The 55,014-nt window shown below is 63.6% G+C and carries 56 protein-coding genes and 1 pseudogene; 28 read left to right on the top strand and 29 right to left on the bottom strand.

The genetic code is table 11. The features are described 5' to 3' along the window. The first annotated feature begins 138 nt into the window (after window positions 1-138). A complete protein-coding gene (locus HF027_RS11485; RefSeq protein WP_168015792.1) occupies window positions 139-552 on the top strand; it encodes a PaaI family thioesterase in 414 nt (137 codons plus the stop codon). A 23-nt stretch (window positions 553-575) separates the two neighbouring features. Here the strand turns inward: HF027_RS11485 and HF027_RS11480 are convergent, their stop codons facing one another. Continuing rightward, the gene (locus HF027_RS11480) at window positions 576-947 is read right to left on the bottom strand and encodes a DUF423 domain-containing protein (RefSeq protein ID WP_168015790.1); all 372 of its coding nucleotides are present in this window, start codon (window positions 945-947) and stop codon (window positions 576-578) included. Between the two features lie 136 nt (window positions 948-1,083). Between HF027_RS11480 and thiS the strand changes: the two genes are divergently transcribed. Genes thiS through trmB form a run of 3 tightly spaced genes read left to right on the top strand, consistent with a single transcriptional unit; the run spans window position 1,084 to window position 3,041 of the window. Continuing rightward, window positions 1,084-1,284: a sulfur carrier protein ThiS gene (thiS, locus tag HF027_RS11475; RefSeq protein ID WP_136254820.1), complete on the top strand. Its 201-nt coding sequence runs from the start codon at window positions 1,084-1,086 to the stop codon at window positions 1,282-1,284. Between the two features lie 49 nt (window positions 1,285-1,333). Further along, window positions 1,334-2,131, top strand: coding sequence for a thiazole synthase (locus tag HF027_RS11470; RefSeq protein WP_168015788.1), 798 nt, complete (start codon window positions 1,334-1,336; stop codon window positions 2,129-2,131). 58 nt (window positions 2,132-2,189) lie between these two features. Beyond that, a complete protein-coding gene (trmB, locus tag HF027_RS11465) occupies window positions 2,190-3,041 on the top strand; it encodes a tRNA (guanosine(46)-N7)-methyltransferase TrmB (RefSeq protein WP_168015786.1) in 852 nt (283 codons plus the stop codon). Here the strand turns inward: trmB and HF027_RS11460 are convergent. Beyond that, entirely contained in the window at window positions 2,939-4,075 is a 1,137-nt protein-coding gene (locus HF027_RS11460) for a DMT family transporter (RefSeq protein ID WP_245184759.1), read from the bottom strand. The genes trmB and HF027_RS11460 overlap by 103 nt on opposite strands. Window positions 4,076-4,196: 121 nt before the next feature. On the opposite strand from HF027_RS11460, the gene HF027_RS11455 reads away from it, so the two are divergent. Both HF027_RS11455 and HF027_RS11450 read left to right on the top strand, forming a co-directional pair. Next, a complete protein-coding gene (locus HF027_RS11455) occupies window positions 4,197-5,108 on the top strand; it encodes a LysR family transcriptional regulator (RefSeq protein WP_168015782.1) in 912 nt (303 codons plus the stop codon). A gap of 415 nt (window positions 5,109-5,523) precedes the next feature. After that, window positions 5,524-6,525, top strand: a complete 1,002-nt coding sequence (locus HF027_RS11450; protein ID WP_280730183.1) for a 2-hydroxyacid dehydrogenase — start codon at window positions 5,524-5,526, stop codon at window positions 6,523-6,525. A gap of 81 nt (window positions 6,526-6,606) precedes the next feature. Here the strand turns inward: HF027_RS11450 and HF027_RS11445 are convergent, their stop codons facing one another. Further along, a complete protein-coding gene (locus HF027_RS11445) occupies window positions 6,607-7,527 on the bottom strand; it encodes an AEC family transporter (RefSeq protein WP_168015780.1) in 921 nt (306 codons plus the stop codon). Between the two features lie 113 nt (window positions 7,528-7,640). Between HF027_RS11445 and HF027_RS11440 the strand changes: the two genes are divergently transcribed. Continuing rightward, a complete protein-coding gene (locus HF027_RS11440; RefSeq protein ID WP_168015778.1) occupies window positions 7,641-8,150 on the top strand; it encodes a hypothetical protein in 510 nt (169 codons plus the stop codon). Window positions 8,151-8,356: 206 nt separating this feature from the next. On the opposite strand, the gene HF027_RS11435 is transcribed toward HF027_RS11440, so the two are convergent. The 7 genes from HF027_RS11435 to HF027_RS11405 form a co-directional block, all read right to left on the bottom strand. Next, a complete protein-coding gene (locus tag HF027_RS11435; protein ID WP_168015776.1) occupies window positions 8,357-9,430 on the bottom strand; it encodes an extracellular catalytic domain type 2 short-chain-length polyhydroxyalkanoate depolymerase in 1,074 nt (357 codons plus the stop codon). A 7-nt stretch (window positions 9,431-9,437) separates the two neighbouring features. After that, window positions 9,438-10,148 (bottom strand): BamJ family beta-barrel-assembly machinery protein, encoded by a 711-nt coding sequence (gene bamJ / locus HF027_RS11430; protein WP_168015774.1) that lies wholly within the window; start codon window positions 10,146-10,148, stop codon window positions 9,438-9,440. Between the two features lie 111 nt (window positions 10,149-10,259). Further along, the gene (locus HF027_RS11425; protein ID WP_168015772.1) at window positions 10,260-10,700 is read right to left on the bottom strand and encodes a universal stress protein; all 441 of its coding nucleotides are present in this window, start codon (window positions 10,698-10,700) and stop codon (window positions 10,260-10,262) included. A gap of 22 nt (window positions 10,701-10,722) precedes the next feature. Then, window positions 10,723-12,009: a TRAP transporter large permease gene (locus HF027_RS11420; RefSeq protein WP_168015770.1), complete on the bottom strand. Its 1,287-nt coding sequence runs from the start codon at window positions 12,007-12,009 to the stop codon at window positions 10,723-10,725. Between the two features lie 27 nt (window positions 12,010-12,036). Beyond that, the gene (locus HF027_RS11415; RefSeq protein WP_168015768.1) at window positions 12,037-12,612 is read right to left on the bottom strand and encodes a TRAP transporter small permease; all 576 of its coding nucleotides are present in this window, start codon (window positions 12,610-12,612) and stop codon (window positions 12,037-12,039) included. A 167-nt stretch (window positions 12,613-12,779) separates the two neighbouring features. Then, window positions 12,780-13,796: a TRAP transporter substrate-binding protein gene (locus HF027_RS11410; RefSeq protein WP_168015766.1), complete on the bottom strand. Its 1,017-nt coding sequence runs from the start codon at window positions 13,794-13,796 to the stop codon at window positions 12,780-12,782. Between the two features lie 105 nt (window positions 13,797-13,901). Further along, window positions 13,902-14,471 carry a TIGR02444 family protein gene (locus HF027_RS11405; RefSeq protein WP_168015764.1) on the bottom strand — a complete coding sequence of 190 codons (570 nt, stop codon included), beginning with the start codon at window positions 14,469-14,471 and terminating at the stop codon, window positions 13,902-13,904. A 75-nt stretch (window positions 14,472-14,546) separates the two neighbouring features. Between HF027_RS11405 and HF027_RS11400 the strand changes: the two genes are divergently transcribed. Both HF027_RS11400 and bamE read left to right on the top strand, forming a co-directional pair. Continuing rightward, window positions 14,547-16,505 (top strand): ABC-F family ATP-binding cassette domain-containing protein, encoded by a 1,959-nt coding sequence (locus HF027_RS11400; protein ID WP_168015762.1) that lies wholly within the window; start codon window positions 14,547-14,549, stop codon window positions 16,503-16,505. Between the two features lie 46 nt (window positions 16,506-16,551). Next, window positions 16,552-16,815: an outer membrane protein assembly factor BamE domain-containing protein gene (bamE, locus tag HF027_RS11395; protein WP_168015760.1), complete on the top strand. Its 264-nt coding sequence runs from the start codon at window positions 16,552-16,554 to the stop codon at window positions 16,813-16,815. Window positions 16,816-16,871: 56 nt separating this feature from the next. Here bamE and dtd read toward each other — a convergent pair whose 3' ends face one another. From dtd to thiD, 4 genes are all read right to left on the bottom strand, one after another. After that, a complete protein-coding gene (dtd, locus tag HF027_RS11390) occupies window positions 16,872-17,309 on the bottom strand; it encodes a D-aminoacyl-tRNA deacylase (RefSeq protein WP_168015758.1) in 438 nt (145 codons plus the stop codon). Between the two features lie 52 nt (window positions 17,310-17,361). Beyond that, entirely contained in the window at window positions 17,362-17,937 is a 576-nt protein-coding gene (locus tag HF027_RS11385) for a chalcone isomerase family protein (protein WP_168015756.1), read from the bottom strand. Between the two features lie 165 nt (window positions 17,938-18,102). Then, the gene (locus tag HF027_RS11380; protein WP_168015754.1) at window positions 18,103-18,948 is read right to left on the bottom strand and encodes a universal stress protein; all 846 of its coding nucleotides are present in this window, start codon (window positions 18,946-18,948) and stop codon (window positions 18,103-18,105) included. Between the two features lie 263 nt (window positions 18,949-19,211). Further along, entirely contained in the window at window positions 19,212-20,042 is an 831-nt protein-coding gene (gene thiD / locus HF027_RS11375; protein WP_168015752.1) for a bifunctional hydroxymethylpyrimidine kinase/phosphomethylpyrimidine kinase, read from the bottom strand. A gap of 63 nt (window positions 20,043-20,105) precedes the next feature. Between thiD and HF027_RS11370 the strand changes: the two genes are divergently transcribed. From HF027_RS11370 to nuoN, 14 genes are all read left to right on the top strand, one after another. Continuing rightward, on the top strand, window positions 20,106-20,534 hold the full coding sequence (locus tag HF027_RS11370; RefSeq protein ID WP_168015750.1) for a YqaA family protein: 429 nt from the start codon (window positions 20,106-20,108) through the stop codon (window positions 20,532-20,534). A 171-nt stretch (window positions 20,535-20,705) separates the two neighbouring features. Beyond that, complete coding sequence (ndhC, locus tag HF027_RS11365; RefSeq protein WP_168015748.1) at window positions 20,706-21,113, top strand: NADH-quinone oxidoreductase subunit A; 408 nt, start codon at window positions 20,706-20,708, stop codon at window positions 21,111-21,113. A 141-nt stretch (window positions 21,114-21,254) separates the two neighbouring features. Next, window positions 21,255-21,938 carry a NuoB/complex I 20 kDa subunit family protein gene (locus HF027_RS11360; protein WP_168015746.1) on the top strand — a complete coding sequence of 228 codons (684 nt, stop codon included), beginning with the start codon at window positions 21,255-21,257 and terminating at the stop codon, window positions 21,936-21,938. 41 nt (window positions 21,939-21,979) lie between these two features. Next, window positions 21,980-23,764 (top strand): NADH-quinone oxidoreductase subunit C/D, encoded by a 1,785-nt coding sequence (gene nuoC / locus HF027_RS11355; protein ID WP_168015744.1) that lies wholly within the window; start codon window positions 21,980-21,982, stop codon window positions 23,762-23,764. A 1-nt stretch (window position 23,765) separates the two neighbouring features. After that, the gene (gene nuoE, locus HF027_RS11350; RefSeq protein WP_168015742.1) at window positions 23,766-24,275 is read left to right on the top strand and encodes an NADH-quinone oxidoreductase subunit NuoE; all 510 of its coding nucleotides are present in this window, start codon (window positions 23,766-23,768) and stop codon (window positions 24,273-24,275) included. Next, window positions 24,272-25,630, top strand: coding sequence for an NADH-quinone oxidoreductase subunit NuoF (nuoF, locus tag HF027_RS11345; protein ID WP_168015740.1), 1,359 nt, complete (start codon window positions 24,272-24,274; stop codon window positions 25,628-25,630). The genes nuoE and nuoF overlap by 4 nt, the downstream gene beginning before the upstream one ends. 33 nt (window positions 25,631-25,663) lie before the next feature. Beyond that, window positions 25,664-28,450, top strand: a complete 2,787-nt coding sequence (gene nuoG, locus HF027_RS11340; RefSeq protein WP_168015738.1) for an NADH-quinone oxidoreductase subunit NuoG — start codon at window positions 25,664-25,666, stop codon at window positions 28,448-28,450. Then, the gene (gene nuoH / locus HF027_RS11335; protein WP_168015735.1) at window positions 28,447-29,427 is read left to right on the top strand and encodes an NADH-quinone oxidoreductase subunit NuoH; all 981 of its coding nucleotides are present in this window, start codon (window positions 28,447-28,449) and stop codon (window positions 29,425-29,427) included. Before nuoG ends, nuoH begins: the two co-directional genes overlap by 4 nt. A 31-nt stretch (window positions 29,428-29,458) precedes the next feature. Beyond that, window positions 29,459-29,998, top strand: a complete 540-nt coding sequence (gene nuoI, locus HF027_RS11330; RefSeq protein ID WP_168015733.1) for an NADH-quinone oxidoreductase subunit NuoI — start codon at window positions 29,459-29,461, stop codon at window positions 29,996-29,998. 13 nt (window positions 29,999-30,011) lie between these two features. Further along, a complete protein-coding gene (nuoJ, locus tag HF027_RS11325; protein ID WP_168015731.1) occupies window positions 30,012-30,557 on the top strand; it encodes an NADH-quinone oxidoreductase subunit J in 546 nt (181 codons plus the stop codon). Continuing rightward, window positions 30,554-30,862: an NADH-quinone oxidoreductase subunit NuoK gene (nuoK, locus tag HF027_RS11320; protein ID WP_168015729.1), complete on the top strand. Its 309-nt coding sequence runs from the start codon at window positions 30,554-30,556 to the stop codon at window positions 30,860-30,862. Before nuoJ ends, nuoK begins: the two co-directional genes overlap by 4 nt. Before the next feature lie 10 nt (window positions 30,863-30,872). After that, on the top strand, window positions 30,873-32,732 hold the full coding sequence (gene nuoL, locus HF027_RS11315) for an NADH-quinone oxidoreductase subunit L (RefSeq protein ID WP_168015727.1): 1,860 nt from the start codon (window positions 30,873-30,875) through the stop codon (window positions 32,730-32,732). Window positions 32,733-32,811: 79 nt separating this feature from the next. Next, on the top strand, window positions 32,812-34,356 hold the full coding sequence (gene nuoM / locus HF027_RS11310; protein WP_168015725.1) for an NADH-quinone oxidoreductase subunit M: 1,545 nt from the start codon (window positions 32,812-32,814) through the stop codon (window positions 34,354-34,356). Beyond that, a complete protein-coding gene (gene nuoN, locus HF027_RS11305; protein ID WP_168015723.1) occupies window positions 34,353-35,801 on the top strand; it encodes an NADH-quinone oxidoreductase subunit NuoN in 1,449 nt (482 codons plus the stop codon). Before nuoM ends, nuoN begins: the two co-directional genes overlap by 4 nt. A 93-nt stretch (window positions 35,802-35,894) precedes the next feature. On the opposite strand, the gene HF027_RS11300 is transcribed toward nuoN, so the two are convergent. From HF027_RS11300 to HF027_RS11275, 6 genes are all read right to left on the bottom strand, one after another. Continuing rightward, a complete protein-coding gene (locus HF027_RS11300; protein ID WP_168015721.1) occupies window positions 35,895-37,001 on the bottom strand; it encodes a TRAP transporter substrate-binding protein in 1,107 nt (368 codons plus the stop codon). A gap of 153 nt (window positions 37,002-37,154) precedes the next feature. Continuing rightward, the gene (locus HF027_RS11295) at window positions 37,155-38,558 is read right to left on the bottom strand and encodes a TRAP transporter large permease (protein ID WP_168015719.1); all 1,404 of its coding nucleotides are present in this window, start codon (window positions 38,556-38,558) and stop codon (window positions 37,155-37,157) included. Continuing rightward, the gene (locus HF027_RS11290) at window positions 38,558-39,112 is read right to left on the bottom strand and encodes a TRAP transporter small permease subunit (protein ID WP_168015717.1); all 555 of its coding nucleotides are present in this window, start codon (window positions 39,110-39,112) and stop codon (window positions 38,558-38,560) included. Before HF027_RS11290 ends, HF027_RS11295 begins: the two co-directional genes overlap by 1 nt. 158 nt (window positions 39,113-39,270) lie before the next feature. Further along, a complete protein-coding gene (locus tag HF027_RS11285; RefSeq protein ID WP_168015863.1) occupies window positions 39,271-40,074 on the bottom strand; it encodes an endonuclease/exonuclease/phosphatase family protein in 804 nt (267 codons plus the stop codon). Between the two features lie 61 nt (window positions 40,075-40,135). After that, window positions 40,136-40,774, bottom strand: coding sequence for a thiol:disulfide interchange protein DsbA/DsbL (locus tag HF027_RS11280; RefSeq protein WP_168015715.1), 639 nt, complete (start codon window positions 40,772-40,774; stop codon window positions 40,136-40,138). Window positions 40,775-41,017: 243 nt separating this feature from the next. Continuing rightward, entirely contained in the window at window positions 41,018-41,632 is a 615-nt protein-coding gene (locus tag HF027_RS11275; RefSeq protein ID WP_168015713.1) for a c-type cytochrome, read from the bottom strand. Between the two features lie 231 nt (window positions 41,633-41,863). Here HF027_RS11275 and yihA point away from each other — a divergent pair, with 231 nt between their 5' ends. Beyond that, on the top strand, window positions 41,864-42,481 hold the full coding sequence (gene yihA, locus HF027_RS11270) for a ribosome biogenesis GTP-binding protein YihA/YsxC (RefSeq protein WP_168015711.1): 618 nt from the start codon (window positions 41,864-41,866) through the stop codon (window positions 42,479-42,481). Window positions 42,482-42,601: 120 nt separating this feature from the next. Here the strand turns inward: yihA and HF027_RS11265 are convergent, their stop codons facing one another. The 8 genes and pseudogenes from HF027_RS11265 to argH all read right to left on the bottom strand — a co-directional run bounded on the left by HF027_RS11265 (window position 42,602) and on the right by argH (window position 49,311). Then, a complete protein-coding gene (locus tag HF027_RS11265) occupies window positions 42,602-42,976 on the bottom strand; it encodes a hypothetical protein (RefSeq protein ID WP_168015709.1) in 375 nt (124 codons plus the stop codon). Between the two features lie 158 nt (window positions 42,977-43,134). After that, entirely contained in the window at window positions 43,135-43,890 is a 756-nt protein-coding gene (locus tag HF027_RS11260) for an HAD family hydrolase (protein ID WP_168015706.1), read from the bottom strand. Beyond that, complete coding sequence (locus tag HF027_RS11255) at window positions 43,887-44,810, bottom strand: tyrosine recombinase XerC (RefSeq protein WP_168015704.1); 924 nt, start codon at window positions 44,808-44,810, stop codon at window positions 43,887-43,889. Before HF027_RS11255 ends, HF027_RS11260 begins: the two co-directional genes overlap by 4 nt. Beyond that, complete coding sequence (locus HF027_RS11250; RefSeq protein ID WP_168015702.1) at window positions 44,803-45,540, bottom strand: DUF484 family protein; 738 nt, start codon at window positions 45,538-45,540, stop codon at window positions 44,803-44,805. Before HF027_RS11250 ends, HF027_RS11255 begins: the two co-directional genes overlap by 8 nt. 58 nt (window positions 45,541-45,598) lie before the next feature. Beyond that, a complete protein-coding gene (dapF, locus tag HF027_RS11245; RefSeq protein ID WP_168015700.1) occupies window positions 45,599-46,432 on the bottom strand; it encodes a diaminopimelate epimerase in 834 nt (277 codons plus the stop codon). After that, a complete protein-coding gene (lysA, locus tag HF027_RS11240; protein ID WP_168015698.1) occupies window positions 46,432-47,706 on the bottom strand; it encodes a diaminopimelate decarboxylase in 1,275 nt (424 codons plus the stop codon). The genes dapF and lysA overlap by 1 nt, the downstream gene beginning before the upstream one ends. 95 nt (window positions 47,707-47,801) lie before the next feature. Continuing rightward, window positions 47,802-47,906: pseudogene (gene lptM, locus HF027_RS15870) on the bottom strand (LPS translocon maturation chaperone LptM); the annotation flags it as partial. Between the two features lies 1 nt (window position 47,907). After that, window positions 47,908-49,311, bottom strand: a complete 1,404-nt coding sequence (gene argH, locus HF027_RS11230; protein ID WP_168015694.1) for an argininosuccinate lyase — start codon at window positions 49,309-49,311, stop codon at window positions 47,908-47,910. Window positions 49,312-49,537: 226 nt separating this feature from the next. On the opposite strand from argH, the gene hemC reads away from it, so the two are divergent. From hemC to HF027_RS11210, 4 genes are read left to right on the top strand one after another with little or no spacing between them, the layout of a single operon-like run. Further along, window positions 49,538-50,479 carry a hydroxymethylbilane synthase gene (gene hemC, locus HF027_RS11225; protein WP_168015693.1) on the top strand — a complete coding sequence of 314 codons (942 nt, stop codon included), beginning with the start codon at window positions 49,538-49,540 and terminating at the stop codon, window positions 50,477-50,479. Further along, window positions 50,479-51,339 carry a uroporphyrinogen-III synthase gene (locus HF027_RS11220; protein WP_209316442.1) on the top strand — a complete coding sequence of 287 codons (861 nt, stop codon included), beginning with the start codon at window positions 50,479-50,481 and terminating at the stop codon, window positions 51,337-51,339. Before hemC ends, HF027_RS11220 begins: the two co-directional genes overlap by 1 nt. A gap of 6 nt (window positions 51,340-51,345) precedes the next feature. Continuing rightward, the gene (locus tag HF027_RS11215; protein ID WP_168015692.1) at window positions 51,346-52,974 is read left to right on the top strand and encodes a uroporphyrinogen-III C-methyltransferase; all 1,629 of its coding nucleotides are present in this window, start codon (window positions 51,346-51,348) and stop codon (window positions 52,972-52,974) included. Further along, on the top strand, window positions 52,971-54,194 hold the full coding sequence (locus tag HF027_RS11210; protein WP_168015691.1) for a heme biosynthesis HemY N-terminal domain-containing protein: 1,224 nt from the start codon (window positions 52,971-52,973) through the stop codon (window positions 54,192-54,194). The genes HF027_RS11215 and HF027_RS11210 overlap by 4 nt, the downstream gene beginning before the upstream one ends. Before the next feature lie 457 nt (window positions 54,195-54,651). On the opposite strand, the gene HF027_RS11205 is transcribed toward HF027_RS11210, so the two are convergent. After that, on the bottom strand, window positions 54,652-55,014 hold a 363-nt coding region (locus HF027_RS11205), incomplete at its 5' end, for a group II intron maturase-specific domain-containing protein (protein ID WP_280730182.1).

Raw genomic sequence — 55,014 nt, 5'->3', positions numbered from 1 at the left:
TGCCTGGTTGCGCTCGACCGGGTCTCCATGAAGGCTCTCGCCACGCTGGGCGCGCCGCCTGCCGATGGGCTATCTTGGGCCCAACTTCATATATCCTAAGAACGTCTCACAGGAACACCTCGCTGCAGGGAGCCCGCCATGACCGTGATGACCGCCGCCGCCATCGAAGAATTTCTCGATGAAGCCTTTCCCCACCGACAGGGCACCATCGAGGGCGTCGATGAGATGCGTGCCACCATGAGCCTGGCCATCGAGGATGAACACTTGCGCCCCGGGGCCAGTGTGTCAGGCCCGAGCATCATGGGACTTGCCGATGTCTGCCTGTATGTGGCGATTCTGGCTCAGATCGGGCCCGAGGCGATGGCGGTGACGACCGATTTCAACTGCCACTTCCTGCGCCGTGCCCGGGGCGATCGCGATCTGATCGCCAACGCCCGCCTCTTGAAGCTCGGGCGGCGATTGGCCGTCGGCGAGGTCGAACTCTACTCCGCCGGTGACGAGCAGCCGGTGGCTCTCGTGACGGCGACCTATGCGTTACCCGACGGCGACTAGGCGTTTCTCTTCGTTAGTCGTTACTAGGCCCGCCAGGCGCTTAAACCCAGTGCCAGCCAGCCAACAATCAGGCAGAGCCCACCAAGCGGGGTGATCATGCCGAGTAGCGTTACACCACTGAGCGCCAGGGCATACAGTGAGCCTGAAAAGAGCAGCGTGCCCAGCGCCCATAGCCGGATGACCGCTAGCTGCCCGGCGCGAGGCAGGCTCGATCGCCACGCCAGCACGCCGAGTATCGCCAGGGTGTGCCAGGCCTGGTAGCGCACACCTGTCTCGAAGGCCGCCAGCAGCCTGGGCGCTAGTATGTCGCCCAGGGCATGGGCGCCGAAGGCCCCGGCCATCACGGTCAGTGCACCGCTGCCGGCCGCCGCCATCCACCATCGTCTGTCTCGCATGCTGCTCTCCTGTTGAGTGGGGGCCAGCGGGGCTCGATCATGCTCGCCGCGGGCGGGGCGATGCGCTAATTACCGTACCCCGGGCGCCGCGAACAGGCTACAATATGCCCCTTTTCCAGCCTGTCGGGAGGATGCCATGCAGATACAGCTCAATGGCGATACCAAGCAGCTCGCGGGCGAGACGACCGTTGGCGAACTGGTCGTTGCCCTGGACCTGGCTGGGCGGCGCATCGCCGTCGAGGTCAACGAAGAGATCGTGCCCCGAAGCCAGCACGATGCCATCCGGCTCGCCGAAGGCGACCGCGTCGAGATCGTGCATGCCATTGGCGGCGGGTAGGGAGAGGAGATAGCGCCTTCGCCGCCGCGAGCCACACCGAGGAGATAAGATGTCTGAACGTATCGAGGATCAACCGTTGACGATCGCCGGCCGCGAATTTAACTCGCGCCTGCTGGTCGGTACCGGCAAGTATCGTGACTTCGACGAGGCGTCCCGCGCGATCGCGGCCAGTGCCGCCGAGATCGTCACCTTCGCGGTGCGACGCACCAACCTGGGGCAGGACGCCGACGAGCCCAATCTGCTCGACGTGATTCCGCCCAGCCGCTATACCCTGCTGCCCAACACGGCAGGCTGCTACACGGCACGTGATGCGGTACGCACCTGCAAGCTCGCCCGCGAACTGCTCGACGGCCACAAGCTGGTCAAGCTCGAGGTGCTCGGCGACGACGGCACTCTCTATCCCAATGTGGTCGAGACGTTGAAGGCCGCCGAGGAACTGCTGGCCGATGGCTTTGATGTCATGGTCTATACCAGCGATGACCCCATCGTTGCCCGGGAGCTCGAGCGCATGGGCTGCGCGGCGATCATGCCACTGGGCTCGTTGATCGGTTCCGGCCATGGCATCCAGAATCCGCACAACCTGCGCCTGATCGTCGAGCAGAGCCAGGTGCCCGTGCTGGTGGATGCCGGTATCGGCACGGCATCGGACGCGGCGCTGGCCATGGAGCTTGGCTGTGATGCCGTGCTGATGAACTCGGCCATTGCCCATGCCCGCGATCCTGAAGGCATGGCCAATGCCATGCGCAAGGCCGTGGAAGCCGGACGTGAGGCCTTCCTGGCGGGTCGTATGCCGCGCCGTCAGAGTGCCGAGCCGTCCTCGCCCTTCGCCGGACGCATCAACGGCTGATCGCCGCCTTGCATTGATGACTGCCTTTTCTTGACCACCGGATAGCCGATTGCCACCGATGAACGATGACCGCACCCCGACGCCTGACACCGCCTCTGCCATAAAGGCGGATGACGCCGATTCTGCCTCTGACGCGTCGTCTGAGGCGCCACCTGGGGCACTGGACGACCAGGCGCCGCAAGCGCCGGCTGAGCAAGCGGGCGCCACTGACGACGAGGCCGCGCCGCTGCATCGCCGTGGCATCAAGAGCTATGTCCTGCGGGCCGGGCGCATGACCCAGGCGCAGACCCGCGGTCTTGAGGAAGTCTGGCCGCGGCTGGGCCTGACGCTCGACGATGGCCGCCAGGATCCCGTGAGCCTGTTCGGGCGTCAGGCGCCTCTGGTAGTGGAGATTGGTTTCGGTATGGGCGGCTCGCTGATAGAACAGGCCGAGACCCACCCCGAGACCGATTTTATCGGCATCGAGGTGCACGCACCGGGTGTGGGCAAGTTGCTGGATGAGGCCGACAAGCGAGGGCTTACCAACCTTCGTGTCTACCGCGAGGATGCGCTCCGGGTGCTTGATGAGTGCCTTCCCGAGGCAAGCCTTGATCGCCTGCAGCTGTTCTTTCCCGACCCCTGGCCGAAGAAGAAACATCACAAGCGCCGCATCGTTCAGCCGGCCTTCGTCGAGCTGGTGCGTAGCTGTCTGAAGCCCGGCGGCACGCTGCACATGGCGACCGATTGGGAGGCGTATGCCGAGTGGATGGCGGAGGTGATGACAGAAGCACCGGGCTATCGCAACACCGCCCCCGCCGAGAGCGCGCCCTACGTATCGCGCCCCGATTTCCGGCCGCTGACCAAGTTCGAGGCACGCGGCGAACGGCTGGGCCACGGCGTATGGGATCTGATCTTCGCCCGCGACGCCTGAGCATCGCCTAGCGGGTTAGCGCCCGTATGGGGTATTTCCTGGCCTGTGTTCTCACTCGCCAGGCCAGTCTCTTGCTGGTCGTGTGGCCGCTTTTCGGTGCGTTTGCCAGCGCCAGACCTGAGGGCGATCAGCACGCCGATGGTGGCCACTGCCATGCCCAGTGCGCCGAGTTGCCCTGGCAGTTCGTCAAAGAGTAGGGCGGTGAAGCCCATGGTCACCGCTGGCGTCAGGTAGATCAGCGTCGATAGCCGCGCGACCCCCAGACGACCCAGCCCCACCACGAAGAAGCCGTAGCCGCCGAAGGTGGCGAGCCCTATCAGCCAGGCCATCACCGAGAGTGTCTCGGCATCCAGTGCCGGTGGTGCCACGGAGCCGCCACTAGCAAGCGCCGCGGCGAAGAAGACCAGTGTGGCCGCCGCCAACTGCGCGGTCAGGCGTGCCATCAGCGGCAGTTTAACTGCCGGTGCCGAGGTCATGACGCTGCCAAGCGTCACCGCCGCTACCGCCACGACCGGCAAGGCATAGGCCCAGACCGGGGCGCCGCCCACTCCTTGCACGTCATCCAGCACGCAGAGACCAGCCCCCAGGGTCGCCACGCCCATGCCGACCCAGCGACCGCGGCCATTGGCCTCGCCGAGCCACCAGGCGGCAAGCCCGGCGGCAGCCAGCGGCTGCAGGGCACCCACCAGCGAGGCCACCCCGGCACTGACGCCTTGTTCCACGGCGACCAGCATGGCCAACAGATAAAGCCCCACGGTCAGGCTGCCGATGGCCGCCTCACGGCCCAGCGCCCGCCACGCGAGCTGTTCACGCAGCCTTTGCGGCCCTGCCTGTGCAGCCCAGATCAGGGTCGCGATGAGGGTTGCCAGGGCGAAGCGCCAGGCATAAAGCGACAGCACCGGCGTGTCGATGGCCACGGCAAGGCGGCTGCCAACGAAACCGCTGCTCCAGCACAGCACGAAGCCCGCCGCGATAGATAGCGTCCCCAGCGGCAGGCGGTGAGGGAATCCCGGTAGTGATGTATGAAGTTGCATGGTCTCTCCTAGCGCATCCTCACATTCCTGATAACCGGCGGGTGTCGGCGAGGATGGCGTGGCCATTCTCATGCGACTAGAGTGTTCAGGGAATCGACAAAAATTGCAGTGAGCCTTCAATATGTCTGAAGTCATGTCCGCCACCCTGGACCTGGAGTCGTTACGCAGTTTCCTGACGGTGGCGCAGCTCGGCACCCTGGCCGCCGCCGCGGAGCAGCGCCATCGGACCGTCAGCGCAATTAGCATGCAGATCAAGAGGTTGGAAGAGCGGCTGGCGACACGCCTGCTGGTCCGCAGCGCCCGTGGCATGACGCTGACGCCAGCCGGCGAGGCGCTGATGCGAGAGGCGCGCGCTCTGCTTGGCCAGCATGACCGTATGCTGGCGCGTTTTACGGGCCGGGGGCTGTCCGGCAAGGTGCGTTTCGGCATGCCGGAAGACTTTGCAAGCGAGCTGGTGGGCCAGATTCTTCCCGAGTTCATGGCCCAGCACCCGGATGTGCTGTTGGAGGCGGTGACCGCCACCAGCGGTGAGCTGGCAAGGCGGCTCGAGCGTGGCGAGCTGACCCTGGCGCTGCTTCTCGACAGGCAACATCGGCTGGAGGGGGGCAAGCCGCTGTGGCGTACCTCACCGGTATGGGCCGCTGCCCGGGAGTATGCGCTCGACCCGACCCAGCCCCTGCCGCTGGGGCTGCATCCGGTGGACTGCCCGTATCGGGCGATCGGTATCGAGGCCTTGGAAGCCGAGGAGCTCTCCTGGTATGCCGTCTTTACCAGCACCAGCGTTCATGCCCTGGAAACGGCCGTGGAGGCAGGGCTCTCCATCAGCGTACTCGACCGTGAGCGACTGACACCGGGCATGCGTGAACTGGGGCCGGCGGATGGTTTGCCGGCGCTGACCGGTGGCGAGGTACAGTTGCATATTGGCAAGCGCATGTCGGCCGCCTCGAAGCCCGCCGTGGACGCCCTGGCCGAGCTCCTGCATGAGCGGCTCTATTCGCGTGGTCTGTGGCGTGAGCGCGGGGCCCCCAGGTGAGATGTCGTTTCACGCTACTCGATGAAGGCGCCCCCCGAGTGAATAAGGGGGCGGGGTAAAGGTAAGGGGCTGGATAAAGGCGCCCAGGCGAGTGACGAGGCAGGCTTGACGGAGGACAAGACGCTGGAGGCCGAGGCCGGGCACAATGGGGCGATTGTCATGGCGACAGCCAGACAAAAAAAGCCGCCCGGGAGGGCGGCATAAGACCGTGACTAGCTTGATGAGGAGAAACCATGACAGGGAACCTGACATTCTCTGCATGGAAAGTGGCGCTTGGCGAGCGCCACAATTCAAAGATAATCATTCTCATTTGCATGGTCAATAGGAACGAGAATATTTTTCAACAAAGCCTTGTGGCCAGGTCTTTGATCCGGGGACTCTCGGTGCAGGCCCAAGGTGTGATCAGGAGGTGTTTGTGACCCGCGTTGCCATGTTCAGTGCACAGCCCTACGATCGGCGCTTCTTTAACGAAGCGGCCGTCGGCCATGATATCGAGCTTGCGTTTCACGAGGTGACGCTGACGCCTGATAGCGCCGTACTCGCTCATGGCGCCGACGGGGTCTGTGCCTTCGTCAATGATCGTCTGGATGCCGAGGTGCTCGAGGCGTTGGCGTCGCTCGGCGTTCGCTTCATTGCCTTGCGCTGTGCCGGCTTCAACAATGTGGACCTGGTGGCTGCAAAGCGGCTGGGCCTGGCCGTGGCGCGGGTGCCAGCCTATTCCCCTGAGGCGGTGGCGGAACATGCGCTTGCGCTGCTGCTGACCCTCAACCGCCGCACCCATCGTGCTTTCAATCGCGTGCGCGAGGGTAACTTCATGCTCGAGGGGTTGCTTGGCATGACGCTCGCCGGCAAGACGGTAGGGGTGATAGGCACCGGGCGCATTGGCCTTGCCACGGCGCGCATCTTTCATGGTTTCGGCTGTCGGTTGCTTGGCGAGGATCGCTATCCCAGTGAGGCATTCGAGGCACTGGATGGCGAGTATGTATCGCGGGAGAAGCTGCTGGCCGAGAGCGATGTAATCAGTCTGCACTGCCCACTCACTGACGACACCCGTTATCTGATCAATGAGCAGGCACTGTCGCGACTCAAGCCCGGGGCGATTTTGATCAACACCTCGCGGGGTGGGCTGATCGATACCCAGGCCGCGATCGCGGCACTCAAGACGCGTCGTCTTGGCGGCCTAGCCATCGATGTCTACGAGCAGGAGACATCGCTTTTCTTCCGCGATCACTCAAGTGACATCATCGATGACGATATTTTCCAGCGTCTGACTACCTTCCCCAACGTGTTGATCACCGGCCATCAGGGGTTCTTCACCGCCGAGGCGCTTACTGAAATCGCCGAGGTCACGCTTGCCAACATCGACGAGCTGGGTCGTGGTGCGCCCTGTGCCAATCAGGTCACGCAGGCAGGGTGACGCTGCAATATGAGGACAGATGCGAGGGTGTACGTGCGTTGCGTAATCGCAAAGCGAGAAAGGGGAATATGCCCGGCTGATCTACCCGGCGACGACCCCGCCAAGCCATAGCGGCAGGGTCACCATCGCCAGTAGCGTCTGGGCGGTAATCAGTGCCGCCATCAGTTCGGCATCGCCGCCGAGTTGGCGGGCGAGGATGTACGCCGAGGTTGCCGTGGGCAGGGCGGCGAAAAGCAGTGCCACATCGCGACTGATGGGCGGCAGGTCGAGTAGCAGGGCGAGGCCCAGTACCAGCGCTGGCATCAGTGCCAGCTTGATGGCTGTCGCGGCCCAGACCCCGGCCGATAGCCGCATCAACGCCTGAGGGCGCAAGGCAACGCCCACCGCGACCAGGCCCAATGGCAGGGCGGCCCGCCCCAGCAGGCTGATCGCCGCCTCGCTCCAGCCGGGCAACCCGATGCCGGTAAGGTTGAGCGTGATACCGGCGAGGCAGGCGAGTATCAGCGGATTGCGGCCCAGCGCGGCAAAGCTCTTGCCAAGACTCGAAGGGCCCAGCGTGCCGGCGGCGACGAAGGCCGCCACGCACAGCACGTTGACCACCGGCACCATTAATGCCACCGCCACGGCGGCGACCGTGGCCCCGGCGCTTCCGTGCAGGGCCGCGGCTCCGGCCACGCCGACATAGGTGTTGAAGCGCAGCGCTCCCTGAAAGGCCGAGGTAAAGGCCGGTCGGCTCAAGGCGAGCCAGCCTCTGCTGAGCCACAGCAGTAGCGCGAACACCAGCATCGCCCCCAGCAGCGCCATTGCCAGGCGCACCACCGGCACCGAGCCGACCTCGGCGGTGGCAAGCGTCGCCACCAGCATGGCGGGGAATAGCAGGTGATAGATAACCCCTTCCAGGCGCTGCCAGAAGTCACCGCTGGGCCATCGTGCCACACCCAGCAATGCCCCCGTCAGAATCAGCAGGAAGAGCGGCCCGAGTGCCTGTTCGACGCTATTCATGATATCTCCTCATCCCTGGGGGTAGCCTGCGACCTTCCTGCTAAGGGCGCTGCCGCTAAATGCTGATAAGCTTACCTTTTTCGTTATGCCTTTGGAGTGCCACTTTCGCTGCCATGAATACGTCACCTCATGCTCAGGATGATGATGCTCCGCGCTCTCCCCTGCTCAACCTGTTGATCATGGTTACCCTCGCCACCGTGGTGGTGGCCTGCTGGTATCTGCTGGATTATTACCTGCGAGATAGTCAGGACGACGTGACCTGGTATCCGCCGTCGGGTGACTGTGACCTGCGCGAGGAGCCCTGTGAGGCCAGTCTCGGGCTGGGTGCCCAGATGGTATTCGGTGTCGGTAGCGATCTGTCTCCGACGACGACCCTTCCCCTCACCGTGGCGTTGCAAGGTATCGAGGCCAATGCGGTCACGGTGGAGCTTGTCGGGCGCAACATGCCCATGGGGCTGCATCGCTTCCCGCTGAAGAAGGTAGGGCCGGGGACCTTCGTGGGTGAAGGGCAGATTGGCCGGTGTTCCGAGGCAGTGATGCCCTGGCGCGCACAGGTGGTGGTCGAGACTGACAAGGCACGCCGAGGCAGCTGGTTTGACTTCGAAGTCGTCAGGAGGCACTGAAGGCGCGCAGGGCAATGCGCTGTTGCTTTCCCATACCGCCTTGGCGAATGGTTAACTAGGCGGTTATTGGTTGCCCTGCTGGCGGGCCCTTTATCGCGCCCCCTTTGCGTGGCTACCTCACGGGTCTATCTCACGGGGCTATTTCACGGGGCTATTTCACGGGCTATCCCGCGGAGCTGGCACACCCGCAGGTCCAATACCCTATGTCATGGAGCATCAGGCTTGCCGACCAGCGCTCGGACCATGTTGACCAATCCCGTCAATTGCTCGCCGGCCCGACTGTCGTGCTGGGGCTCCAGCTGCCACAGGCTTTCCTCGTAGCCCCACCAGTCCCAGCAGCCCTGAGGGTTGGCCAGGCTGGCCGTGACCTGAGGGTAAATCACCACCAGATCATTGGTCTCGGCCCAGTGGTTCAGGCCCGAGTGGCGCACGAAATCCTCGCCGATTGCCTCAGCGCTCATGTTGCAGCCGTGCAGGGCGACCACCAGTCCGCACGAATTGCCGCTCTCGCAGGCCTTGGGCACATACAGGTAGCCTTGTTCGGCCAGGTCATCATCGAAGGCTGTCTGGTCGAAGGTGAGTAGGCGCTCTGCTGATGGCGTGGCCGTTGCTGATCCTGTTACGTCGTCTGCTCCCTCGTCTTGGCCATATAGCCAGCTCAGCGCCTCACCGGCACCGTCGACGCCACAGTCAAGCAGATGGGGCGGGCCACCCTCGCGGCAGTCGGCAAGTTCAGGCGCTGGTGCGTTGGCCAGGCTGTCGGCATCTACCGGCAAGCCATGGCCGGCGTCGGGCTGGCGGACAACCTTTAGCTGAGCCTCGGGGGCCTTGAGCCAGTCGCGGTACTGCGCGGCGAGTCTCTCACCCAGGGCAGGTTCCACGGTGTTGTCCTCGTCGCCATGCCACAGATAGACGTGCTGGTCGGCCAGGGCCGAGGCGGTGCCGACCAGGTTATCGTCGCGATAGTTCGTCAGGCGAGCCTCGAGTGTGTCGCGGTCGGGCAGCCCCTTGCGGAGGCTCATGCACTGGCCAAGCGCTCGACTCAGCTCGCCTTGCGCGCAGCCCCAGGGGCCCGCAGCAAACACCGCGAGGCCACGGAAGAGCTCGGGGTAGGCAACGGCGAGCTGTGTGGCCATGTAGCCACCGGAGGAGACGCCCATCACACTGACGGCGGCAGGGTCGAGAGTAAGGTCGGGAAGCGGGGGAGGGGCGTCTTCTGCAGCCAGCGCTGGGCCCGCTAGGCCCAGCGCCAGACCGGCAATGCAATGTGCCGTCTTCATCGCTGCATCAGGAACCGTCAGACTGGTCGGCATCCGGATTGATGTCGAGCAGTTCGACCTTGAAGGTCAGTGTTTCATTGGGACCGATGGGGCCTTGGCCGCTGCTGCCGTAGGCGAGATCAGCCGGGATGTAGACCATCCAGGTGTCGCCCGTGCTCATCATCTTCAGGGCTTCCTGCCAACCCGGAATGACCTGGCCGACCTGGAAGCTGACCGGTTCACCGCGCTTGTAGGAGCTGTCGAAGACAGTGCCGTCGAGCAGCTTGCCTTCGTAATGCACCTTGACGGTGTCACCCGCGCTCGGCATAGCGCCGTCACCGGCTTCCAGCACCTTGTACTGCAGGCCTGAGTCGGTCGTGCTTACGCCTTCTTTCTCGGCATTTTCGGCAAGGAACTGCTCACCGGCTTCGAGGTTGTCGCTCGCTTCGGCCTGAGCGGCTTCCTGGCGTTCGGCCATGGCTTGCTGCTGGAACTGTTGCAGCGTCTTGGCCATGGCCTCTTCGCTCATGGCGAGGTCGTCGCCCGCATAGACATCTTCGAGGGCCTGGGTGAAAGATTCGAGGTCGAGATCCTCAACGTCTTGCACCAGGCTCTGGCCAAGGGTCACGCCCAGGCTGTAGCCAAGCTTGGCTTCGTCGGTCTCGGGGGCAGCCAGAGCATAAGGGGCGCCTGCGGTCAGCAGGGCGCCAAGCGTGGCAGCTTTAACCAATGTCTTCATGAAGGGTCCTTGCAGTCTTTGGAATGAATGCGCAACCTCTCGGACTCTAACAAGCCTGCGTGGGTTCCGCACCCGGTCGAATGCTCATGTGATGGCATTGGTGTCGCGAGATCAGACCACCAAGGTCGGGCAGCGGGCCTGACTGGCGACCCGCTGAGAGACGCTGCCAAGGAAAGAGGCACTCTTTTCGCCGCCGGTGCCCTGGGAACCGACCACGATCAGATCGACTTGGCGCTTCTTGGCGAAGCGCACGATGGTGCTGGATGGGCGGCCACCTTTGACGAAAGCGCGGACCTCGGCCACGCCCATCTCGATGGCTCGCCGTTTGGCATCCGTGGCGATCTCGGAGGCATATTCCTTGAGCGCATCATCAGGCAGATCCAGTTTGGCCGGACGCACCATCGAAAGTGATGCCTCGAGTAGGCTGTGATGCTTGAACACGCAGAGTATATAGAGCTCGGCCCCGGTGAGCTTGGCAAGCTCCACCGCCTTGACCAGCGCCTCCAATGCGCCCTTCGAACCGTCAACCGGTACCAGAATCTTCTTGAACATGGCGTTATTCCCTCCGTCAGGGTCAGTCGGCGAAGGCGATATCGCGAAGGAACAGGGCGATCTGCGGGAACATGATCAGCAAGGCCGCCGCCAGGATCAGGATGAAGATGAACGGAGGTGTCCCCTTGATCACATCCAGATAAGGCCGCTTGAAGATGGCAATGGCCGTAAAGATATCGCAGCCGAAGGGCGGCGTTGCCGACCCTATCGCCACTTGCAGGGTGATCAAGATACCGACCAGCACCGGGTCAAGTCCTGTGCTCTCGATCGCCGGAGCGAAGATGGGCGTCAGTACCAGAATAACCACGATGGGGTCGACGAACATGCAGGCGACGAAGAAGGCCACGCAGATCGCGATCAATACGCCGGTGGGGCCAGCCTCATTGATGCCGACCGACTCGAGGATCGCCTGAGGAATCTGAGCAAAGGAAATAATCCACGAGAAGCCGTTGCCGACCCCGACCAGGATAAACACCACGGCGGTAATCAGGCCGGTGGACTTGGCGATGGTGTAGATGTCGTACATCTTCAGCGAGCGGAAGACCACGAACTCAAGCAGGATGGCATAGAGCACACAGGCGGCAGCCGCTTCGGTGGGACTGAAGACACCCCCATAGATGCCGCCGACGATGATCACCGGGAAGCCTAGCGGCCAAAGCGCCTGCTGAACGGCGGTCAGGCGCTCACGCCAGGTGGAACGTGGCTCGGTGGGGACCCCCTTGATCACCGCGTAAAGCACGCAGTAGAGCGAGAACATCGTCAGGATCATCAGCCCGGGGCCGATACCGGCAATGAACAGTTCACCAATCGAGGTGCCGGAGATAACGCCGTAGATGATCATGCCGATGCTTGGCGGGATCAAGAAGGCAATGTCACTGGCATTGATGATCAGTGCCAGGGTAAAGGAATCCGAGTACCCGGCCTTGAGCATCTTGGGCCGCAGTGGCGAGCCGACCGCGACCACCGTTGCCTGGGTCGAGCCCGAGACGGCGCCAAAAAGGGTACAGGATGCAGCGGTACTGACAGCAAGTCCGCCCTTGATATGGCCGATGAAGGCCATGACCATGGCGATCAGCCGGTTCGCCGACTGCCCCCGGGTCATGATGTCGGCGGCCAGGATGAACATCGGCACGGCGATCAGCGAGGCCGGACGGATCCCCGCCATCATCTGCTGGATGAAGGTCTCCATCTGCCCGAAGCCGTTGAACATCATGAAAAAACCGATGATGGCCGCGGTAATCAGCGGAATCATCATCGGGAAGCCCAGCAACAGCAGGGCTATCATGGTCGATACCATTATTGTCGTCATCGCGCGCTCCTGCGAGTTAGCCCTGTGTCAGACTTCCGTTTCCGTATCTTTGTAACTGTCCACCACCGACGTCGATAGGTAGACATCGCGTGTGCGGAAATTCTTGATGCCGGTCAGGAGGTACTGGATGCCAGTGATCAGGAACCCGATCGGTACCCAGATGTAGATGATGTAGATCGGGAAGCCAAGGGCAGGCAGGATGCGTCCCTTGTCGTACAGATCGAGAATATAGAATACCGAATAGTAGAGCAGGAAAAACATCACCAGGGAGGTGAAGAAGGCGATGCTGATCATCAGTACCCTGCGCCCGCCTACGGGCAAGGCATCATAGATAGCCGACATGCGGATATGTCGGCCATGACGCGCTGCATAGCCGATACCGGCGAAGGTGATCATGATGATCAGGATGCGGTTGATCTCGCCGGAGAAGAAGATGCTTTCACCGAACACGAAACGGCCGACCACGTTAGCCATGGTATTGACCGCCATCAGCAGGACGCCGATGGCCAGAATCACGGCCTCGAGTCGGCTGATGGCGGTATCAATTAGGCCCAGTACCCCTGGAAGCCCGGAGGTATAGGCTCTTTCTTCCTCGTCGGACATGCGCACTCTCCTGTAAGGGTTTCCCTGAATCTAGGCCCCACGCTCTCAGGCTACAAGAAACTCGCTACCCGATAGCGGCTCGATCTCAACGCTGGGTGTACGTTGGGGAGGCAGAAAAAAAAAGGAGGCAGCCCGTGGCCGCCTCCTTGGCGTGGAAATGAGTGCCGTTATTCCTCGGTCACGGCTTCAAGATCGGCCTGGAACTGCTCAAGCAGTTCCTTGCCGCTTTCACCGGTCATTTCGACGAAGGCTTCCTCGACCTGCGGCGCGCGCTCCTTGAAGGCCGCGATCTCTTCCTCGGTGAGGCGGGTCACGGTCACATCGTCAGACGCTTCCTGAATCTTCGCAAGCGACTCGTCGGCAAGCCCCTTGATGTGCTCAATGGTCGTTTCATAGGCGGCATCGGTGGCATTTTGGACGAGCGTCTGGTCTTCCTCGGAGAGCCCCTCGTAGAAGTCCTGATTGGCCATCATGGCGGTGGTGAACCAGCCGTGGCGGGTGAAGATCAGGTTCGGAGAGACCTCATACAGGCCGCCGGACTCGATCCAGAAGATCGGGTTTTCCTGGCCGTCGATCTGGCCGGTCTGCAGCGCACCGTAGACCTCGCCCCAAGGTAGCGGCGTCGGCGTGGCGCCGAAGGCGTTGTAGGTCTCGGCGAGCAGCGGGTTGGTCATCACGCGGATCTTCTTGTTGTCGAAGCCCTCCGGCGTGCGGATCGGCTCGTCGGCGGTGACCACCATCTCGCCTTCCGGGTACATCTGCAGTAGCTCAAGACCCTGTTCGGCGTAGAGCTTGGGGAACATCTCGTTGATGGCCTTGCTCTCGTCGAAGAACTCGAGCACTTCCTCCATCTCGGTGGGCATCAGATAGGGGATGAAGAAGATCTGGGCTTCGGGAATCAAAGAGCCGGTGAAGCCGGGCGACTGGTTAACAAACTGCAGGATGCCGTTTTGGGTCTGCTCCATGATGTCGTCGGACTCGCCGAGCTCACCGAAACGATAGATCTGCACGGAGTGGTCGGAATTGGCCTCGACGTGTTCCTTGAAGGCTACGGCGAAGACGTCCTGAACATCGCCTTCATATTCTTCGTGGGCATAGCGCCAATTATCAGCAAAGGACGCGGTGGACAGGCCCATCATCAGAGCACCCACACTGGCGGTAGTTAGTAGCTTTTGCACCTTCATTATTGTCATCCCCTTAGCCATGTTTGGCATTGGATTGGCCCGTTGAGCCTGCCGTCGTATTCGTCCGTAAAACGGCTAATTTAATAAGGTCTTCCTACTTCAACACTAGTCCGACGGGCCAGGGGGGTCAAGACGCGCTTGCAGGGTGGATAGCGCCCGAAGGTCGGAAAATGTCGGTGTCGCAAGCCACGCACATAGACGCCTGGCAAGGCCAGGGTCTTGGTCAGTCAGGGGGCGAATCCCCTGCCCGCTGCTGGCGATGGCCTGAAGTTGCGCAAGCGTTTCGCGTTCGGCAAGTAGCTCGGCATGCTTGATCGTGGCGCGTAGCTCGGCAATATCCGGGTTGACGTTCGCTCGCGCCTTGAGTGCTCGACGCTGATGGCGCAGCGGGGTCGTGATCTCGCGCTGCCAGGTCCTGACATCGGCCCATAAGGGATGATCAGCGGCCGCCATGTCGGCGGTGGGCGTCAGGTCGTGACGCTCGAGCCAGCAGGCCCATAGCAGGGCGTTGACGTCCAGCCCCGCGCCATCCTGCAGGCGCAGGCAGGCGGCCTCGACGCCGGGACGAGCGTAGAAGGTCAGCGCGAAGTCCCATAGCGTTAGTCGCCAGGGTGACGTGGTGTCGTTGTTACCAATTGGGGCCCGCAAGTGGCGGCGCAATTCGGTAGAATTCATGCTCATCGTGTCGTCGCCGCCTGAGGGAGAAACCGGAGGGTGGGACGCGAACTTTTTGATACTCCGGAGTCAGGCATGATTGCACTGCGTCAACTCAGTCTGCAACGCGGGACCCAGACGCTGGTCGAAGATGCCGACCTGACCCTGCACGACGGCCACAAGGCCGGGATCGTGGGCGCCAACGGGGCCGGCAAGTCGAGCCTGTTCAAGTTGCTGCTCGGCGAGCTGGCCCCCGACAAGGGGCAGCTCGACATGTCCGGCGGCCAGCGCATCGCCCATATGGATCAGGAAATCGAAGCACTGGATGGCGCCATCGTCGATTACGTGCTCGATGGCGACCAGGAGCTGCGGGCTACCGAGCGCGCCCTGGCTGATGCCCAGGCAAACGGGGATGTGCATCGCGAGGCCGAGCTGCATGGCGCCATCGAGGCGCTGGACGGTTACAGCGCCCGTGCCCGGGCGTCACAACTGCTGGTCGGCCTTGGTTTCGATCAGGGCGATCTTGATCGGCCGATGTCGGATTTCTCTGGGGGCTGGCGGATGCGTGTGAATCTGGCGCGCACTCTGTTCATGCCCTCTGATCTGCTGCTGCTCGATGAGCCCACCAACCACCTGGACCTGGATGCGCTGTTGTGGCTTGAGCAGTGGCTTGGCCGCTATCCCGGGACGCTGCTGCTGATTTCCCACGATCGGGACTTCCTGGATGCGGTCTGCGATCACATCGTGCATTTCTATCAGCAGCGGCTGACCCTTTATCGCGGCAATTATTCGACCTTTGAGCGCACGCGTGCCGAAAAGCTTGCCCAACAGCAGGCCGAGGCCGTCAAGCTGCAGGCCCGTCGTGAAGAGATAGAACGCTTCGTGGCGCGCTTTCGTGCCCAGGCCACCAAGGCTCGTCAGGCCCAGAGCCGCCTGAAGATGCTCGAGCGCATGGGCACGGTGGCGCAGGTGCATGTGGACTCGCCCTTCCACTTCACCTTGCCGTCTGCCGACAAGACCTCGCACCCCTTGCTGGTGCTGGACGAGGCGCGGCTCGGCTATCACGGCGAAGATGGCGAGCGGGTACAGCTCGACCACGTCAAGCTGACCTTGCTGCCCGGCCAGCGTATCGGCCTGTTGGGGCCCAACGGCGCCGGCAAGTCGACCCTGATCAAGTCGCTGACCGGGGAGCTTGAGGTACTCGCCGGCAAGCGCGTTGCCGGCGAACACCTGGCCATCGGCTATTTCGCCCAGCATCAGCTCGAGAGCCTGGACGTAGGGGCGACGCCCTTCCTGCACGTACAGCGGTTATCGCCGACGGCCAGTGATCAGGAAATCCGCAATTTTCTCGGTGGCTTCGGTTTTCGTGGCGATGACATCTTCGCCAGGGTGGGCAGCTTTTCCGGTGGCGAAAAGGCGCGCCTGGCGCTATCGCTGGTGGCCTGGCAGAAGCCCAACCTGCTGCTGCTCGATGAGCCCACCAACCACCTGGATCTCGAGATGCGCGAGGCGCTGACCGAGGCCCTGGCGGGCTTTCAGGGCACGGTGATCATCGTCTCGCACGATCGTCACCTGCTGCGGGCGACTGTCGATGAATTCTGGCGCGTAGCGGACCATCGCGTAACGCCCTTCGATGGTGATCTCGATGATTATCGGGCCTGGCTCAAGCAACGACTCGAAGAGGACCGCCGTGAGGCGCGGGTCGAAAAGGCCGAGGATAACGCTGCCAGGGCCGTCTCGAGCGGTGTGGTCAAGGATGATCGCAAGACGCAGCGCCGCGCCGCGGCGGAGCTGCGTGAAAAGCTGCGCCCCCTCAAGCGCGAATGTGACAAGGCCGAGAAGGAGCTCAACAAGGTCGTTGAGGCTCTCAAGGCGCTCGAGGACGAACTGGCCGATGCCGAACTCTATACCGACCCGGCGCGCAAGGAAGAGTTGGCGAGCAAGCTTGCCCGTCAGGCCGAGCTCACCAGCCAGCAGGAGCGCCTGGAGGAAACCTGGATGGAGGCCGCAGAAGCCATGGAGTCACACGAACAGGCATTGCTGGCCGATGACTGAACGAATGATCGGGGCTGAGCGGCGCCCCTCATCCGGAGGGCATCTCATGGGGTGTTTCAAGACGGGCGGGCTCTTGCTGCTGACGCTGTGGCTTGCCGGCTGCCAGCCCTCAACCTTGACCCTGGATAACTATCAGCGTCTATCACCGGGCATGACCCGCGAGGCAGTCGAGGCGGTTCTCGGCGAACCGAGCGAGTGTGCCGGGGCGATGATGGTCGACCAGTGCCGCTGGGGAGACGAGGCGCGCTATATCCAGGGGCAGTTTTTAAATGGCAAGGCGGTGGCCTTCCAGTACCAGGGGCTTCGCTAGCACCGCCGGCGCTGAATGGGCGCTCCGTCAGGGCGGCAGGCTCGATGCGCTTGAGCCTAGCTCTCCAGCAGAAACGTCACCGGGCCGTCGTTGGTGAGCTCGACCTGCATGTCGGCGCCAAACTCTCCGCAGGCGACCTTGGGCCAGCGTGCCTTTGCCGCCTCGACCAGATACTGATAGAGACGCTCGCCTTCGGCCGGTGGCGCGGCGCTGGAGAAACTCGGCCGTAGCCCCTTGCGCGTGTCGGCGGCCAGGGTGAACTGAGACACCAGCATCAGCCCGCCTTCGACCTGCTGAAGGTTGAGGTTCATCTTGCCGTCAACGTCGCTGAAGACGCGATAGTGCAGGAGCTTGTGCAGCAGCTTGTCGGCCCGTGCCTCATCGTCATCGCGCTCCACGCCGACAAGCGCCAGCAGGCCCTGATCAATGCTCCCTGTCTCACGACCGACCACGCTGACGCGGGCCTGGCTGACGCGCTGAATCAAGGCTCTCATGGCGGTTTCCCCTCCTTGCTGAATTGAGGGGGCAGCCTAGCATGCCGCCGGTTCAGCGCCCCAGCAGGGCATCGCGGAAGTCATCTCCGAGTGGCTCATCACCGAGCCAGATGCTGAACAGGGCATTGGCCAATGCCAGGTCATTGGCGTCGAAGAGCGTCTCGTCATTGAGCGCCAGGCGCAGGGTCTCGCCATCCCAGCTGAGGGTATAGCGATCGCCCGGGACGACGTCGCGGTACTGACGCCCGAAAGCCTCGACATCCTGGCGAATCTGCTGATAGGCCTCGTTGCCCAGGTTGTCGCGCAGCGTGTCCTCCGTGACCTTGGCGAAGTCCTCGGCTTCGATGGCGTGGAAGTAGTGAAGCTCAAGGCGGCGTGGCACATCTGACTGCGGCGCTGGTTCAGGTGATTCACTGGCCTGGTAATAGGCGCCAGCGTAGGCATCCCACATCAGATAGCGAAATAGGCCGCTGCCGACCAGCCGGTACGACTGTCCCTGCTCCTCGAGTTGGGTGGGAAAGGTAGCGTCTTCGACGACGATCTGTTCCTGGGCGAAGGTGGTCGGTGCCAGGGTCAGCAGCCAGGCGAACAGCGGGGCAAGCCGCAACAGCGACAGGGGAGAGCGCATGCTTATTTCTCCGTAAGTTCAGGTCTCTTACGGACAACGAGGGCGATGGAAAGGTTCGTGACGGCTATTCTTGGCGGCTATTCCTAGTGTCTATTACTGGTACTGGCGACGCGACTATTCCTGGCCGACTAAGTGGCCGGCGCACTTCATGCCTCGCGGCAGGTATCACCAGGCGCGACAGACCATGACATCGCAATGGGGTTCGGCCAGCAGTTTGTCGCTGAGTTGCCCTCTGGCCTGCCAATCACCGCGGCTTCCCATGGCCAGCAGGTCCGGAGGCTGGCGGCGCAGGCGATTCATCAACACCTCCTCCGGGTTGCCCTGTTCGAGTTCCAGGTCCAGCTCCGGCACGTCATCGAGCGTGGCCATCAGGGTATCGATCTCGACTTGCAGCTGGCGACGCAGCTGGCGAACACGGGTATCGCGCCACTGTGCATAGCTCGGCGTTGAGCCAAGCTCCCTTTCGCCCGGCAGCTCCCAGGCATGTAGCAGTGTCAGGTGAGCTGCGGGAAAGCGCTTGAGCGCCTCGTGCAGGGCGTTGCGACAGGTCAGCGAGAAGTCCAAGGGTACCAGGATCTCGCGCCAGGTCTGGGTCGGGGGATGGTTTGCCGAGATCACCGGACAGGGCGCACCACGAAGGACTCGGGCCAGGGTGCTGCCGGCAACCAGATCAGGGTGGCCGCGCTTGCGGTGGGCGCCCATCACGATCATGTCGACGTCGCGTTCGTGAGCCTCGCGAATGATCTCGGCATAGGGGGCACCCGTTACCGTCTGGATTAGGCACTCCGGGGCCGGCAGCGCGTAATCCTCGCGGATGTCGGTGAGCATGTGTTCCATCTCGGCGACGACGGCCTGCTCAAGGTCTTGCAGGACTGCATGCGGCAGGTAGGGGTCCAGGACGTGAAGAACGTCGAGGCGGGCACCGGTTTCCCGTGCCAGGCGGATGGCGCGGCCGAAGGCGGCACGATTCTCGGCGGATAAATCACAGGCGAACAACAGGGTGCGAGTCATGGTCTCCCTCCCTTTCGTTTCGCGCATCAGGAGCGCGGGCAGGCAGGATTCAGCATGGTGGCAGTTATCCCTGCTTGCAAGGTAGCTCATGTCTGCTGATGTTGGTAAGAGCGCTGTTTCCGTGCCCATGACGTTCCACTATCGCGAGTATGTCGGCGCTTACTCAAACGCTGGCTCAAGCGCTACCCATGCCTCTTGCCGAGCCAGGCCTTTCACCTTTCACGCTTTTCGAAGCCTCCCTCTTCTCATTATTCGCTCGCGAGTTACCACCAGGCATGAAAATGATGGACCGGGCCGCGGCCCTTGCCGATCTGCAGACGCTGGCTGGCTTCCAGTGCGGCATGCAGCCAGCGCTTGGCCTCGCCGATGGCCTCGACGATGGCGGCTTGGGAGGCGCCTTCCGGCAGGCGCGACAGCTGGGCGGCGATCGCCGAGGATAGCGCACAGCCGGTGCCATGCAGGTTGTCGGTCGCCAGTCGAGGCGCCGGTAGCCAGGTGCTGTCGGTGGGTGTCGCCAACAGATCCGGGCAGGCGGTACCCGCAAGGTGCCCGCCCTTGAGTAGCACATAGGGCGCCTTGAGTGCCTGCAGGCCGGGCAGCATCGCCTCCATGGCGTCGGAGTCGTGAGGCACCTCGCTACCGAGCAATACCGCGGCCTCGGGCAGGTTGGGGGTAATCACATCAGCGAGTGGCACCAGCACCTCGCGGACCGCTCCTATGCCCTCGGCATCGACCAGGATATCGCCACTCTTGGCGACCATCACCGGATCGAGCACGATCCAGCGGGGGCGGCGCCGAATCAGGGCATCGCGGATCGTTTCGGCGACGTCGCGGCTGGCCACCATGCCGATCTTGACGGCATCGATGTGAACATCGTCGAGCAGATTATCGAGCTGCTCGCGGATGACCTCGGCAGGCATCGGGTGAACGCTTGCCACCCCGCGGGTATTCTGGGCGATCACCGCGGTGATGACATTGGTCGCGTAGGTGCCGAGGGCCGAGAGCGTCTTGATATCACCCTGCAGACCGGCGCCTCCCGAGGGGTCGGAGCCGGCGATGGTCAGGGTATGAGGAATGCGGGAGGAGATAGACATCGTGGCATCGTCTTGTAGCCGGAAAACGCCGCCAAGCATACGCCAGTCGCGGCGCTTCCGGCCATGCTAAGCCTCTTTCTGGTGGCACTGGCCAGCGCCACCCTGCTGCCTGGGGGCTCCGAGCTGTGGCTGGCACGGCTGTGGTGCCAGGGCGAGCCGGTGCTGGCGCTGTGGAGCCTGGCTACCGCCGGCAACACCCTGGGCAGTCTGATCAACGTCGCCCTGGGGCGCTACGCTCGCCGCTATCAGCATCGGCGCTGGTTTCCGGCCTCGCCCCGGGGGCTGGCGCGAGCCGAGCGGGGATATCGGCGCTTCGGTGAGGCGAGCCTGCTGTTGTCCTGGGTGCCGGTCATCGGTGACCCGCTGACGGTATTGGCCGGTATCTTCCGCTTGCCCTGGTGGCGGGCCACGCTGTGGATTCTGATCGCCAAGGGCGGTCGCTACGCGCTGCTCTTGTGGTTGGCCGATGCCTGGCTGGCCCCCGTGTGCTGATCGTTAGCCCCCCCCTTCTCTGCGGGTTCTGACAAAAGACTAATTCTCTCCTAGGGTTAAGTGGGTGCCAAGTGAAAGCACCCCGGTGGGCCGAGCCCTACCACGTCGACCCAGAGCAGCGTCATCGACGTGACCCCATAGCCGCGATGATTCTCAGCCAGAGGGAGCGCCATGAGTCAGCAAGCTACCGCCGCGTTCGCCGAGCAGTGGGCCGTGGGCTTGTTCATCGTTGCCGTCCTGTTTCTCTGTGCCCTCATGGTCGGCGTTTCCAGCTTGTTGGGTGGTCGCAGCAAGGGGCCTGGCAAGTCGCTACCCTTTGAGTCCGGCATCATCGGTGCCGGCAGGGCCCGCCAACGTTTCTCCGTCCAGTTCTATATGGTCGCGATGCTCTTCGTGATCTTCGATATCGAAGCGGTATTCCTGTTTGCCTGGGCCGTGTCGGTCCGCGAAGTGGGCTGGTTCGGCTTTGCCGGCGCGGCGATCTTTATCGTCGTGTTGCTGGCCGGCCTGGTCTATGACAGCCGGGTCGGTGCGCTCGACTGGGCGCCGACGCCCCGGTCGCGCGACCCCGGTTCCTGAGCCGTATCGCCGGCACCCTCGTGAGGCGCCTATTCGCTGGTCCCGGGCCAGTGTCCATGATCGCCACATGCATTCGCCGCCCCATGTCTTACCGGGGCCAGAAAACCCGGCCGCTGAGTGGCCGTTGGCTGGAGGAGTGACATGAGCTATACCCTGACGCGCGCTGAAGGAGACGGCCCGACGGGTGACGCACGCTTCCCGCTGGGCGATCGCCAACGTATCGAGGATGACCCGCTCAAGCAGCAGCTGCAGCGCAATGTCTTCACCGGCAAGCTCGAGGAGGTGCTCAACTCGGCCGTCAATTGGGGGCGCAAGAATTCGTTATGGCCCTACAACTTTGGGTTGTCGTGCTGCTACGTGGAGATGACCACGGCGTTCACCGCGCCTCACGACATCGCCCGCTTCGGCGCCGAAGTGATCCGGGCCTCGCCGCGGCAGGCGGATTTCATGGTCATCGCCGGCACTTGCTTCATCAAGATGGCGCCGGTTATCCAGCAGCTCTACGACCAGATGCTCGAACCCAAGTGGGTGATCTCGATGGGCTCCTGCGCCAATTCGGGGGGCATGTACGACATCTATTCGGTCGTCCAGGGGGTCGACAAGTTCCTGCCGGTCGATGTGTACGTGCCGGGCTGTCCGCCGCGTCCTGAGGCCTTTCTGCAAGGGTTGCAGCTGCTGCAAGACTCGATTCAGGAGGAGCGCCGCCCGCTTTCCTGGGTGATCGGTGACCAGGGTGTCTATCGTGTCGAAATGCCCTCACAGCGCGAAAAGCACCGCTCACAGCGTATTCAGGCGACCGAACTGCGCACACCCGACAGCATCTGACGTGCGACCCGCCCACTAGCCGCAGGAGTTTGCCGACGTTCATGAGCGCTGACATATCGACAACCGAGCACTCGGCCGCCGGAGCCATCGACGACCCCGTCGTCGCGGCGCTCAAGCAGCACTTCGGCGAGCATGCCATCATCGAGCAGGCCACCCTGACGGGGTTGCCGGTGCTGTGGCTGTCTCGAGAGGTACTGGTCGAGGCATTGCGCCTGTTGCGCGACATGTCCGAGCCCTTCGAGATGCTCTATGACCTCTCGGCGACCGACGAGCGGTTGCGTACTCATCGCCAGGGCTTGCCCGATGCCGACTTCACGGTCTTCTATCACCTGCTTTCGGTGACACGTAATCGTGATGTATTGCTCAAGGTGGCGCTGCATGAAGCCGACCTGTCACTGCCCAGCTGCGTGTCCCTCTATCCCAACGCCAACTGGTACGAGCGTGAGGTGTGGGACATGTTCGGCATCGGCTTCGCCGGTCACCCTCACCTGTCCCGGATTCTCATGCCCCCCACCTGGCAGGGACATCCGCTGCGCAAGGACCACGGCGCCCGGGCCACCGAGTTCGATCCCTATACCCTGACCGTCGAAGGCCAGGAGGTCGAACAACACGCGCTGCAGTTCAAGCCCGAGGATTGGGGCATGAAGCGAGGCAACGCGGATACCGAGTTCATGTTTCTCAACCTCGGGCCTAACCATCCTTCGGCGCACGGCGCCTTCCGTCTGGTGCTGCAACTCGATGGTGAGGAGATCGTCGACTGCGTGCCGGACATCGGCTATCACCACCGCGGCGCCGAGAAAATGGCCGAGCGCCAGACCTGGCACAGCTTCATTCCCTACACCGACCGGATCGATTACACCGGTGGGGTGATGAACAACTTCCCCTACGTGCTGGCGGTGGAGAAGCTCGCTGGCATCGAGGTGCCCGAGCGGGTCAAGACCATCCGCGTGATGATGGCCGAGATGTTTCGCATCACCAGCCACCTGCTGTTCCTCGGTACCTACCTGCAGGACCTGGGGGCGATGTCGCCGGTGTTCTTCACCTTCACCGACCGCCAGAAGGCCTATGAGGTGATCGAGGCGATCACCGGCTCGCGCATGCATCCCGCCTGGTTCCGTATCGGCGGTACGGCGATGGATTTACCACGGGGGTGGGAGACCCTGATGCAGGGCTTCCTCGATTGGATGCCCAAACGGCTGCGCGAATACGAACGATCGATGATGGAGAACGCCATCGTTCGCGATCGTACCCGCCATGTCGCGGCCTTCACCACTCGCGAGGCACTGGCCTGGGGCGTCACCGGCCCCAACCTGCGCGCCACCGGCTGCGACTTCGACCTGCGCAAGAAACGCCCTTACGGCGGCTACGAGCACTTCGACTTCGAGGTGCCGCTGGGCAGCAACGGCGATGCCTTCGATCGCGGCCAGCTACGTATCGAAGAGATGCGCCAGAGCCTCAGGATCATCCAGCAGTGTGTCGATCATATGCCGGCCGGCGACTACAAGGCCGATCATCCGCTGACCACGCCGCCCCCGCGGGAGCGGATGCTTGAGCACATCGAGACCCTGATCACCCACTTCCTGCAGGTGTCCTGGGGGCCGGTGCTCAAGCCCAACGAGTCGCTCTCGATGATCGAGGCGACCAAGGGCATCAACAGCTACTACCTGACCAGTGACGGTAACACCATGAGCTACCGCACGCGTATCCGTACGCCGAGTTTCCCGCACTTGCAGCAGATTCCGGCGGTGATGCGCGGCGGCTTCGTGCCCGACCTGATTGCTCATCTGGGCAGTATCGATTTTGTGATGGCCGACGTGGATCGCTGACATGAATGAGACCGCACAGCACATCGCCAGTGACGGCGAAGGCTTCACCCTTGTCGACGAGGATCGCCGGGCGATCGCGCATGAGCGCGATCACTACGAGCAGCCCCAGGCGGCCTGCATCGAAGCGCTGAAGATCGTCCAGCGCCGCCACGGCTGGGTGCCCGACGCGGCGATCCCCGCCATCGCCGAGGTGCTGGGCGTGGGGCCCGCCTCCGTCGAGGGGGTGGCGACCTTCTACAGCCTGATCTTTCGACAGCCGGTGGGGCGCCACGTGATTCTGGTCTGCGACAGCAGCTCCTGTTTTCTCAACGACTACGATGAATTACTCGAGGCGTTGTCGGCACGGCTCGGTATCGGCCTTGGCCAGACCACCGAGGACGGCCGCTTCACGTTGTTGCCGGTGTGCTGTCTGGGGGCCTGTGACCGTGGCCCGGCGCTGATGGTCGATGACGATACCTACGGCCCCGTCGCGCCCGACGACCTGGCCGACCTGCTGGAGGGCTATGCATGAGCGTGAGACGTTATCACTGCCAGCTGCGTCAGAGCGCCACCGAGCGTCGCGCCGATACCCACCCGCTGACCTGGCGGTTGCGCGAGGACCGCGCCATGGTCGGGCTCGATGAGTATCTGGACAAGGGCGGCTACGCCGCCGCGCGCGAGGTGCTTGGCAAGCAGTCGCCTGATGATGTGATCGCCACCATGAAGGAAGCCAACGTGCGCGGTCGCGGTGGCGCCGGTTTCTCGGCGGGCATGAAATGGAGCCTGACCATGAAGGGCCCGGGCATTCCGCGCGGTTATCTGGTCTGTAACGCCGACGAGATGGAACCAGGCACCTTCAAGGATCGACTGCTGCTCGAACAGCAGCCGCACCTGTTGATCGAGGGCATGATCATCGGCGGCTACGCCAACCACTCGCGCTTTGGCTACATCTTCCTGCGCGGTGAATATATCGAGGCCGCGCGTGCCCTGAGCCGCGCACTGGAAGAGGCGCGTGCCGCCGGCTGGCTGGGCAACGACATCGCCGGTAGCGGCTATGACTTCGACATCGCCCTGCACACCGGCGCCGGTCGCTACATCTGCGGCGAGGAGACGGCGCTGATCAGCTCGCTGCAGGGCCATCGCGCCAACCCGCGGACCAAGCCGCCGTTTCCCGGTCAGTCGGGCGCCTGGGGTAAGCCGACCGTGGTCAACAACGTCGAGACCTTGTGCAATGCACCGGCGGTGATGCGCCACGGCGCCGAGTGGTATCAGGGGCTGTCCGGTAGCTTGAGCGAGGATGGCGGGACCAAGCTCTACGGCGTCTCCGGCAAGGTCAATAAGCCGGGGTTGTGGGAATTGCCGATCGGCACCCCCGGCAGCGAGCTGCTCGAGCTTGCCGGCGGCATGCGCGACAACCGGGCCCTCAAGACCTGGCTGCCGGGCGGTGGCAGCACCGGCTTTTTGTTGCCCGAGCATCTCGATGAAGCGCTCGACTTCGACACCATCGGCCAACTGGGCAGTCGCATGGGCACCGGGCTTTTGACGGTGATCAACGAGGATCAGCGCGTGCTGTCGCTGGTACGCAATCTCGAGCAGTTCTTCGCCCGCGAGTCGTGCGGCTGGTGTACGCCGTGTCGCGATGGGCTGCCGTGGACCGTCAAGCTGCTCCAGTCGCTCGAGCGTGGCGAGGGTGAGCAGGGCGATCTGGACATGCTCGACAAGCTAGGCAGCGATCTGGGGCCGGGCAAGACGTTCTGCGCCCATGCGCCGGGCGCGGCGATGCCCTTGCAGTCAGCGCTGAAGTACTTTCGCGATGAATTTGAACGTGGCATCGCGCATCCGCCACACCCCGTCCAAGCCAACCCGATTCCGGCGGGTGAGGCATGAGCGGTTTCCTTCACCCCAAGGCGAGGTAATGGGATGGCGACGATTCACGTGGATGGGAAGCGCTACGACGTCGACGGGGCGGATAACCTCCTCAGTGCCTGCCTGTCGCTCGGCCTCGATGTGCCCTATTTCTGCTGGCATCCGGCGATGGGCAGCGTCGGCGCCTGTCGCCAGTGCGCGGTCAAACAGTACAAGGACGCCGACGACACCCAGGGCATGCTGGTGATGTCGTGCATGACGCCGGCCAGTGATGACAGCTGGATCTCGATCGAGGATGAGGAAGCGAAGGAATTTCGCTCAAGCGTCATCGAGTGGCTAATGATCAACCACCCCCACGACTGCCCGGTATGCGAAGAGGGCGGCCACTGTCACCTGCAGGACATGACGGTGATGACCGGTCACGACCGGCGGCGCTATCGCTTTCGCAAGCGTACCCATCGCAATCAGTATCTGGGCCCGTTCGTTGCCCACGAGATGAATCGCTGCATCACCTGCTATCGCTGTGTGCGCTTCTACCGTGACTACGCCGGCGGCGCCGATCTCGGCGCCTTCGGTGCCAACAGCAATATCTATTTCGGTCGTCATCAGGAGGGTGTGCTCGAGAGCCCCTTCTCGGGCAATCTCACCGAGGTCTGTCCTACCGGGGTGTTCACCGACAAGACCCACGCCGAGCGCTATACCCGCAAGTGGGACCTGCAGTTCGCACCGAGCATCTGCCAGCAGTGTGCGGTGGGCTGCAACATAAGCCCCGGCGAGCGCTATGGCGACATTCGCCGCATCGAGAATCGCTATAACGGCGAGGTCAATCGCTACTTCCTGTGCGACCGCGGCCGTTTCGGTTATGGCTACGTCAATCGCCGTGATCGCCCGGTGCGCCCCGAGTGGCGCCGTGATCGAGGCGATACCCCGGTGACGCTGGACGTCGATGCGGCGCTGGATCTCGGCGCCGACCGGTTGCGCAGCGCGCGCCGGGTGATCGGCATCGGCTCGCCGCGGGCGAGTCTTGAAAGTAACCACCAGCTATGTGAGCTGGTCGGCGAGGGGCAGTTCTCGACAGGCATCGCCGCCCAGGAGCAGGCCTGCCTTGCGGCCATGCAGACCCTCAACCAGACCTGTGGACTGCCCACTCCGACGCTGCGCGATATCGAGAACCACGACGCCGTCCTGGTGCTGGGCGAGGACCTGATCGCGAGCGCCGCCCGGGTCGGCCTGGCGGTACGTCAGGCCGCCTATGCGCGGCGCACCGAGCTGGCCGGCGAGCGCGATATCCCGGCCTGGAATGATGAGGCGGTCAAGACGCTTGGCCAGGACAGCTATCATCCCCTGTTCATCGCCTATCCGACCACCACCGGGCTCGACGACGTCAGCGAAGCGAGTTGGGGACTGGCGCCGAATGACATCGCCCGGCTGGGTTTCGCCGTGGCGCATGCCATCGATGCCGGCGCACCGGCGGTTGAGGGGCTCGACGAGGCGACCCGCGAGGCGGCGGCTGATATCGCCGCACGCTTGATGGCCGCCAAGCGCCCCCTGGTGATCGGCGGTGGCTCACTGGGCTCGGTGGCGGTGATCGAGGCGGTCGGCAACGTCGCCCGTGCGCTTGCTCGCCGCGCGAAGCGAGCAAGCCTGCTGCTGGTGCGCGGCGAGGCCAACAGCACCGGCCTTGCGATGATGGGCGGCCAGTCGCTTGAGTGGGCGCTTGATGAGCTCAGCGAACGGCGCGCCGATGCCGTGGTGATCCTCGAGAATGATCTTTATCAGCGCTTGCCCGGGGCGCGGATTGAGGCGGCGCTTTTTACGGCGGACACGGTGCTGGTGCTCGACCACCAGCGCACCGCCACTTGGCAGTACGCCCACCTGGGTCTGCCTGCGGCGGCCTTCACCGAAGGCGATGGCACCCTGGTCAGCCTCGAGGGGCGCGCCCAGCGCTTCTTCCAGGTCTTCGATCCCCGCTATAGCCGCCCCGAGACGCGCATTCACGAGAGCTGGCGCTGGCTGCATGCGCTGCGTGCCGGCATGCGGCGTCACGCCGTCGGCGAGATCACGCTCGATGGGGTGATCCAGGCCGTGGCCGAGCGTTACCCCGCCCTGGGCGCCATCCGTGATGCCGCACCGGGGGCCGATTATCGGGTACGGGGGCTCAAGCTGGCCCGCGAGCCGCATCGTTACAGCGGACGTACCGCGATGCGCGCGCATATCGACGTCAGCGAACCGCGCACCCCGCAGGACCCGGACTCGCCTTTCACCTTCTCGATGGAGGGCTTCAATGGTTTTGACCGGCCGCGCGAGGAGGTCGCCTTTGCCTGGGCGCCGGGCTGGAATTCACCGCAGGCCTGGAACAAGTTCACCGATGAAGTCGGCGGCCACCTGCGCGCTGGCGACCCCGGCGTGCGTCTGCTGATCCCGCGCCCCGGCCACTATCGCTACGCCGACGCCACTCCACCGGCATTCGCTGCCCGCGATGATGTCTGGCAGGTGGTGGTCCTGCCGCGGCTGTTCGGCGGCGACGAGACCTCGTCTCGCGCCGAGCCGATCATCGAGCGCGCTGGCCCGGCGGTGCTCACGCTCTCCGCCGATGACGCGGCGCGCCTTGGGGGTGAGAAGGGCAGGCGGCTTCGCGTGGCCGGTGCCGCGGGAGGCATCACGCTGCCGGTCCGTCTCGACCCGTCCCTGCCGGCGGGCATGGTGGGCGTACCCGCCGGGCTGACGGCGGTGCTCGCTAGTGGCGAGTGGGTGCGGCTGAGTCATGACGTCGAGGCGACCGAGCACGCTGGGACCGCCCCTGCATCGCATACCCGTGATGACGCAGGAGATCGCCCATGAACGGGTTATCACCTCAGGTTGCCGCCGCCCTGATGGCCATGCTGCAGGCCGTGGTGATCCTGCTTGGTGCGGTGCTGCTGGGCGCGGTGATGACCGTGGTCGAGCGCCGCCTGCTGGGGCTGTGGCAGGATCGCCACGGGCCGAACCGGGTCGGCCCCTTCGGTTCGCTGCAGCTGATCGCCGACATGCTCAAGATCGTCTTCAAGGAGGACTGGATTCCCCCGTTCGCCGATCGCACGCTCTTTGTGCTGGCGCCGGCGATCGCCATGGCCTCCTTGCTGCTGTCGTTCATCATCATCCCCATCACCCCCGGCTGGGGCGTGGCCGACTTCAACATCGGTCTGCTGTTCTTCCTGGCCATGGCCGGTATCAACGTCTATGCGGTGCTGTTCGGTGGCTGGTCGAGCGGCAACAAGTATGCCCTGCTGGGCGCCATGCGCGCCTCGGCGCAGACCCTCTCCTATGAGGTGTTCATGGGGCTTTCATTGATGGGCGTGGTAGCGATAGCGGGGTCGTTCAACATGCGCGAGATCGTCAACGCCCAGCAAGGCCTCTGGTTCGTGATTCCCCAGTTTTTCGGTTTCTGTACCTTCCTTATTGCCGGTATCGCGGTGACTCACCGCCACCCGTTCGACCAGCCCGAAGCCGAGCAGGAACTGGCCGACGGCTACCACATCGAGTACTCGGGCATGAAGTTCGGGATGTTCTTCATCGGTGAATACGTCGGCATGGTGCTGGTGTCGGTACTGATCGTCACGCTGTTCTTCGGCGGCTGGCATGGGCCCTGGCTACCACCGATCGTCTGGTTCGCGCTCAAGACGAGCTTCTTCCTGCTGCTCTTTGTCCTGTTGCGCGCCGCGCTGCCGCGACCGCGTTACGACCGGGTGATGAGTTTCGGCTGGAAGGTCTGCCTGCCGCTGACCCTGATCAATCTGCTGGTGACCGGGGCGGTGATCCTGGTCGTCGACCCCCTGTGACGCCAACCGCTATGACGGAGGAGGAAGGGCCATGCTGAAGAAGGTGTTGACGGGCACCGTCTCCCAGCTGCGCACGCTGGGCATGATTTTCATGCACAGCTTTCGCAAGCGCGAGACGCTCAACTACCCCGAGGAACCGCTCCAGTTGCCGCCCCGCTACCGGGGGCGAATCGTGCTGACCCGCGACCCCGACGGCGAGGAGCGCTGCGTGGCGTGCAACCTGTGTGCGGTGGCCTGCCCGGTGGCCTGTATCTCGCTGCAGAAGGGTGAGCAGGAAGACGGTCGCTGGTATCCCGAGTTCTTCCGCATCAATTTTTCGCGCTGCATCTTCTGTGGCATGTGCGAGGAGGCCTGTCCGACCTCGGCGATCCAGCTCACCCCGGATGTCGAGATGGGTGAGTACCGGCGCCAGGAGCTGGTCTACGAGAAGGAGGACCTGTTGATCAACGGCCCGGGCAAGGACCATGACTACCACTTCTACAAGGTGGCGGGCATGGCGATTGCCGGCAAGGACAAGGGCAAGGCGCAGAACGAGGCCGAGCCTGTCGACGTCAAGACCCTGCTGCCCTGACGGGAAGAATGACATGGAAATTGCATTTTATCTGAGTGGACTGGTGGCGGTGCTGGCGACGCTTGGGGTGATCACCAACACCAACCCGGTGCATGCGCTGCTCTACCTGATCGTCTCCTTGATCGCGGTGGCGCTGGTGTTCTGTGCGCTGGGCGCGCCCTTTGCCGGGGCGCTGGAGGTGATCGTCTATGCCGGGGCGATCATGGTGCTATTCGTGTTCGTGGTGATGATGCTCAACCTCAGTGACACCGTGGAGGCGCAGGAGCGGGCCTGGCTCAAGCCGCGCATCTGGCTGGGGCCCTCGGTGCTATCCGGTGTCCTGCTGCTGACGCTGATCGCCATCCTGTGGCTGGGTGATGGGGGGCGCGTCATCGAAGGAGAAACGCTGACCGCCAAGGCGGTGGGCTCGATCCTGTTCGGCCCCTGGCTGCTAGTCGTCGAACTGGCCGCCATGCTGCTGCTGGCGGCACTGGTCACGGCGTCGCACGTCGGGCGGTTGTCGTCGCCCGCCGGGTCTGCCGGGCGTCGCGAGCCTGACGCTCGCAAGGAGGCGTCATGAGTGGAGTCCCCATGGAGCACGGCCTGGTGCTGGCCTCGATCCTGTTCGCGCTGGGCATCGCCGGCCTGATCTGTCGCCGCAACATGGTGTTCGTGCTGATGAGCCTTGAGATCATGCTCAATGCCGCAGCACTTGCATTCATCGTCGGCGGTACGGCCTGGGGGCAACCCGAGGGCCAGGCGATGTTCCTGCTGGTGATCACCCTGGCCGCGGCCGAGGCCAGCGTGGGACTGGCGCTGCTGATACAGCTGCACCATCGCTACAAGACCCTGGACGTGGACGCTGCCAACCGCATGCACGGATGAGGAACTGCCGATGTCGTTACTGCCGTTGACCTTTCTGCTGCCGCTCGCCGGCACCCTGGTCCTGGCGCTGTCACGGGGCCGTCTCGGGCCACGTTCCAGCGCGGTGGTTGGTGTCGTAAGCGTAGGCCTGGCGGCGCTGGTGACGGCGTGGATCGGCTGGCACTTCGTTGACAGTGGGGTGGGAGGTGTCGACATGACGCTGTGGACCTGGCTGTCGGTGGGCGATTTCCGCCCCACCATCGGCCTGCGTCTGGACGGCCTGTCTTTAACCATGATCGGTATCATTACCGGCGTCGGTTTCCTGATTCACCTGTTCGCCGCCTGGTATATGCAGGGCGAGGCGGGGGTGACCCGCTTCTTCGCTTTCATGAACCTGTTCGTGTTCAGCATGCTGTTGCTGGTGCTTGGCGACAACATGCTGTTGCTCTTCCTTGGCTGGGAAGGTGTCGGCCTGTGCAGCTACCTGTTGATCGGCTATTACTACTGGACTGAAGCCAACGGCTGGGCGGCCTTCAAGGCCTTCATCGTCACTCGCCTGGGCGACGTCTTCCTGGCGATCGGCCTGTTCCTGATGTTTCGCGAGCTGGGCACCCTGAATATCGCCGAGATACTGCAACGGGCACCAGAGGTGTGGGCCGAGGGTGCCTGGCAGGCCCAGCTGGCGGCGCTGCTGATTCTGGGTGGCGCACTCGGCAAGTCGGCGCAGCTGCCGCTTCACACCTGGCTTGCCGATGCCATGGCCGGCCCCACGCCGGTGTCGGCGCTGATCCATGCGGCGACCATGGTCACCGCCGGGGTCTATCTGATCGCCCGGCTGCACGGTGTCTTCGAGCTGGCACCGGGCGTGCTTTACCTGGTCGGCCTGATCGGTGCAGTTACGCTGCTGCTGGCCGGTTTCGCGGCCCTGGCCCAGACCGACATCAAGCGCGTGCTGGCCTATTCGACGATGAGCCAGATCGGTTACATGTTCCTGGCGCTGGGTGTGGGGGCCTACGACGCGGCGATCTTTCATCTGATGATGCATGGCTTCTTCAAGGCGTTGCTGTTCCTTTCCGCCGGTGCCGTGATCGTCAGTTGCCACCACGAACAGGACATGCGCCGTCTGGGCGGATTGTGGCGACGCCTGCCGCTGGCCTACGCCGGGTTCGTGGTTGGTGGGGCGGCATTGGCCGCATTGCCCCTGGTGACTGCCGGCTTCTACAGCAAGGACGAGATATTGTGGGAGGCGTTGGCCGCCGGCCATGGCGGACTGATGCTGGCCGGCCTGATCGGGGCCTTCTTGACCTCTCTGTACACCCTCAGGCTGATCATCGGCACCTTCCACGGCGAGATGAAGAGCGACAACGCCCGTCATGCCGAGCCCGGACGTGGCCTGGTGCATGGCTTGCCGCTGGTGGTGCTGGCGGTGCTGTCGACCTTCCTGGGGGCCTGGATCCATCCACCGCTCGAGGCCGTGTTGCCCACAAGCCCCGGCGCGGGCGTTCACGGTGCCGGCCACACGGTGCTTGGCATTGTCGCCGCCGCGACCTCACTGGTTGGCCTGGGCCTGGGGGCCTGGCTGTTCCTGACCCGCTGGCGCTGGCTTAGCGAGCGCGTGTCGACGGGATGGGCGGCGCGCCTGTGGTGGCTATGGCATAACGCCTGGGGCTTCGATATCGCCTACGACCGGCTGCTGGTAAGACCCTATCGCGGCCTGGTGCGATTGCTTGAAAGTGATCTCATCGATCGCCTGCTGTTGCTGGCGGCCTGGCTTGCCTGGGGGTTACATCGTGGCCTGAGCCTCACGCAGAGCGGCAAGATGCGTTATTACGCCGCCACCATGGCTGCCGGGGTGACGCTGGTACTGCTGGTCCTGGTCGTGAGCGGCTGATGCGCCTCAAGGCCGGCCGGGTGATGCGAACGCGCGGGAGAACGCAGATGATTCGACAACGACAGGGAATGCATCGCTTATGACGCTGCTCTGGCTGATCTTGATCCCCTTCATCGGGGGCCTGTTGTGCTGGCAGGGCGAGCGCTTCGGCGAACAGGCGCCGCGCTGGATCGCTCTGGGCACCATGCTGATGGTGCTCGCGATCACGCTGGGGCTGTGGTTTTACGGCGACTACCATCTGCCCTCACTCGATCCCCAGGGCGAGGCGGTGCGCTGGACGATGGAATGGCAGGTGGCCTGGATTCCACGCTTCGGGATCAGCATTCACCTCGCATTGGATGGCCTGTCGCTGGTGCTGATCGCGCTGACCGGCTTTCTGGGGATACTGGCGGTACTGTGCTCCTGGCACGAGATCGTGCACCGTGTCGGCTTCTTCCACCTCAACCTGCTGTGGATCCTCGGCGGGGTAGTCGGGGTCTTCCTGGCCATCGATCTCTTCCTGTTCTTCTTCTTCTGGGAAATGATGCTGGTGCCGATGTACTTCCTGATTGCCCTGTGGGGACACAGCGGCTCGAAAGGGCGCACCCGCATCCGCGCGGCGACCAAGTTCTTCATCTATACCCAGGCCAGCGGCCTGCTGATGCTGGTATCGATCCTCGGCCTGGTGTTCGCCAACCTCGCCCACACTGGGGAGTACTCCTTCGACTACGCAACTCTGATGCAGACGCCGCTCAGCGATGGCCTGGCGATGTGGCTGATGCTTGGCTTCTTTATCGCCTTCGCGGTCAAGCTGCCGGTCGTGCCGCTGCATGGTTGGCTGCCCGATGCGCATGCCCAGGCGCCGACCGCGGGCAGCGTCGATCTTGCCGGCATCCTGCTCAAGACTGCTGCCTACGGCATGCTGCGCTTCGCCTTGCCGCTGTTCCCCGAGGCCTCACAGGCGTTCGCGCCGGTGGCCATGGGGCTGGGGCTCCTCGGCATCTACTATGGCGCGTTGCTGGCCTGCGGCCAGCAGGATCTCAAGCGCCTGATCGCCTATACCAGCATCTCGCACATGGGATTCGTGCTGATCGGCATCTATGCCGGCACCGAGCTGGCCCTGCAGGGGGTCGTGATGCTGATGGTCGCCCACGCCTTCTCCGCGGCCGGGCTGTTCATCGTCAGCGGCCAGCTCTACGAGCGCCTGCACACGCGCGACATGCGTGAAATGGGCGGCCTGTGGGGGCGCCTGGGCAGCTTGCCCGGTTTCTCGCTGTTCTTCGTCGCTGCCTCGCTGGGCATGCCGGGTACCGCTAACTTCCTCGGCGAGATGATGATTCTCTTTGGCGCCTTCCCGCTGGTGCCCTGGGTGGTAGTGCTTGCCAGCGGCGGCCTGCTGCTGGCGGCGATCTACTCGCTGCTGCTGATGCAACGTGTGCACTTCGGCCCGCCCCAGGGCAAGGAGCACTTCGCCGATCTCGACCGCCGGGAGTACCTGATGATGTTGACCCTGACGGGGCTGGTGTTGCTGTTCGGGCTCTATCCGCAGCCGTTACTGGATACTACCGGTGCGGCGATGCTTGAGGTTCAGCAGTTGTTCGAGGGCGTGGCCCCCTTATCCTCGCTGGCCAAGGGGAATCAATGATGCTGACCACGACCCACCTGCTGGCCTTGATGCCGATCCTGCTGGTCTGTGCCACGGCGCTGGTGGTGATGCTGGGCATCGCCTGGCAGCGTCACCATACGGCGGTAGCGGTGGTCACGGTCGCCGGCTTGAGCCTGGCGCTGCTGTCGTTGATCGCCGTATGGGGCCTGGCGCCGCTGGCCACACCGATGTTGGCCATCGATGGCCTGAGTCTCTTCGCCGCGACCCTGATCCTGATGGCAGCACTTGCCTGCACGGCCCTTGGGCACGCCTACCTGGCGCACCACCAGGGGCCTCGTGAGGAGTTCTACCTGCTGCTTTTGTGCGCCACTGCGGGGGGCATGGTGCTGGCCGCCAGCACCCATCTCGCCACGCTGTTCCTCGGCCTTGAGCTGCTGTCGATGCCGCTCTACGGCATGCTCGCCTACACCTATCGCGAGCGACGCTCGCTTGAGGCCGGGATCAAGTACCTGGTGCTGTCAGCAGCGGCGACGGCCACGCTGTTGTTCGGCATGGCGCTACTCTACGCCGAGACCGGCCGGCTCGACTTCGCTGGTCTGACCGCGAGTCTAGCCGGGAGCCCAGGTGTCTGGAGTCTGGCGGGGGCTGGCCTGATGCTGGCGGGGTTGGGCTTCAAGCTGTCGGTGGTACCCTTCCATTTGTGGACGCCGGATGTCTACGAAGGCGGGCCAGGGCCTGCTGCGACCTTTCTTGCCACGGCCAGCAAGGTCGCGGTATTCGTGGTGCTGCTGCGGCTGATGCTGGCGGCCCCCGTTTTCGGCGAGGGCTGGCTGCATGGCGTGCTGGCGGTGATGGCAGTCCTGACCATGCTGGTCGGCAATCTGCTGGCGCTGACTCAGGCCAACCTCAAGCGGCTGCTCGGCTATTCGTCGATCGCGCATTTCGGCTACCTGCTGACCGCGCTGGTCATCGGAGAGGGGCTGGCGGTGGAGGCCAGCGGCATCTATCTGGTGGTCTATCTGTGCACGACCCTAGCGGCCTTCGGAGTAGTGACCCTCGTCTCTTCCCCCTACCATGGCGAGGACGCAGCGGTGTTGCACCACTATCGCGGCTTGTTCTGGCGTCGCCCCTATCTCACCGCGGTACTCACCGTGGCGCTGCTGTCGCTGGCCGGGATTCCCTTCACCGCGGGCTTTATCGGCAAGTTCTATATCATCGCGCTGGGCGTCGAGGCGGGGCGTTGGTGGCTGGTCGGCGGCGTGATCGCTGGCAGTGCCATCGGTCTCTTCTACTATCTGCGGGTGATGGTCACCCTCTACCTGACCGAGGCGGGCATGCAGCGCCGTGATGCCCCTGCCAATTGGGGGATGAGTGCGGGTGGCATCGTGGTGCTGGGGATGGCGGTGCTGATCGTCGTGTTGGGCATCTACCCGGCGCCGATGATCGACTGGGTCCAGGCCCTGGGCATGACCGCGACCGGTTAGGCTCATGGATAGCAGGCCGCCTCCTCACTGAGACACAGATAAAAAAACCGGGCTCGCGTGGCGAGCCCGGTCGTTTGATACGTCAGTGAAGCATTACTCTGTAGTGTCGCCTTCAGGGTTGCGAGCGTTGTAGTAGGCCTGCTCGGAGATGGCGTGATAGTTCACGACCTTCTCCTGGAAGCTGGTGTAGGAGTCGTAGATCTTCTTGGCCATGTCGCTGGACTCACTCAGCTCTTTGACCACATCGGAAGACAGCTCCTTGGCCCTTGCCAGGACGTCGTCGGGTAGGCGACGCAGCTGGACATCATGCTCGTTGACCAGCGTCTCGAGCGCATCGTTGTTGCGCGCGGTGTACTCGTCGAGCATGTCGGCGTTGACGTCGCGGATCGCGGTCCTGAGGATCGCTTGCAGGTCATCCGGCAGCTCGGCAAAAGCCTCCTCGTTGACGATCGCCTCGAACATCACGGTCGGCTCGTGCCAGCCCGGGTAGTAATAGTACTCGGCTGCCTGGTGGAGACCGAAGGCCAGGTCATTGTAAGGCCCGATCCACTCGGTGGCATCGATGGCGCCGGACTGCAGCGACGTGAAGATCTCGCCGCCCGGCATGTTGACGATGGCCACACCCATGCGGTCCATGACCTCGCCGCCGAGGCCTGGCATGCGCATCTTCAGGCCGTCCAGGTCGTCGACGGAATTGATTTCCTTGTTGTACCAGCCGCCCATCTGTACGCCGGAGGCGCCGGCGACCATGACGTCGACGCCGAAGTCATCGTAGAGCTCGTTCCACAGCTCAAGCCCGCCGCCGTAATGTAGCCAGGCGTTCATTTCCTGGGCGTTCATGCCGAAGGGCACCGCGGCGAAGAACTGGGCCGCCGGCGCCTTGCCTTTCCAGTAGTAGGAGGCGGAGTGGCCGAGCTCGGCGGTGCCTTCGGAGACGGCGTCGAAGACCTCGAAGCCGGGGACCAGCTGGCCGGCGCCGAAAACGTCGATGGTCAGGCGGCCGTTGGACATTTCATCGACCAGTTTCGATAGCCGCTCGGGCCCTTGACCGACGCCGGGGAAGTTTTTCGGCCAGGAGGTCACCATCTTCCATTCGAAGGTCTCCTGAGCCTTTGCCGTGTTGTCCACGCCCGAGACCAGGAACAGGCCGGAGGCGGCGGAGCTCAGGGCCACGGCGGCGACGAGTGATTTGAGTTTCATGCGACTTCCTCTCTTTATTATGCAGATTGTGGTGCGAGAGGCCCGCCGAGGCGGGCCGGCATGCGAATCGGGCTCAGGCCCGGACCGGCACCTCAAGGGTGCCGGAAGAACGTTATGCTCTTATTAATGCCGTTCTTATATAGTCAGCATCGTTCAAAATTGCTCGGGTAGCCAGGTGGCAAGCTCCGGGAAGAAGGCCAGGGCAATCAGCATGGCGAGCTGCAGGGCGATGAATGGCATGACGCCACGGTAGATCGCTGACGTAGGTACCGAATCCGGCGCCACGCCGCGCAGGTAGAAGAGCGCGAAGCCGAAGGGTGGCGTCAGGAACGAGGTCTGCAGGTTGATGGCGATCATGATGCCCAGCCAGATCGGGTCGAGGCCCATGGCCAGCAGGATGGGGCCAACGATGGGCACCACCACGAAGGTGATCTCGATGAAGTCGAGGATGAAGCCGAGCAGGAAGATCACCAACATCACCACAAGCGTCGCCCCCACCACGCCGCCGGGCATGCTCTCGAAGACCTCCTGGACCAGCTCCTCGCCACCAAAGGCGCGGAACACCAGCGAGAACAGCGCCGCGCCGATCAGGATCAGGAACACCATGGTGGTGACGTGAGCGGTAGAGTGCAGCGCTTCCTTGAGCTTCTTGAAGTCCAGCTGACGATAGGCGATGGCAAGCACCAGGGCGCCGAAGGCACCGACTGCAGAGGCCTCGGTGGGGGTGGCGAAGCCGCCGAGAATCGAGCCCAGCACCACGATGATCAGCATGATCGGTGGCACTAGGCCCTTGAGCAGCAGCGTGAACAGGCTGCCCTGGTGGCCGAGCTCTTCCATCAGCTCTTCGCGATCGGCGGGCGGCGCCGCTTCAGGCTTGAGCCAGGCGATGAAGGCAACATAGGCGATGTAGAGCGCCACCAGGATCAGGCCGGGCACCAGCGCCCCCATGAACAGATCGCCCACCGAGACGGTCTTGGGGCTGAAGATGCCCATGGATAGCTGAGCCTGCTGGTAGGCCGAGGAAAGGACATCCCCCAGCAGTACCAGGGCGATCGAGGGCGGAATGATCTGGCCCAGGGTGCCGGTGGCGCAGATGGTACCGGTGGCCAGCGGCATGCTGTAGCCGCGCTTGAGCATGGTCGGCAGCGACAGCAGGCCCATGGTGACCACGGTGGCGCCGACGATGCCGGTCGACGCTGCCAGCATCATGCCGACCAGCGTCACCGAGATGCCGAGCCCCCCGCGCAGCGACCCGAACAGCAGCGCCATGGCGTCGAGCAGGGTCTCGGCCACCTTCGACTTCTCGAGCAGCACCCCCATCAGCACGAACAGCGGTACCGCCAACAGCGTCTGGTTGGTCATGATGCCGTAGAGGCGGTTGGGAAAGGCCGACAGGAAGCTGGCGTCGAAGTGGGCATTGATGCCGAGTGCTTCAAGGCCCATGCCGAGGCCGGCGAAGGCCAGCGCGGTACCGGCCAGCGACAGGGCGACCGGGAAGCCGAACATCAGCACCACGCAGATGACGGCGAACAGGACCAGGGGCATGAATTCAAGCATTACAGCAGTTCCTCGGCGTCGTCATCGTGAGTCGGCGCCATGCGCCCCGTAAAGATCATGGCGTTGCGTGCCATCTCGACCAGCCCCTGCAGGATCATCAGACCGGCGAACGCCGGGATCAGCGTCTTGAGCAGGAAGACGCCGGGAATACCACCAGATTCCGGCGAGCCCTCGAATATCGCCCAGGATTTACCGACATAGCCAAGGCTGGTCAGGATCACGAAGATCATGACCGGCATCAGCAGAAAGAGGGTACCGAGTAGATCAACGAGCGCCTTCTTGCGAGCGGTCATGGCGCGATAGAAGATATCGACCCGCACATGGCCGTCATGCTTGAGGGTATAACCCGCTAACAGCATGAAAACACTGGCATGCATATACATGACCGATTCCTGCATGGGGATGCTGTTGAAGTTGAAGGCGTAACGCAGCACCACGACCAGAAACTGGATCAGCATCATGATCAGGATGAGCCAGGACAGACTCTTGCCCAGCCATTCTGAGGCCTGGTCGAGCCTTGAGAAGATTCCCGGCAGAGTGGAAGAGGAGGGCATGGGAGTCTCGCTTTGGGTGTCCGACAGAGGTCAACGCCATGGGGTATCCGCGATGGCGCGGCGGGTGGGTGTTTGGTTCCACCATCGTCGATAAGTCTACGTGATTTGATCAAGTGCCGTTATGGCAGGGATTTATCCATTGGTCGAAAGGATTGGTCTTACCTCTTGGCCAGGGCCGCGTGACAGGCATCTGGCAGCGTGATGTCGACGGCGATCGGCAGGTGATCGGAGAAAAGTTGATCGAGCACCCGCACCTCATTGGCCTCGAGAGAAGTGGAAAGCAGGATGTGGTCGAGTGCACGGCGAGGTTGCCAGGAAGGATAGCTCAATGGCGGCAGTGCTGGCTTAAGGGGCAAGGACGCGCAGAAGCGCGAGTGCGCGTACAGCTGCTCGGGGGTGCAGTTCAGATCGCCCATGACGATCACATGGCGCAGGGGAGCGATGATCTCGCTCAGATAGTCCAACTGGCGAGATCGAGTGCGAAAGCCAAGCGCCAGGTGGGCGACGAACATGTGCAGGGCATCCGGGCCGGAGCCGAAACGCGCATGAATGGCGCCGCGGCCAGGCAGTGTGCCGGGCAGTCGATATTCTTCGAGCCGCGTAGGCGTGAGCCGTGACAGCAGGCCATTGCTGTGCTGAGCGACCCGCCCCAGGTTGCGATTGAGCTGCTGATAGTGGTGAGGAAAACCGGCCTGCTTAGCCAGATACTCGAGCTGATTGACCTGGCTTGAGCGGAAACTGCCGCCATCGACCTCCTGCAGGCCCACCAGGTCGAAATTCCTCAGGACGTCGCTCATCACCGTCAGGCGATCGAGGCGTCGCGGGTGAGGCAGCAGGTGCTGCCAGCTACGGGTCAGATAATGATGATACGACGACGTCTGAATGCCGACCTGCAGATTGAAGGTCAGCAGGCGCAGGTGATGGCGGCCGCTATGCGTCTGCAGACCTTCGGTACGGTCCATGGCGTGGCCAGAGGCACGGCTCATGATGAGAGGGCTCCGTGCTGTTGCACATTCATGGCTCTCATGAGGCGTCGTCGCGTTCCTCGCGGACTTGCTCGATCAATGCCCCGGCGATCTGTGGCATGTTCTCGAGGCTACCGGCACTGGACGGGGTGATCACGTAGCGACCGTCGACGATCAGCGCGGGGACGCCCATCAGTTTCATGGCGCGCATGCGAGCATGGGCCTGGTTGACCTGGCTCTTGACGCCGAAGGAGGTAAGCGCCGCCTCGGCTTCCTGCTCGCTGACGCCGTAGTCGCTGAAGAAGGCCGCGATATCGCCATCATCGGTCAGTTGCTGGCCTTCCTGATGAATGGCATCGAAGAAGTCCTCGTGAATATCTTGCTGGATGCCCAGCTGCTCGGCAGCGAAGAAGGCCACGGCGTGGCGGTTCCAGGTGCCGCCCATGGTGGCAGGCATACGCTGGAAGGAGACGTCGTCGGGAAGCTCGGCGACCCAGGCGTTGAGCGGTTCTTCGAGGTTGTAACAGTGCGGGCAGCCATACCAGAACGCCTCGGTAACCTCGATTTTGCCATCCTCGACGTGGGTCGGAACCGGTTCGTCGAGAACCTTGTAATGTTCACCAGCAACTGGCGGGGCCGCCATGGCCAGGGTGGACATGCCGATGCCAATGAGGGCAACGCTTAGTGTCTTGAACATGCGGAAGACTCTCCTTGATAGGGCTTGTACGGATCGCGGATCCGCCAGGACAACAATAAAGGTAACAGGAAATACCGGCAGGGTGAGCCCCAGCCACGTGCTTGGAGTCTTGCCAGGCGCAAGGGTTCCATTAGCGATGCCTCCTGACATGGCGATTCAACAATCCATACCATGGAAATGCCAAGGGCGGCTCTTGGCCGCCCTTGTTTACCTCTACAGATGCTGTGTCTGGCCGTCAGGCGATTAATGCAGGCCCAGTACGTACTGGGAGACAGCCTGCATATCGCGATCGCTCATCTTGGAGGCGATACTGCGCATGATGGCATTGGGGTCGTTGGCACGCTCGCCGGCCGCGAAGGCCTGGAGGGTGGAGACGGTGTAGTCGGTATTCTGACCGGACAGGGCCGGATAGACCGCGGTGCCGATGCCTTGGCCGGTGGGGGTGTGGCAGGCGGCGCACGCCGGGATGCCCTTGGCCATGTCGCCGGCACGGTAGAGTTCCTTGCCGCGAGCGATCACCTCAGGGTCGGCATCGACCTGGCCGAGGTTCGGCGTCATGTTGGCGTAGTAGGCGGCGACGTCGGCGGCATCCTGGTCGGAGAAGTTATCGACTTGACCGGCCATCTGGGCCACCATGCGCTCGCCATCGCGGATGTCCATGATCTGCTTGGCCAGATAAGACGCCTGCTGCCCTGCGAGATTGGGGAACATGCCCACCGCACTGATCCCCTCGGCGCCATGACATGCCGCGCAGCTCTGCGCCATTTCGCGCCCTGCGGCAGGGTCACCCTTGAGCTCTGCATGGGCTACGCCGACGACGCTTAGTGTCATTGCCAAACTTGCCAGAAACTTTCTCATCGCGAATCCACTCCGCCTGTACGTTAAGCCTGTCCGTTGTTGACCGATACGTGCCCGGAGGGAACGCTGTGAGCGCGGCCTTTATATTGGGGCGCTGTTCGCGGTCAGTAAGAGCGCAATGGTACACTGCCAACCCTTAGGACGCAGAAATTAGACCTGCATTATAGCCAGTTCAACTAGCAACGTGAATTGCCCTATCGTCGCCGTCAAGCCTCAGGATTCCCACCGACCATGCCGCGTGTCAACTACCAGACTGCCAGCTTCCTCACCAGTGCGCCTACGCTTGCCAAGTGCCCGCCGGATACCGGTGTAGAAGTCGCCTTTGCCGGACGCTCCAATGCAGGAAAATCCAGCGCCATTAATGCCCTGACGCAGCAGAAGGCATTGGCTCGTACCTCGAAGACCCCAGGTCGCACCCAGCTGATCAATTTCTTCGGCCTCGAGAACGGGGAAGACTGCCGCCTGGTGGACCTGCCAGGCTATGGATATGCCAAGGTGCCCGAACAAGTCAAGCTTGAGTGGCAGCGCCACCTGGCCGAGTACCTGCAGGAGCGTGGCTCACTGCGTGGCCTGGTGCTATTGATGGATGTGCGCCATCCATTGACCGAGTTCGACGAGATGATGCTTGGCTGGGCCGATGACAAGGAGATGCCGGTACGCATTCTTTTGACCAAAGCCGACAAGCTCAAGTCAGGGGCCGCCAAGAATGCGCTGCACAACGTGCGCAGCCGGCTGCGGGAGTGGGAAGACCTGGTGTCCGTTCAGCTGTTCTCGGCCCTCAAGCGTCAGGGCATCGACGAAGTGCACCAGCAATTGGATGACTGGCTCGTGGGCAATGAGGTGAGCTGATGCCTCAGGCGCCTGCTTTTTCGCAGGGTCCCTGACTGACGGGTCTCGGCCGTGTTTAAAACGTGCCTCAGCGTGCTCGGCTGATTGCGCTGCTAGCGCCGTTTGCTTTCACGAGGGATGTTAAAAGACCCAGACAGGCGCTATCTGTCGGTGGTTGTCGAGGAGGCGCTGACGAAGGCTCTCCAGGCATTCACGGGTGCAGCCGGCACGCTCCATGATAATGGACGCTGATCCATTGGAGGTGGGGGGCACTCGGTCATAATCAGTCCCCTCCCTGCCCAATGCCGGTGCCCATGGGGCGTCCCCTTCGCCATGACCGGACGCACTGGCCACGATCACGCCTTGCATGTTGTGCGCTGATACAGTGGGTGACGTCAAGGCGCTATCCGCGTCGCGCAAGTCGTCGTTAACCGGCGCGACCGCAAGCCCCCCGCCGAGCATTAGCGTCACTACCAGTGCGGTTTTGGTCAAAGTGCCGCTGTCTCGAACGTGCATGAGGATGACTCCTGTACATAACCTGTACAGGAGTATGGTTAGGCGGGGCGGTTTGTACAAGCTCGGCGTGTCTTTTCGCCACACCTGCGTGCTTATTGTCACGTTGCCGGCGTTAACCGCGCTCCTTGGCCATCACGCCGATATCACACCGGGAGATGTCAGCCATCGTCGCTATCAAGGCTTGCCAGCAGCGTAGGCAGGTCGCGAACGTGGGCTAGCCTGTAGACACCTTCCAGTCGCATCGGAAGCCCCTCATCCCGCTTGTCGATCCATGCCACGCGCATGCCCAGACGCTGGGCTGGCAGCACGTCTTCTGCCCACGAATCTCCCACATGCATGGCTTGAGACGGCGTCGCGTTCAAGCGTGACAGAGCCGCCAGGAAGGGGCGGGCATCGGGCTTGGGGGCGTGCATCTCGCCGGCGGCGATTCTTATCGGGAAATGATGTGCCAGTGGTAGTCGGGCCAGGTCGACATTGCCGTTGGTGACGGAGGCCAGTCGGAAGTTGGCGCGAAGGCTCGTCAGCAGCATGTCGACCTCGGGGTAGGGCGTCAGGCGATGGCGCAGTGTCATGAACTGGTCCATGGCGGCGGTTGCCCAGCGTCGGGCCTCTGCTGTTGCCAGCCCGTATTCTTCAAGCAGCTCACGTAGGCTTTGTTCGCGAATCCAGGTGAAATCACCCCGGCGAAGCGGATGGCGCGTGGCAAGCTCGCCGCGACGCTGCTGATAGGTATCCAGCGGGAAGCGCTCGCTGAAGCGGCCCAGGGTCTCGAGCCGGTCGGCGTGCCAGGTGGTCAGGGCCTCGTCGAGCCAGGCGTAGTGGCCGGTCTCGGTATGCGCCATGACGTGGCCATTGTCCCAGAGGGTGTCGTCGAGATCGAAGGTGAGGGCCGTCAGTGGCCGGGTATAGGTCATGGGTTTCCCTCGTCGGGCGGCGTTCGGTGGCGACGGCGTGCCCGTGGATGAGCGGCGTCGTAGCTGGTGGCCAGGTGCTGCCAGTCGAGCCGGGTATAGACCTGGGTCGTTGACAGGTGGGCGTGGCCGAGCAGTTCCTGGACCGCGCGCAGGTCCTGACTCGACTCCAGCAGGTGACTGGCGAATGAATGGCGAAGCCGGTGCGGGTGCAGGTGCTCGGCGAGGCCGCGTTCCCGGGCGAGGTTCGCCAGGCGTAGCTGAATGGCGCGATGACCGAGCCGCGCCCCGCGCTGGCCAACGAACAGCGCCGGCTCGCCGGCAGTGGCCAGCTGGCCGCGTGCGGTGATCCAGGCGGTGAGCGCCGTGGCGGCGCGGCGTCCGACCGGGACCTGGCGGGGTTTTCCGCCCTTGCCGATCACGCGCACCCGCGATGACTCGAGATCGTCAAGGTCCAGTGCCGCCAACTCGGCGAGACGCAGGCCGCTCGAGTAGAACAGCTCCAGCATGGCCTGATCGCGCCGGGCCAGTGGGCTGTCATCATGCGGCGCATCCAGGAAGTGTGCCAGCTGGTCGACGTCTACCGGGCGCGGCAAGTGCTGTGGCTGGCGTGGCGAGGGTGTCAGCGAGACCGGGTTATGGGTCAGCAACCCCTCACTCACTAGCTGCTCGGCAAAGCGCGACAGGGCCGCCCGGCGCCGTGCCAGGCTGCGTGGTGCCAAGCCCCGGCTGCGTTCCTGGCCCAGGAAGCGGCGCACCAGGGCTGCGTCCAGCTGCGCCCAGGATTCAAGTCCCGCGTCCTCGGCGTAGACGCGGAAACGGGACAGGTCGCGACGATAGGCATCAACGGTGGCCGGACTTGCATGACGCGCCAAGGCCTCGAGAAAGGTCGCAAGCGGTGCCTCGAGAAGCGAATCAGGCATGGCGGGGTGTGTCATGGGGTGGCGGTGCGTGACGCATCAGCAGACGAGCCACCACCTCGCCGAGGTACTCGGTGAACAGGGTATCGAGACTCGCCCGGAAGTGATCCGGGTCGGGGCTCGCCAATACCAGATAGCCCAGCGGTTCGCCGAGGGCCAGACGGGTCAGCGCGCAGGAGCCGGTCTTGTCGGGGACCTTCGCATGGGGCAGGAGGCGTTTCCAGTCGGTGGCCGAGAGTCGCGCGCAACGGCTGGCACGACCATCCAGCAGCGCTGACAGGCGCGTTTCTGCGGCGGCGTCGAGCACCTGACGAGGCGCCTGTGGCGGAGCGGCTTCGCCGTCGCTCAGGCTGGCCGGGCACCACAGTGCCACGGAGGGTGTCTGGAAGCGCTCGCTAAGCTCTCGGGCCAGGGTCTGACCCAGGTCGTCGTTGCTCTCGGTTTCGAGCAGGGCCAGCACCAGCTCTCGGGTGCGCCGATACTGGGCCTCGTTGTGACGCGCCGAGTCGAGCAGTGTCTCGAGGCGCCATTCGGCGGTTTCGGCACGGCCGCGCAGGTCATGGACCAGGCGCTCGAGTAGCGAGGTGGCGCCGCCAGTTTCCGGGTGGGGCACCTTGAGCTGCTGCAGCAGGCCTTCGCGTCCTTCGAAGAAGTCGGGATGGCGCGCCAGCCAGTGGGCGACCATTTCCGGATCCAGGGTCTGGCGCGGCTCGGGGATTTTGGCACCGGCCATGGGGCACTCCTTCTGTCGTCTCGTTTCGCCATGCCATCGTGATGATGAGGCGGCGGGATCAGCTTATCGCGACCCGTCCGTCGAAGACATGCATTGCCGGACCGGTCATAACCAATGGCGCTTCGACGCCCGGCCAGGTGATGGTCAGGTCGCCACCGGGCAAGTGCACGGTGACCGGGCTCTCAAGCTGGCCCTGGCGAATGCCGCAGGCGACGGCCGCGCAGGCGCCCGTGCCACAGGCCAGGGTCTCGCCGCTGCCACGCTCGAAGACACGCAGGCGAATTTCATGCGGCGAAATCACCTGCATGAAGCCGGCGTTGACCCGTCGGGGGAAGCGGGGATGCGCCTCTATCAAGGGGCCAAGACGGGCGACCGGTGCCGTGTCGACGTTCTCGACGTTGATCACCGCGTGGGGATTGCCCAGTGAGGTGACGCCGATCTCGAGTGCTTCACCGGCGACGTCCAGGTGATGGCGCAGACGATCCTCGTCGGCCTCGAAGGGCAGGCTCTTCGGGGCGAAGCGCGGCACCCCCATATCGACGCTGACGCGGCCATCGTCCTCGACCTTGAGGGTGAGCGGGCCGCCGCGGGTCTCGACGCGGATTTCGTGCTTGTGGGTCAGCCGTTGATCGCGCACGAACCGCGCGAAACAGCGCGCACCGTTCCCGCAGTTTTCCACTTCGCTGCCATCGGCATTGTAGATCCGATAGCGGAAGTCCATGTCCGGGTCCATGGGCGGTTCGACGGTCAATAGCTGGTCGAAGCCGATGCCGAAGTGTCGGTCGGCCAGCTCGCGAATCTGTTCGTCACGCAGCAGGGCTCGCTGGGTGATCAGATCGACCACCATGAAGTCATTGCCGAGCCCATGCATCTTGGTGAAGTGCACCAGCATCAGCGTGTCTCCGGGCCATCGGGGAGACGTGCCTCACCGGTCCATAGCTCTTCAATATGCTCACGGCGCCGCACCAGGTGCATCGTCTCGCCGTCGACCATGACCTCGGCCGGGCGCGGCCGGCTATTGTAGTTCGAGGCCATCACGAAGCCGTAGGCACCCGCCGAGCGCACCGCCAACAGATCGCCTGCTGCGATGGCAAGATCACGGTCCTTGCCGAGGAAATCGCCGGTTTCGCAGACCGGGCCGACCACGTCATAGGTGGCGCCCTTTCGAGTCTCACGGGTATCGACCGGCAGGATCGCCTGCCAGGCCTGGTAAAGCGCCGGGCGAATCAGGTCGTTCATGGCGGCATCGACGATGGCGAAGTTCTTGGTCTCGCCAGGCTTGAGGAATTCGACCCGGGTCAGCATCACCCCGGCATTGGCGGCGATCGAACGTCCCGGCTCGAAGAGCAGGGTCAGTTCGCGGCCGCCGTGGCTGGCCAGGCGCTCAAGCAGCGCAGAGGCATAGTCGAAAGGCGCCGGGGGACGCTCGCCCTGATAGGGCACGCCGAGGCCGCCACCGAGATCCATGTGGTCGACCTGGATGCCGCGCGCTTCCAAGCGCTCAAGCAGCACCAGCAGGCGGTCGAGGGCATCGAGGAAGGGCGCGATCTCGGTGAGCTGGGAGCCGATGTGGCAGTCGACTCCGACGATCTTCAGATGGGGCAGCGCCGCGGCGCGCTCATAGGCGGCCAGGGCATCATCCACCGGGATGCCGAACTTGTTGTCCTTGAGCCCCGTCGAGATATAGGGATGGGTGCCGGCGTCGACATCGGGATTGACCCGTAGCGAGACCGGGGCCACCTTGCCGAGCCGCTCGGCGACGGTGTTGAGGCGCTCCAGTTCGGGTAGTGACTCGACGTTGAAGCACTTGATGTCAAGCTCCAGGGCCCGCGCCATCTCGTCTTCCTGCTTGGCGACGCCTGAAAATACCACCTTGGCAGGGTCGCCGCCGGCGGTTATCACCCGCTCCAGCTCGCCTCGGGAGACGATATCGAAACCGGCACCCAGGCGGGCCAGCACATTGAGTACCGCCAGGTTGGAGTTGGCCTTCACCGCGTAGCAGATCAGGTGCGGGTGGCTGCCCAGTGCGTCGTCATAGGCGCGGAAATGCCGCTCCAGGGTGGCCCGCGAGTAGACGTAGCAGGGCGTGCCGAAGCGCTCGGCGACCGAGGCCAGGGGCACGTCTTCTGCGTGCAGCACGCCGTCGCGGTAGTCGAAATGATCCATGCTCAGCTCTCGTCTTCGGCGTTGGCCGGTGCGGTGTCACCGGCGCGGTTGTTGGCGTCGTTGCTCATGTCATTGCTCTGCTGGTCACTCACGGCGGCGGCGTTGTCGCCTTCGCTGTCAGCGGGCAGGTAGAGTGGACCTTTCTGCCCGCAACCGGCGAGCATCAGGGCCGCCAGGGCGATGATCGTCAGGGCTCGCATCTCAGCGCTCGCTGTTGAGGGTGGTCAGGGCGTCACGGGCGCGCTGGGCAGCGGCGCGAACCTGGTCCGGGGCGGTGCCACCGATATGGTTACGGGCCGCGACCGAGCCTTCAAGCGTCAGCACCTCGAAGACGTCCTCGCCGATGATATCGGAGAACTGCTTGAGTTCGTCGAGGGTCATCTCGGAGAGATCCTTGCCTTCCTTCAGGCCGAAGGCGACCGATTGACCGACAATCTCGTGGGCATCGCGGAAGGCCACGCCCTTGCGCACCAGGTAGTCGGCGAGGTCGGTGGCGGTCGAGAAGCCCTTGCGCGCCGCTTCATACATGCTCGCGGGCTTGGCTTCGATGGCCGGGACCATGTCGGCGAAGGCCTTGAGGCAGCCCTTGACGGTGTCGAGGGTGTCGAACAGCGGTTCCTTGTCTTCCTGATTGTCCTTGTTGTAGGCCAGCGGCTGCGACTTCATCAGCGTCAACAGGCTCATCAGGTGGCCATAGACGCGCCCGCTCTTGCCGCGCACCAGCTCCGGCACGTCCGGGTTCTTCTTCTGCGGCATGATCGAGGAGCCGGTGCAGAAGCGGTCGGGCAGGTCGATGAAGTCGAACTGGGCACTGGTCCACAGCACCAGTTCCTCGCTCATGCGGGACATGTGCATCAGCAACAAGCTGGCGAAGGACGTGAACTCGATGGCGAAATCGCGATCACTCACGGAGTCGAGGCTGTTCTCGGAAGGACGCTCGAAGCCCAGCAGCTCGGCGGTGACGTGCCGATCGATGGGGAAGGTGGTGCCGGCCAGCGCCGCGGCGCCCAGGGGCATCACGTTGACCCGACGGCGACAGTCGAGCAGACGCTCATGGTCGCGGGCCAACATTTCCTGCCAGGCCAGCAGGTGATGCCCGAAGGTCACCGGTTGTGCGGTCTGCAGGTGGGTAAAGCCGGGCATGATGGTGTCGGCTTCGCCGGCGGCAAGCTCGATCATGCCTTCCCGCAGGCGGCCGAGTTCGGCGCTTACCGCATCGATCTCGTCGCGCAGATAAAGGCGGATGTCGGTGGCGATCTGATCGTTGCGCGAGCGCCCCGTATGCAGTTTCTTGCCGGTGATGCCGATCTTCTCAGTCAGCCGTGCCTCGATGTTCATGTGCACGTCTTCAAGTTTTACCGACCAGGCGAAACGGCCCTCAGCGATTTCCTGCTCGATCTCACCCAGGCCCTTGAGGATGGCATCACGCTCCTCAGTGGTCAGCACACCGACGCGTTCGAGCATGGTGGCGTGAGCGATGGAGCCACGGATATCGTGGTGATAGAGGCGCTGGTCGAAATCCACCGAGGCAGTGAAACGCTCGACGAAGGCATCGGTGGGCTCGCTGAAGCGACCGCCCCAGGATTGGTTGGTAGACGTCGTCATCGGAGTGGCAATCCCGCTGTGAAGTAGCTTGAGAGTATGACCCCGGAGTGTACCAGAGTCGGCGATGCTGGCCACGCCGCCCGCGGGGGCGTGTTAGGCGCCACAAGGAGAATTTTTCCTGCACCGGCCGGTGCTTTATGATGAGGCTATTGCCGGTGTGGGCCCTTTGCCCCGCCACCGTCTTGGGGTTACCCGAGATGTGCCCCGCCCCGATTTGGAGAACGCTGTGCCCGCCACGACATCCTTACGCATCGCCACTCGCAAGAGCCTCCTCGCCCTCTGGCAAGCCGAGCATGTCCGTGATCGGCTGATGGAACTGCATCCGGGGCTTGAGGTCGAGCTGGTCGCCATGTCCACCCGCGGTGACAAGATCCTCGACACGCCGCTGGCCAAAGTTGGCGGCAAGGGGCTGTTCGTCAAGGAGCTCGAGGACGCCATGCTCGACGGTCGTGCCGATATTGCCGTGCATTCGATGAAGGATGTGCCGATGCACTTCCCTGAGGGGCTGGGGCTTTCGGTGATCCTCGAGGGTGCCGAGCCCACCGATGCCTTCGTCTCGAATCACTATGCCTCCTTTGCCGAGCTGCCTGAGGGTGCCCGGGTCGGCACCTCCAGCCTGCGGCGCGGCCTGCAGGTGAGCGAGGCGCGCCCGGATATCGAGGTGCTGAGCCTGCGCGGCAACGTGCAGACGCGCTTGCGCAAGCTCGATGAAGGCGAGTTTGACGCCATCATCCTTGCCACCTCCGGCCTCAAGCGGCTGGGGCTTGAAGAGCGCATCGCTCAGGAGATGCCGCCCGAGCTCAGCCTGCCGGCCTGCGGCCAGGGAGCGCTGGGTATCGAATGTCGCACTGATGATGCCGACCTGATTCGCCTGTTGGCGGCCCTGGACGATCCCGACACCGCCGCCCGGGTGCGCGCCGAACGGGCCATGAACACCCGTCTCGAAGGCGGTTGTCAGGTGCCGATCGGCGGCCATGCGGTCTTCGAGGATGACGGCCGAACCCTGTGGTTGCGGGCGCTGGTCGGTAATTCTGACGGGACTGAGGTGCTGCGCGCTGAGGGTCGTGGTTCGGCAGACGAACCGGAGGCGCTGGGTATTCGCGTCGCCGAGGATCTGCTCGATCAGGGTGCCGGCGAGATTCTCGCCCGAGTTTACGGCGACGTTTGATGACAGTGGCGCCGCATGTGCTGATCACTCGTCCCGGTGAGCGGGCAAAGCGCCTGGCCGCAGCCATCGAGGCCATCGGGGCCGTGCCGGAGTCACTGGACGTGATGCGTCTGGAGGCACTGCCAGAAACGCCTGAACAGCGCAGCATCTGGCTGGACATCGATCAGTTCCGTCGGGTAGTGGTGATTAGTCCCTTTGCGGCCGAATGCCTGGTTGATGCGCTCGATCGCTACTGGCCCCAGCTGCCGGTAGGCGTGGATTTTTATGCAGTAGGCGCCGCCACGGCCGCTATTCTGCATGAACGGCTTGGTGTTCGTGTCCGTGTGCCAGCCTCTGGCAGAGGCAGATTCGGGGACAGCGCTCAAGCAGGAGCACGGGAAGCAGCAGGGCAAGGAACCAGCGCGCAAGGGGATACCAGTGAGGGGTTACTGGCATTGCCTTCGCTGCAGGTGCTTAATGAGCAGAAGGTGTTGGTGGTAGCCGGCGAGGGTGGCCGTCCCCTGCTGGCGGATACGCTGGCGGCGCGTGGCGCTCGCCTGACCCGCATGTCGGTTTACCGACGCGTGCTACTAACGCCTGAGGCAGCCATGCGGCAACGGTTAGCCGTTGGCGACTACGCTGCACTCGTAGTGAGTAGCGGCGAAATACTCGAACATCTGGCAGGATGGTGCCAGCCGGCAGCGTTGAACCAACCGCTAATCGTGTCCAGTCAGCGTTTGGTTACACTGGCAGGCAGCCTAGGCTTCGCGAATTGCCGCGTTGCCGCGGGCGCCACGCCAGATGCTCTGGCGGCGGAAGTCGCCGGGGCCTGCCGCTTGGACGGTGCCGATATCGATCACGACGATCTTGAAAAGGGCTAGCGACAGATGAGCAAGCAATCACACGATCAGGACGAACCGCAGCAGGCGCCGGGCACTTCCGCCTCGGCCGCCGCTGCTCAGAGTGACACCTCATCGTCGGGGGCCGAGTCGTCGACCGGCGGTGCCTCGGACGCCAGCACTTCGGGTGCTTCAAACGCTGGCGAGACGAACAAGGCCAGCACCCGCGGGCGTCCTCGGGGGCGCCGTGGCGGCAAGGGGCGGACGTCGAACAACAACCAGGACAATGCCTCGCGCGATAATGCCTCGGCGGAGGGAAGTGCCGAGCAGCCGGCTGCCGCTAAAAACACCGAGACCACGGCTTCGGGCAGCAATCGTCAGAATGCTGATAGCAAGGCCTCTAGTGGCAAGAGCGCCAACACTCAGGGCGCTGGTGCCCAGGGGGCAACGGCTCAAGGCTCTTCAAGCCAGGGCTCTTCAAACCAGGGCTCTTCAAATCAGAGCGCTGGTAGCAAGAACGCGGCCGAGTCATCGTCGGGCGCTTCGAGTTCCAAGGCAGCCTCTTCCAAGCCGTCACCCTCTCAGCCATCTTCCACCTCTGGTGGCTCTGCTGGTAGTGGGAGTGGCGCCCACAAGGCCTCGGGCGGGAACGGCGGCGGTCGCCAGACCATTGGCATTGTCGCGCTGATCCTGGTGATTCTGCTGGCCATAGGCGTGGTGGTCGCTGGCTGGTTCGGTTGGCAGCGGTTCGAGCAACAGCAGCAGCGCCTGGCGCAGGTCGAGTCAAATCGCGAGGCTGTGAGTGCCCTGGAGACTCGCCTGGAGGAGACCGAGCAGTCTCGCGCCGCGGCGCTGGATGAGGCCGTGGCAAGCGTCGAAGGTGAGTTTGCCGACTACCGAAGCGAAGTCGACGACACGCTGGACCGCGTGCTGGATGAGCTCAACAGCCAACAGCAGACGGATGAGCGCGAATGGCTGCATGCTGAGGCCGCGTATCTACTGCGCCTGGCCAACCAGCGCCTGCAGCTCGAGCGCGACGTGGGTGGTGCCATGGCGCTGCTCGAGACGGCCGACAAGCGCCTGAAGGAGACCGGCAACCCGGCGCTGCTGCCCGTGCGCCGAGCCATCGCCGATGAGCTTGCCAAGCTGGATGCCGTGCCTGACGTCGATCGTACTGGCCTCTACCTGTCGCTGAACGCTCAGCAGGAGCAGCTGGCCAGCCTGCCGCTCAAGCAGGACGTGGCCGAGGCCCCGGTCGAAGGCACTATCGAGACCCCACCCAGCGGCGATTGGCAGCAGCAGTTGAGCCGTTTTGGCAGTGAACTCAAGGACCTAGTAACCGTGCGCCGCCACGATCAGGCCCTGGAAGCCTTGATGACGCCAGAACAGGAGTCCTACCTGCGCCAGAACGTGAGGCTGGTGCTTGAGCAAGCTCAATTGGCGTTGCTCAAGGAAGAGCCCGAGCTGTACCGGGCCAGCCTCGACAAGGCCATTTCCCTGATCGAGGGCTACTACGACACCGAGCGTGAGAGCGTCGAGGCTTCCATCTCGCGGCTCACTGATATGCGTGGCAAGACCATCCGCCCTGAACTTCCGGACATCAGTGGTTCCCAGCAGGCCATGGCGCACTTCATCCAGACGCGTTTCGAGGCCCGCGCCCAGGGAGGTGATGCATGAGAAAGCTGATCCTGCTGATCGTCCTGGGGCTCGCCGTTGGCGCCCTGTTCGGCCAGCTGATGCAGTCGCTGCCCGGCTACTGGCTGGTACGAGTCGGTGACACCTCGGTGCAGACCTCCTTCTGGTTCGGCATCGTGCTGTTGCTGGGTGCTTTCCTGGTGCTGCACTTCGCGCTGCGATTGCTGATGCGCATGCATCGCCCGGTAAGCCGCCTCAAGCTGTGGAGTACCCGCAACCGCAACCGCAATGCCATGCGTCGTACGGTGCGTGGCTTGGTGGCCCTGGCTGAGGGGCGCTGGAAGCGGGCCGAGAAGTCACTGGTCAAGGCGGCCGATGATTCCAGCACGCCGTTGGTCAACTACCTGTCAGCGGCCTTGGCGGCTCACTACCAGGGGCGCTATGAGCAGGCCGATACCCTGCTCAAGCGTGCGCACATGTCCACTGAGGGGGCTGATACCGCGGTAGGCATGGTGCAGGCCCAGCTGATGCTCGATCGCCAGCACTACGAAGAAGCCCTGGCGACACTGACTCGCCTCGACAAGCAGCTGCCTGATCACCCGCAGATCCTCAAGCTGCTCAAGCAGGCCTATCTGAGTGTCAGTGACTGGGATGGCCTGCGCCGGCTGATGCCGCGCCTCGCCAGGCACCAGCTGATCGCCGATGACGAGCGCAAGGAACTGGAGCAGCGCGCTTATCGCGAACTCATCCTGCAGGCCTCGCACAACCCAGACGATATCGAGCGGGTGCGCAATCTGTGGTCTGACATGCCCGATCATCTGCGCAGCAATATCGAGCTTGTGGTGCTGTATACCGAGGCGCTGGTGCGCGGCGGCGAAGAGGCACTAGCCGAGCGCCTGTTGCGTCACTCGCTGAAGGATAACTGGGACTCGCGCCTGGTGACCCGCTATGGGCTTTTGAATGTCGATTCCTCGCGTCAGCTGGTCTATGCCGAGAAGTGGCTCCAGGAGCGTCCCAACGACCCTGATCTGTTGCTGACCCTGGGCCGTCTGTCGCTGCGCAATGCCTATTGGGGCAAGGCGCAGGAATATTTCGAGTCCAGCCAGCGTCAGCGTCCCAGCGGCGTGGTTTGTGCAGAACTCGCCCGGCTCTTCGCCAACCTTGGCGAGCACAACAAGAGCCAGCTCTACTATCGCCAGAGTGTCGAGCTGCTCGATCGCTCGCTGCCCGCTCTGCCTCAGCCAAGCGAAGCCAATCGCTGAACCTCGCTCTATTTTTGCTCTTCCGGGCGCCCTTGTGGCGCCCTTTTTTATGCTGCGCTGTACAAGGCGGTGAAGAAGGGTCGCCTGCCTTATATGGGCAGTGGGCGTTGCGCGGGACACTGATGGTGACTCCCTCTTACGAGTGCAGAGCCCATCGAAGAATGTTCACCGTCGTGTAGTGTTCAGGGCTTTGTGCAGGGCTGTGTTTAGAGGTGCTATCTGAGCGGGCGGCGAGGGGGGTAGTGCTCATTCGGGCTTTCTCGCCAGCCAGATAGTAAGGGCAAGGATGCCTGGGAGTGGGGTTGGATAGAGCTTGGCGAAGGCGTCAGGTAGAGAGCAGCGTTCCTGGGATGTCTTTGTCTGTGCTGTATAAAACCTGTACTGGAATCGGGTAGGGGCCGGGGTTCCCCCCGGCGCCCTCCCACACCACCGTACGTACCGTTCGGTATACGGCGGTTCATGAAGAACGGCTAAGCCCTCTTACCGTATCAAGTACCGAGATCAGGCCTTGCTGCTCAAGCCACCTCCGCGGCAGGGCCTGATTCATGTGCGAGGCACCGGCATTCCACCAAGGGCCTCGCCCATTTCCCGTTGACATCCTGGCGTGCTGGTCGCCCAGACCCAGCGCTTGTAGTTTCCGACGTCGGGTTCTGGGCCGTTTCCACTGCCGCCACACCACGCAACGCAGTCGGCGACGTATCCAGCCATCCAGCGCTTCCAAGGGGCGCTTCACGTCGACGAGACTGAAGTAGCTGGCCCAGCCCCGCAGGATCGGGGCCAGTTCCTCGGTGATGCGTCGGATGTTCTGCCCCTTCCCGCG

Source organism: Halomonas salinarum (assembly GCF_012062845.1).
Lineage (GTDB): Bacteria > Pseudomonadota > Gammaproteobacteria > Pseudomonadales > Halomonadaceae > Onishia > Onishia salinarum.
Note: the sequence above shows the minus strand (reverse complement) of the source record. Positions and strands in the feature narration are given on the sequence as shown.

Excerpts from the sequence above, each read along its gene's own strand:
- HF027_RS11485 (WP_168015792.1), top strand. The coding sequence starts at position 139 with ATGACCGTGATGACCGCCGCCGCCATCGAAGAATTTCTCGATGAAGCC.
- HF027_RS11480 (WP_168015790.1), bottom strand. The coding sequence starts at position 947 with ATGCGAGACAGACGATGGTGGATGGCGGCGGCCGGCAGCGGTGCACTG.
- thiS (WP_136254820.1), top strand. The coding sequence starts at position 1,084 with ATGCAGATACAGCTCAATGGCGATACCAAGCAGCTCGCGGGCGAGACG.
- HF027_RS11470 (WP_168015788.1), top strand. The coding sequence starts at position 1,334 with ATGTCTGAACGTATCGAGGATCAACCGTTGACGATCGCCGGCCGCGAA.
- trmB (WP_168015786.1), top strand. The coding sequence starts at position 2,190 with ATGAACGATGACCGCACCCCGACGCCTGACACCGCCTCTGCCATAAAG.
- HF027_RS11460 (WP_245184759.1), bottom strand. The coding sequence starts at position 4,075 with ATGCAACTTCATACATCACTACCGGGATTCCCTCACCGCCTGCCGCTG.
- HF027_RS11455 (WP_168015782.1), top strand. The coding sequence starts at position 4,197 with ATGTCTGAAGTCATGTCCGCCACCCTGGACCTGGAGTCGTTACGCAGT.
- HF027_RS11445 (WP_168015780.1), bottom strand. The coding sequence starts at position 7,527 with ATGAATAGCGTCGAACAGGCACTCGGGCCGCTCTTCCTGCTGATTCTG.
- HF027_RS11440 (WP_168015778.1), top strand. The coding sequence starts at position 7,641 with ATGAATACGTCACCTCATGCTCAGGATGATGATGCTCCGCGCTCTCCC.
- HF027_RS11435 (WP_168015776.1), bottom strand. The coding sequence starts at position 9,430 with ATGAAGACGGCACATTGCATTGCCGGTCTGGCGCTGGGCCTAGCGGGC.
- bamJ (WP_168015774.1), bottom strand. The coding sequence starts at position 10,148 with ATGAAGACATTGGTTAAAGCTGCCACGCTTGGCGCCCTGCTGACCGCA.
- HF027_RS11425 (WP_168015772.1), bottom strand. The coding sequence starts at position 10,700 with ATGTTCAAGAAGATTCTGGTACCGGTTGACGGTTCGAAGGGCGCATTG.
- HF027_RS11420 (WP_168015770.1), bottom strand. The coding sequence starts at position 12,009 with ATGACGACAATAATGGTATCGACCATGATAGCCCTGCTGTTGCTGGGC.
- HF027_RS11415 (WP_168015768.1), bottom strand. The coding sequence starts at position 12,612 with ATGTCCGACGAGGAAGAAAGAGCCTATACCTCCGGGCTTCCAGGGGTA.
- HF027_RS11410 (WP_168015766.1), bottom strand. The coding sequence starts at position 13,796 with ATGAAGGTGCAAAAGCTACTAACTACCGCCAGTGTGGGTGCTCTGATG.
- HF027_RS11405 (WP_168015764.1), bottom strand. The coding sequence starts at position 14,471 with ATGAATTCTACCGAATTGCGCCGCCACTTGCGGGCCCCAATTGGTAAC.
- HF027_RS11400 (WP_168015762.1), top strand. The coding sequence starts at position 14,547 with ATGATTGCACTGCGTCAACTCAGTCTGCAACGCGGGACCCAGACGCTG.
- bamE (WP_168015760.1), top strand. The coding sequence starts at position 16,552 with ATGGGGTGTTTCAAGACGGGCGGGCTCTTGCTGCTGACGCTGTGGCTT.
- dtd (WP_168015758.1), bottom strand. The coding sequence starts at position 17,309 with ATGAGAGCCTTGATTCAGCGCGTCAGCCAGGCCCGCGTCAGCGTGGTC.
- HF027_RS11385 (WP_168015756.1), bottom strand. The coding sequence starts at position 17,937 with ATGCGCTCTCCCCTGTCGCTGTTGCGGCTTGCCCCGCTGTTCGCCTGG.
- HF027_RS11380 (WP_168015754.1), bottom strand. The coding sequence starts at position 18,948 with ATGACTCGCACCCTGTTGTTCGCCTGTGATTTATCCGCCGAGAATCGT.
- thiD (WP_168015752.1), bottom strand. The coding sequence starts at position 20,042 with ATGTCTATCTCCTCCCGCATTCCTCATACCCTGACCATCGCCGGCTCC.
- HF027_RS11370 (WP_168015750.1), top strand. The coding sequence starts at position 20,106 with ATGCTAAGCCTCTTTCTGGTGGCACTGGCCAGCGCCACCCTGCTGCCT.
- ndhC (WP_168015748.1), top strand. The coding sequence starts at position 20,706 with ATGAGTCAGCAAGCTACCGCCGCGTTCGCCGAGCAGTGGGCCGTGGGC.
- HF027_RS11360 (WP_168015746.1), top strand. The coding sequence starts at position 21,255 with ATGAGCTATACCCTGACGCGCGCTGAAGGAGACGGCCCGACGGGTGAC.
- nuoC (WP_168015744.1), top strand. The coding sequence starts at position 21,980 with ATGAGCGCTGACATATCGACAACCGAGCACTCGGCCGCCGGAGCCATC.
- nuoE (WP_168015742.1), top strand. The coding sequence starts at position 23,766 with ATGAATGAGACCGCACAGCACATCGCCAGTGACGGCGAAGGCTTCACC.
- nuoF (WP_168015740.1), top strand. The coding sequence starts at position 24,272 with ATGAGCGTGAGACGTTATCACTGCCAGCTGCGTCAGAGCGCCACCGAG.
- nuoG (WP_168015738.1), top strand. The coding sequence starts at position 25,664 with ATGGCGACGATTCACGTGGATGGGAAGCGCTACGACGTCGACGGGGCG.
- nuoH (WP_168015735.1), top strand. The coding sequence starts at position 28,447 with ATGAACGGGTTATCACCTCAGGTTGCCGCCGCCCTGATGGCCATGCTG.
- nuoI (WP_168015733.1), top strand. The coding sequence starts at position 29,459 with ATGCTGAAGAAGGTGTTGACGGGCACCGTCTCCCAGCTGCGCACGCTG.
- nuoJ (WP_168015731.1), top strand. The coding sequence starts at position 30,012 with ATGGAAATTGCATTTTATCTGAGTGGACTGGTGGCGGTGCTGGCGACG.
- nuoK (WP_168015729.1), top strand. The coding sequence starts at position 30,554 with ATGAGTGGAGTCCCCATGGAGCACGGCCTGGTGCTGGCCTCGATCCTG.
- nuoL (WP_168015727.1), top strand. The coding sequence starts at position 30,873 with ATGTCGTTACTGCCGTTGACCTTTCTGCTGCCGCTCGCCGGCACCCTG.
- nuoM (WP_168015725.1), top strand. The coding sequence starts at position 32,812 with ATGACGCTGCTCTGGCTGATCTTGATCCCCTTCATCGGGGGCCTGTTG.
- nuoN (WP_168015723.1), top strand. The coding sequence starts at position 34,353 with ATGATGCTGACCACGACCCACCTGCTGGCCTTGATGCCGATCCTGCTG.
- HF027_RS11300 (WP_168015721.1), bottom strand. The coding sequence starts at position 37,001 with ATGAAACTCAAATCACTCGTCGCCGCCGTGGCCCTGAGCTCCGCCGCC.
- HF027_RS11295 (WP_168015719.1), bottom strand. The coding sequence starts at position 38,558 with ATGCTTGAATTCATGCCCCTGGTCCTGTTCGCCGTCATCTGCGTGGTG.
- HF027_RS11290 (WP_168015717.1), bottom strand. The coding sequence starts at position 39,112 with ATGCCCTCCTCTTCCACTCTGCCGGGAATCTTCTCAAGGCTCGACCAG.
- HF027_RS11285 (WP_168015863.1), bottom strand. The coding sequence starts at position 40,074 with ATGGACCGTACCGAAGGTCTGCAGACGCATAGCGGCCGCCATCACCTG.
- HF027_RS11280 (WP_168015715.1), bottom strand. The coding sequence starts at position 40,774 with ATGTTCAAGACACTAAGCGTTGCCCTCATTGGCATCGGCATGTCCACC.
- HF027_RS11275 (WP_168015713.1), bottom strand. The coding sequence starts at position 41,632 with ATGAGAAAGTTTCTGGCAAGTTTGGCAATGACACTAAGCGTCGTCGGC.
- yihA (WP_168015711.1), top strand. The coding sequence starts at position 41,864 with ATGCCGCGTGTCAACTACCAGACTGCCAGCTTCCTCACCAGTGCGCCT.
- HF027_RS11265 (WP_168015709.1), bottom strand. The coding sequence starts at position 42,976 with ATGCACGTTCGAGACAGCGGCACTTTGACCAAAACCGCACTGGTAGTG.
- HF027_RS11260 (WP_168015706.1), bottom strand. The coding sequence starts at position 43,890 with ATGACCTATACCCGGCCACTGACGGCCCTCACCTTCGATCTCGACGAC.
- HF027_RS11255 (WP_168015704.1), bottom strand. The coding sequence starts at position 44,810 with ATGCCTGATTCGCTTCTCGAGGCACCGCTTGCGACCTTTCTCGAGGCC.
- HF027_RS11250 (WP_168015702.1), bottom strand. The coding sequence starts at position 45,540 with ATGGCCGGTGCCAAAATCCCCGAGCCGCGCCAGACCCTGGATCCGGAA.
- dapF (WP_168015700.1), bottom strand. The coding sequence starts at position 46,432 with ATGCTGGTGCACTTCACCAAGATGCATGGGCTCGGCAATGACTTCATG.
- lysA (WP_168015698.1), bottom strand. The coding sequence starts at position 47,706 with ATGGATCATTTCGACTACCGCGACGGCGTGCTGCACGCAGAAGACGTG.
- argH (WP_168015694.1), bottom strand. The coding sequence starts at position 49,311 with ATGACGACGTCTACCAACCAATCCTGGGGCGGTCGCTTCAGCGAGCCC.
- HF027_RS11220 (WP_209316442.1), top strand. The coding sequence starts at position 50,479 with ATGACAGTGGCGCCGCATGTGCTGATCACTCGTCCCGGTGAGCGGGCA.
- HF027_RS11215 (WP_168015692.1), top strand. The coding sequence starts at position 51,346 with ATGAGCAAGCAATCACACGATCAGGACGAACCGCAGCAGGCGCCGGGC.
- HF027_RS11210 (WP_168015691.1), top strand. The coding sequence starts at position 52,971 with ATGAGAAAGCTGATCCTGCTGATCGTCCTGGGGCTCGCCGTTGGCGCC.